Raw genomic sequence first — 44,485 nt, 5'->3', positions numbered from 1 at the left:
TTATTAATGTTATTACAAATATTTTTTATTATATTCTCCCAACCAATAACATTCCGAAGATCTTTATCAAGCAACTGTAAGGCCACATATTGTTCTACAAAGCGGCCTTTTAAAGGTATTCGTGGTAATATTACACCTTTCTGCTTATAAATTCTTTCTATCGTATTATCTGGATATTGGATCTTCCTTATTTCTATTCCGTCTTCTTCTGATACCCTTACTAATGGTTCATTTTTTAACTTTGACATGTTAACCCTCTTAAATAAAAAACTAACTTTATCCAGATAGTGTCCGTTAAGAAGTTTTCGTTACAACTAAGTTTCTAGGTAAATCATGAATCGACCTATAGTATCAAAAACATTTGGTGGTAAACATCTGCATTTATCAAATGGCAGGAGCGATTTAGGGGCATAGGGATAGTGATGATATCGATACCCGCCCCCTCTTATGTCAACACAATGGCGTAAACTTAACGCTCACATCTCGCTCAAAGTGTGCTAGGAGATTTGGTTATGTTCAGGTGATACAAACCGTCAGTTTGAATCAGAGATAGTACAATTAACAATCGATTCAACCCTCTTCCACCATGCCAGGTAAGCTTTACGCTGTTCTTCTAGATAATCACTCTTATCATAAACTTGCCATACCCCTGGCAGCTTATGCCCAAGCATAATTTCTGCGATATGAGGCGCAGTAAGATCAGAAAAATTTGTTCGAGCTGTACGTCTCAAGTCATGAAGAGACCAATGAGGGAATTGATATCCTAAACACCGCCATGCGTACTGCATTAAATTGTAAGGCAGCGACTGCAATGATGTCCGACCAACGGGTTCCCTGCTTCCTTCCTTAGTAAAAAGCATATCGGAACCATTGTTCATAGAGATAGCGTACTTTATAAGCTCTTCAACCGGTTCAATAATGGGCCGCTTTAGCGGTTCGCCTGTTATCTCCCCAGTCTTATGTCGTTCTGGTGGTACAGTCCATACTTTATTAATGAAATCAAAATCGTCCACCCGGGCGGTAATTAGCTCTGAACTACGGCAACCAAAATGCAGCAATAGTTTAATGAAGGCCCGGTATTTAGGAACCATTCGAGAACCATCGATCGCAGCATAAAGGATTTTAATTTCATCATGTGTCAGAAACCGTTTCTTCTGACCTTTACGGATATCCATATCTTTACCCGTGATATCCGACAGCGGGCGAGTTTCAATGAGCTTTCTCTTATACGCCCAGACATGGGCCTGCTTTGCGTTAATTAGCAATCGGTCTGCTATTGCTGGAGTCTTAGTGCTAAGAGGCTCCAGGACTTCTAACCAATCATGCAATGTAGCTGCATCGTGAGGGATATTCCCGATTTTAGAGAACAGGTGCAGCTCAAACGAGCGAAGTATCTGTTCAGAACCTTTTTTATTTTTTACACAATATGCTTCATACCAAGCACGGATCACAGACTCTACCGTCATGGCTTCAGTAGCTTTTCGTTTTTCAGCCTGCTTGACCAATCGTGGATTACGGTTTGACTCGAGTTCACCACGAAGACGGATAACTTCTTCTCTGGCCTCTTTTAATCCAGTTGCCGGGTAAGTTCCGATATCAAGACGCTCACCTTTCCCTGCCCATTGATAACGATATTGGAACACTACGCGACCTTTCGGTGATACTCTGACAGACAGACCATCACGATCGGATTTAACCAAAACCTTATCACGTTCCTTTCCAACGACTGAACGCAACCACGCATCAGACAGCGCCATTACTCACCTTGTACAAATCGCAAAACACCTCTGCTGTTTTGTACATTATGTACAAGCATATGTACAGATTTTTGATGAAAGCAAGCTGATCGATTTAAAGTTACATGAAAGAGTTTTCAATTAAAGAAGCTACATAACCAAATGTATTTAAATGAGTTATATAACTCAACCTAAATTAACTGAAAGGATTTTGAAAGAGTAAAAGAGCTTTAATTTGGGCTTAATTATTGGGGTGAGAAATAATGGCAAAAGTGCGGCGCTTCGCCACCTCTTGCAAATAAGGAGACAACGTCATAATTCTTTCTTCTTGAGTAAGCGGCATCGCGCCGCGCTTGTTGAAAACGAAAAATTGCGGCTATTTTACCCATCAACGGGGGGGAGGCAATCAGTGTTTACACAGGAGCTGCTCCAGTTCGTGCAACGAAGAAACGGTCCAGGTAGGCGCGATGCCTTCTGGTTGCTCGCGATTGTGCGCATTCAGCCAGCAGGTCGCAAGCCCGGCGTTGATGCCACCGAGAATATCGGACTCGGCAGTGTCGCCAACCATCAGCACGCGTGAACGGTCAGGATTGCCCGCCTGTTCCAGCGCATAATCGAAAATTTTCTTATTCGGTTTGGCTACGCCAACTTCTTCGGAAATCACCAACAAATCGAAATAATCACGCAGGCCCGTGCGTTCCAGACGCACTTGCTGCAAGGCGCTAAAGCCGTTGGTGATGATGCCGATTTTGGCGTTGCCGCGAATGGCATTAAGCAGGGAAACCGCGCCCGGCAGCGGCGTGCAAATTTCCGCCATCGCATTAATGAAGGCCTCGTTGAGTTTACCTGGCTCGACGTTCAGCCGTTCGGCCCAGCTCTCAAAACGCCCGTGCTGAAGCTGTAATGAAGTGATCGCGCCGTTTTGATAATCTACCCACAGGGGCTTGTTAACGGCCTGATAGTCCTGAAAATCTTCAGCGGTAAAAGTGACGCTGTAATCAAGAAACATCCGCTGCAGGCCGGTGAACGAGTCAAAGGTAAACAGCGTTTCATCGGCATCAAAGAAAATCCAGTCCCACTTCATTATTCCACCTTGTCTTACATACTGATTGGTAACGCCATGATGATGGCGTCTTCGCGACCGTCCTTGGTGGGGTAGTAATTGCGGCGAATCGTCGCCTCGTTAAAGCCTAAACTTTCGTACAGGGCAATGGCGGCAGCGTTTGAGGCACGGACTTCCAGCCATAGCGTCGCCACACCGCGTTTTTCCAGTTCGTCGATCAGATGTTCCAGCAGCGCCCTTCCCAGCCCCTGACGCTGATAGTCGGGATCGACCGCAATATTGAACAATGTAGCTTCATCCAGCACCACTTGCGTAATCGCAAACGCCGCCATTTTGCCGTTTTGCGTTAACTGAAAGTTGAGATAACGCTCGCCCTGATTACTGGCAAAGGTTTTTTCACTCCACGGAAAGGCGTGGGCGCGTTGTTCAATGTGGAAAGCCGCTGGTAAATCAGTCGTTTCGAGGGAAGAAATCGTGTTCATATGTGCAAATTTGTTGCCATAACGCGGCGCGTGCCGTTGGGTTTGCCCGTAATTCGGTGATCGCCGGTGATGCCACCTGAGCGCCTTCCAGTGATAGCGGTTCGTCAGTACCCAACCGCCAGCTGTTGCAGCGACTGCCTTGCGGCAGCATCGCGATTTTTTCTGGCGTCAGTTGCAGCACCTGGTCGGGGCTGACGGTTAATGCACGCAGAACATCGCTCACTAAAGGATCGGTCAGGGCGGGAAGATCGTTTGCCACCATCACCAGACGGACGTGTGCCGGGATCGCAATGGCAATCTCCCCCTGCAACGCGCCAGGGCGACGCAGCGACCACTGGGTAATGCCCAGCTGCTGTAACTGCCAGTCTCGTCGGGATGTCATAGCGAATCGCTCCTGTTGTCAGGGGCGCAAATATAGCAAATTCGTCGATACCGCGCCAACATATGGCTATAATCGCCGCCAGTATCAATTGAGGAGCATTCCATGTCTGCATTTACCCCGGCAAGTGAAGTCTTGCTGCGTCACAGTGATGATTTCGAAAAAAGCCGTATTCTGTTTGCCGGAGACTTACAGGATGACCTGCCCGCGCGTTTAGATACCGCGGCCAGCCGTGCTCATACCCAGCAGTTCCACCACTGGCAGGTATTAAGCCGCCAGATGGGTGATAACGCCCGTTTTAGTCTGGTCGCCACAGCGGATGACGTCGCAGATTGCGATACTTTGATTTACTACTGGCCGAAGAACAAACCGGAAGCCCAGTTCCAGTTGATGAATTTACTTTCTCTGCTGCCGGTGGGAACGGATATTTTTGTCGTTGGCGAGAACCGAAGCGGCGTGCGCAGCGCCGAGCAGATGTTGGCAGATTATGCCCCGTTGAATAAGGTGGACAGCGCCCGTCGCTGTGGCCTCTATTTTGGTCGTCTGGAAAAGCAGCCGATGTTTGATGCCGATAAATTCTGGGGCGAATACAGCGTCGATGGCCTGACGGTCAAAACGTTGCCGGGCGTGTTTAGCCGCGACGGTCTGGATGTCGGTAGCCAGTTGCTGCTCTCGACGTTAACTCCGCACACGAAAGGTAAAGTGCTGGATGTCGGCTGTGGCGCGGGCGTGCTTTCGGTTGCCTTTGCACGCCACTCACCGAAGATTCGTCTCACGTTGTGCGATGTTTCTGCGCCAGCAGTTGAAGCCAGCCGCGCAACACTTGCGGCCAACGGTGTTGAAGGTGAAGTCTTTGCCAGTAACGTCTTTTCCGAGGTGAAAGGTCGTTTTGATATGATCATCTCCAACCCGCCGTTCCACGATGGGATGCAAACCAGCCTGGAGGCGGCGCAAACGCTGATTCGCGGCGCGGTGCGTCACCTTAACAGCGGCGGCGAGCTGCGAATTGTGGCGAACGCCTTCCTGCCTTACCCGGACGTGCTGGATGAGACATTTGGCTTCCATGAAGTGATCGCGCAAACCGGGCGCTTCAAGGTGTATCGCGCCATTATGACCCGCCAGGCGAAGAAAGGTTAAGTATCCCGCCGCAAGCCTTGCCGGATGCGGCGTGCTCGCCTTATACAACCTACAAAACCTGCAAGTTAGCCCTTCGTAGGCCAGATAAGACGCGCCCGCGTCGCATCTGGCATCTGCACCCAAATACCGTGTCGGATGCGGCGTGAACGCCTTATCCGACCTACAAAACCTGCACGTTAGTTTCCTGCTGGACATTTTTCCAGCAATTACACCTCCGTCGATAATTAACTATTGACGAAAAGCTGAAAACCACTAGAATGCGCCTCCGTGGTAGCAATTCTTTTTAAGAATTGATGGTATGCGAAGGTGGCGGAATTGGTAGACGCGCTAGCTTCAGGTGTTAGTGTCCTTACGGACGTGGGGGTTCAAGTCCCCCCCCTCGCACCAAAAACCACGTTGATATTGCTCGCACTGGGCGAAGGTGGCGGAATTGGTAGACGCGCTAGCTTCAGGTGTTAGTGTTCTTACGGACGTGGGGGTTCAAGTCCCCCCCCTCGCACCAAACGAGGCGATATCAAAAAAAGTAAGATGACTGTGCGAAGGTGGCGGAATTGGTAGACGCGCTAGCTTCAGGTGTTAGTGTCCTTACGGACGTGGGGGTTCAAGTCCCCCCCCTCGCACCAATTATCTTTACTTCCTTTCTTGTTTCTTCCCTGTTTTGTCATCCCTGATTCAAATTCATTATCATCAGCATGATGCCAGCAATAAGCGCCAGGCACGATGGTAGCAAAACGTAATGCCGTAACTGTTTGTGATACAGCATTACCGGCGTCAATACTAATCCCATCAGAATGACAATCCGCCACTGATCCGGCGATAAATCCGCATACATCAGCCCTGCAATCAGCAATCCCGGCAGCAACACTCCCCAGCCACTGCCCAGCATACGTTGCAACATGGTTTCATCTCTTTCATTGATAATGATAACCAATATCATATGATAATTTTTATCATTTGCAAGCCAGAGAAATCCCTTGCTATCGGGTAAACCCATCGTTAGGATTAGCAATCATTATCATTTAGATTACTATCCCGATTATGGCCTATCGTTCCGCACCGCTCTATGAAGATGTTATCTGGCGAACGCATCTCCAGCCGCAGGATGCTGGGCTTGCACAAGCCGTACGGGCGACGATCGCCGAACATCGTGAACATTTGCTCGAGTTTATCCGCCTGGATGAACCCGCTCCGCTTAACGCCATGACGCTGGCGCAATGGTCATCACCGAATACGCTAAGTTCTCTACTGGCGGTCTATTCCGATCATATCTACCGCAACCAACCCTTGATGATCCGCGAGAACAAACCGCTGATCTCACTATGGGCGCAATGGTATATCGGCCTGATGGTGCCACCATTAATGTTGGCGCTGCTGACGCAGGAAAAAGCATTAGATGTGTCGCCGGAACATTTCCACGTTGAGTTTCACGAAACCGGACGCGCCGCCTGTTTCTGGGTCGATGTGTGTGAAAGTAAAAACGCAACACCACATTCGCCGCAGCAGCGAATGGAAACGTTAATCAGCCAGGCGCTGGTTCCGGTTGTGCAGGCATTAGAAGCGACGGGAGAGATCAACGGCAAACTTATCTGGAGCAATACCGGTTATTTGATCAACTGGTATCTCACTGAGATGAAACAGCTGCTCGGCGAGGCGACGGTTGAATCGCTGCGCCATGCCCTCTTTTTTGAGAAAACGCTCACTACCGGTGAAGATAATCCACTCTGGCGTACCGTGGTGCTGCGCGACGGCCTGCTGGTGCGCCGCACTTGCTGCCAGCGTTATCGCTTGCCGGATGTGCAGCAATGTGGTGACTGTACGCTGAAATAGAAAAATTTGCCGGGGAAGTAAACCCGGCATTAAGCGTATTAATAGGGGTGCAACACGTTACTTGCTTCGCAATGACGCATACATAACAGAATGTCTGCGGCCTCCAACAACCCTGCATCAGAACTGACGCCCAGTTTCGACATTACATTAAATTTATGCGCGCGGATCGTTTTGATATTGCGTTTAAGCTGCTCGGCAATTTGTGTCATTGAGTAGCCACGCGACATAAAGCGCAATATTTCTCTCTCCGTCGGGCTTAGCGTCCGGCTTTGGTTAATATACCACTGATTGTTCAATCGGTCGGTCGCCTGACGCACACCATTTAATGACAAAAAGAGTTCCTGATGAAAAATCTCCAGCGTCGACGCTTTACTTAATACACCGTCCAGCGGTGATGGCGACAATGAACCAATCAGCCGAGCTTCAATATCATCATCCGCAATAACTAAACGGCGAGTACGCGGAAACTTAATCGCCAGTTCAGTCAGGCAAGATAATCCCTCTCTGCGTTTACTTCTCATGGCAGAAAAAGAAAAAATGACCGCCGCAAACGAGATCCGCGACATGGCATCCTGAAATGACTCCTGACTGGTATAGATATGGAGCTTATAAGGGTTACCTGCAAACCTTCTGAATAAACTCTCAATACCGATACTGCTCATGACGCATTTTTCTATGAGTGCGACATTTCTCTTCTTAATTCGGCTGTGTTCCATTCTGCGGCATCTCCATAAACAGAAGGCAAGTTAAGTTCTCTTGCACCCTGCGCGCTATTTATCCATGCATACATTTCAGCGTTGCTGTGAATTGCCAGTCGACGCATCGCACTGTTTTTTTGGGCGCTGATAGTTTTATTACTTTTCTTAAGCAATGAAGCTATCTGGTTGATGCCCCATCCTTTACCTAATAGCCGCAGCACTTTGCGCTCTGAAAGAGTGAGAATGACGGAGCGATAGCTAAAATCATGAGTTTCAGTCATTGCCGGAGAGGTCAGCATGGCGCTGATACGCTCTGCGTGCGTATTGCCAGAACGCACGGTCTTGACCAGATTCTCAATGGGTTCAACATCAGACAATAATGTCGCCGTAGGGCACATGAGCAGTTCTACCGCCTGGGAATACCAGGAGCGTGACACCATGAAAACCCAGTGAATTTCCCGATATTGTGAGATTAAAGAATAATAATGCTCACAAACAGAACGTGGATCTTCACTTTCACCGGCTAAATCTGCAATAACTAATCCGGAACGACGTAATTGTAATAAGGTAAGGTCCTCCGCAGAGGCGCTGGATATTATTTTATATTCAGGGAAGTGAGTCCTCATGACCTCTTTTAATCCTGCTTGCATAACAGGTATTTTACTGATAACAATTCCATTTTTGCAGCATCCTGGCAACATATTTCCTCCACATCCACTGTCTAAAAATCATGATGGTCTATTCAGGATATTCATTCCTTAAATGTTTCCAGCAAATTAATAGATTAAGCGAATAAATTATCCTTTGCATTCACTTTCATATCAGCATACTCCTGCTGCACAATAACTCCACTGCATGTGTCAGAAGGTTAGCATCAAATGATAACCTGGTGAAATAGCCTGGAGACATTTAAAATATCTACATTAAGTTGTTAGAAATACTTAATGAAAAACAGAATCCTCATTCATTTAATTTATAATTAACTGATATCCCTTCCCGCAGGAAGCAAAATCACACAATCAATATTTATTCAATAAAATCTGATAGTTTTAACTTGTTAAAATTAAAAAACGCGCCCAGTTATCTTTTATCCTGATTCGTAAGGGCTAAACAATAAATTCATTATAGTGATAATATTCATGCGATAATTTGTTTGCGGCGAGAGATAATTCGCTTTTTAACACCGAGCTTCTCCCGATAACCAGGATTAATCAGCGCAATTTTGATCTTAACCTGCCGCAAAACAACCGCGCTTCATGATACAAATAGATTCTCATTATCTGAACAATACGCAGCACGTCTATGACAAAGGGCGAGTTATGCAAACTGAGCAACAGCGAGCCGTAACACGGCTTTGTATCCAGTGCGGATTATTTCTTTTGCAACATGGTGCGGAAAGCGCGTTGGTTGATGAACTTTCCTCACGACTGGGTCGGGCGCTGGGAATGGACAGCGTCGAAAGTTCTATCTCTTCGAACGCCATCGTGCTGACAACCATTAAAGATGGGCAATGCCTGACATCGACACGTAAAAATCACGATCGCGGCATTAATATGCATGTGGTGACTGAAGTCCAGCACATTGTGATTCTGGCGGAGCATCATCTGCTGGATTACAAAGGCGTAGAGAAAAGATTTAGCCAAATTCGGCCATTACGTTACCCGCGATGGCTGGTAGCCTTGATGGTCGGCCTTTCTTGCGCCTGTTTCTGTAAACTCAATAACGGTGGCTGGGACGGTGCCGTCATCACCTTCTTTGCCAGTACGGTCGCAATGTATATCCGCCAGCTGCTGGCACAACGTCATCTTCATCCACAGATCAACTTTTGCCTCACCGCTTTCGCCGCCACCACCATTTCCGGTTTGCTTTTGCAACTTCCCACTTTCAGCAATACACCCACCATCGCGATGGCCGCCAGCGTTCTGCTGCTGGTGCCGGGCTTTCCGTTGATTAATGCCGTCGCCGATATGTTTAAAGGCCACATCAATACCGGACTGGCACGCTGGGCGATCGCCAGTCTGCTGACACTGGCTACCTGCGTCGGCGTGGTGATGGCACTGACGATTTGGGGGCTACGCGGATGGGTGTGATCGAATTTCTGTTAGCGTTGGCGCAGGATATGATCCTCGCCGCCATTCCAGCGGTCGGCTTTGCGATGGTGTTCAACGTTCCCGTTCGGGCGTTACGCTGGTGTGCGCTGCTTGGTGCGATAGGTCATGGTTCCCGAATGATCTTAATGACCAGCGGGCTGAATATTGAATGGTCAACCTTTATGGCCTCTATGCTGGTCGGCACCATTGGTATTCAATGGTCGCGCTGGTATTTGGCACATCCGAAAGTGTTTACCGTGGCGGCTGTTATCCCCATGTTTCCGGGCATCTCTGCTTATACTGCAATGATTTCGGCGGTAAAAATCAGCCAGCTAGGTTACAGCGAACCGTTGATGATTACCCTGTTAACCAACTTTCTTACAGCTTCATCGATTGTTGGTGCATTATCCATCGGCCTTTCCATTCCTGGATTATGGTTGTACCGCAAACGCCCTCGCGTATAAAATTGCCTCACTTAAAGCACGCGGATGAGAGACAGCCTCCTCTCCTCCGTGTGTTACTATAAAAGTTATCTCCCTTCTTGTTCATCGTTCCATATTTGAGAAACAGTATGTCTTCCAGAGTTTTGACCCCGGACGTCGTTGGTATTGACGCCCTGGTACACGATCACCAAACCGTTCTGGCAAAAGCTGAAGGCGGTGTGGTTGCCGTATTTGCTAACAATGCCCCGGCGTTTTATGCCGTCACGCCTGCGCGCCTGGCTGAACTGCTGGCGCTGGAAGAAAAGCTGGCGCGTCCAGGAAGCGATGTCGCTTTGGACGATCAACTCTATCAGGAACCGCAAGCCGCTCCCGTTGCTGTACCCATGGGGAAATTCGCCATGTATCCGGACTGGCAACCCGATGCCGACTTTATCCGCCTGGCGGCGCTATGGGGCGTGGCGCTAAAAGAGCCGGTGACCACCGAAGAACTGGCCTCATTCATTGCCTACTGGCAGGCGGAAGGTAAAGTCTTTCACCATGTACAGTGGCAACAAAAACTGGCGCGCAGCCTGCAAATCGGCCGTGCCAGCAACGGCGGACTGCCGAAACGAGATGTGAATACGGTCAGCGAACCTGACAGCCAAATTCCACCAGGATTCAGAGGGTAACGATGAAAAACGTTGGCGACCTGATGCAACGCCTGCAAAAAATGATGCCTGCCCATATCAAACCTGCGTTTAAAACGGGTGAAGAACTGCTGGCCTGGCAGAAAGAACAAGGGGCGATCCGCTCCGCCGCTCTCGAACGTGAAAATCGGGCGATGAAAATGCAGCGCACCTTTAACCGCTCCGGTATTCGTCCACTGCATCAGAACTGCTCCTTTGAGAACTATCGCGTTGAGTGTGAAGGGCAGATGAATGCGTTAAGCAAAGCACGCCAGTATGTCGAAGAGTTTGACGGCAACATCGCCAGCTTCATCTTTTCTGGCAAGCCAGGAACCGGCAAAAACCATCTGGCGGCGGCAATCTGCAACGAGCTACTGCTACGCGGTAAATCCGTATTGATCATCACCGTGGCCGATATTATGTCGGCGATGAAAGATACCTTCAGGAATAGCGGTACCAGCGAAGAACAACTGCTTAACGATCTGAGCAACGTTGATCTGCTGGTGATCGATGAGATCGGTGTGCAGACCGAATCTAAATACGAAAAAGTGATCATCAACCAGATCGTCGATCGCCGCTCTTCTTCCAAACGCCCAACCGGGATGCTGACCAACAGTAATATGGAAGAGATGACCAAGTTGCTGGGCGAACGCGTGATGGACCGTATGCGTCTGGGCAACAGTTTGTGGGTGATCTTCAACTGGGATAGCTACCGTAGCCGGGTAACGGGTAAAGAGTATTAATCCCCGTTTCTGGCGGTATACTGCGACACAATTCCACATTGAGTAATAATGATGAAAACTGTTAAACACCTTCTGTGCTGTGCCCTTGCCGCCAGCGCATTAATTTCCACCGGGGTGCATGCTGCATCCTGGAAAGATGCGCTCTCCAGCGCCGCCAGCGAACTTGGCAACCAAAACAGCACGACACAAGAAGGCGGTTGGTCGCTCGCTTCATTAACTAGCTTGCTTAGCAGCGGGAACCAGGCCTTAAGCGCAGATAACATGAACAATGCCGCAGGCATACTGCAATACTGCGCCAAGCAAAAGCTAGCTTCGGTAACCGATGCCGAAAACATCAAGAACCAGGTGCTGGAAAAGCTGGGCCTGAACAGTGAAGAGCAAAAAGAAGACACCAACTATCTGGATGGCATTCAGGGTTTGCTGAAAACCAAAGATGGTCAGCAACTCAATCTGGATAACATCGGAACGACTCCGCTGGCAGAAAAGGTGAAAACCAAAGCCTGCGATCTGGTGTTAAAGCAAGGGCTAAACTTCATTTCCTGATCCGCGAAACGCCGCGTTTTAGCTGTTACCCGGCTGACGCGGCTCTCTCCTGCCCTTTTCCCTGCTCCTGGACGGTTTTCCCCCTGTTACACGGGAAGCGACCGTAATCAAAAAAGTCTGTTTATAAACTAATTCCTAACAACATCGCATTTTTTTGACACTAGAATTGCAGCAATATGGCGACGCCATTACATTGTGCTTCTCAAAAAGCTTAAACGTTGGCTAAACGGCCCGGTTTAGTGAGGATCGCCCGTTGTCAGAACTACTCTCTTTCGCCCTTTTTCTCGCCTCTGTGCTGATTTACGCATGGAAAGCGGGACGTAACACCTGGTGGTTTGCAGCCACGTTAACGGTGCTGGGGCTATTTGTCGTTTTAAATATCACCCTGTTTGCCAGCGACTATTTTACTGGTGATGGTATTAACGACGCGGTTCTCTATACCTTAACCAACAGCCTGACCGGTGCTGGCGTCAGCAAATACATTCTTCCGGGTATCGGCATTGTGCTGGGGCTGACGGCGATGTTCGGTGCTCTGGGCTGGATCCTGCGCCGTCGTCGTCATCATCCGCACCATTTTGGTTACAGCCTGCTGGCACTCTTACTGGCGCTGGGTTCAGTGGACGCCAGCCCGGCTTTTCGTCAGATAACGGAACTGGTGAAATCCCAGTCACGCGACGGCGACCCGGACTTTGCGGCTTATTATAAAGAGCCGTCGAAAACTATCCCTGACCCGAAACTCAACCTGGTTTATATCTACGGCGAAAGTCTCGAGCGGACCTATTTTGATAACGAGGCTTTCCCGGATCTCACACCTGAACTGGGCGCGTTGAAAAATGAAGGCCTGGATTTCAGCCACACGCAGCAGCTGCCAGGAACGGATTACACGATTGCGGGCATGGTGGCTTCTCAGTGCGGCATTCCGCTGTTTGCTCCCTTTGAAGGCAACGCCTCCGCTTCTGTTTCCAGCTTCTTCCCACAGAACATCTGCCTGGGCGATATCCTGAAGAACTCGGGTTATCAGAACTATTTCGTGCAGGGCGCGAATCTGCGTTTTGCCGGTAAAGATGTGTTCCTGAAATCGCACGGCTTCGACCATTTATATGGCTCAGAAGAGCTGAAAAGCGTGGTGGCAGACCCACACTATCGCAACGACTGGGGATTCTACGACGATACCGTGCTGGATGAAGCGTGGAAAAAGTTTGAAGAGCTTTCCCGCTCTGGTCAGCGATTCTCACTGTTTACCCTGACAGTCGATACCCATCACCCGGATGGTTTTATCTCGCGCACCTGTAACCGCAAAAAATATGATTTTGACGGTAAGCCGAATCAGTCATTCAGCGCGGTAAGTTGCAGCCAGGAGAACATCGCGACGTTTATCAACAAAATCAAAGCGTCACCGTGGTTTAAAGATACTGTCATCGTCGTCTCTTCTGACCATTTAGCGATGAACAACACGGCGTGGAAATACCTCAATAAACAGGATCGCAATAACCTGTTTTTTGTCATCCGTGGCGACAAGCCGCAGCAAGAGACGCTGGCGGTGAAGCGTAACACGATGGATAACGGCGCGACGGTGCTGGATATTCTCGGTGGCGATAACTATCTCGGACTTGGTCGTAGCAGTTTATCCGGGCAGTCGATGTCGGAAATCTTCCTCAATATCAAAGAGAAAACATTGGCGTGGAAGCCAGATATCATCCGCCTGTGGAAATTCCCTAAAGAGATGAAAGAGTTCACCATCGACCAGCAGAAAAACATGATTGCCTTCTCGGGTAGCCATTTCCGTTTGCCGCTGCTGTTGCGGGTTTCAGACAAGCGCGTGGAACCGCTGCCGGAAAGTGAATACTCAGCACCGCTGCGTTTCCAGTTGGCCGATTTTGCTCCACGCGACAATTTCGTCTGGGTTGACCGTTGCTATAAGATGGCACAACTCTGGGCTCCGGAACTGGCACTTTCCACCGACTGGTGTGTCTCGCAAGGGCAGCTTGGCGGTCAGCAAATTGTCCAGCATGTTGATAAAACAACATGGAAGGGCAAAACGGCATTTAAAGATACGGTCATCGACATGGCGCGTTACAAAGGCAATGTCGATACGCTGAAGATTGTTGATAACGATATTCGCTACAAAGCCGACAGTTTCATCTTTAACGTCGCCGGTGCGCCAGAAGAGGTGAAACAGTTTAGCGGGATTTCTCGTCCGGAGTCGTGGGGCCGCTGGTCCAACGCACAGCTGGGCGACGAAGTAAAAATCGAGTACAAGCATCCGCTGCCGAAGAAATTTGACCTGGTGATTACCGCCAAAGCATACGGCAATAACGCCAGCCGTCCTATTCCGGTACGCGTAGGCAATGAAGAACAAACCCTTGTGCTGGGCAATGAAGTAACCACCACCACGCTGCATTTCGATAACCCAACCGATGCCAACACGCTGGTAATTGTGCCGCCGGAACCTGTCTCAACCAACGAAGGGAATATCCTCGGACACTCGCCGCGTAAGCTTGGTATCGGCATGGTGGAAATTAAAGTGGTGGAACGTGAAGGGTAATTCCTGACTGATTTGTAGGTCGCATAAGGTGCGACCTACACACCTTCTCCGGCTCACAACACATTATTAAGAAACAAAAAAAACAGCGCCCAACACTTCCCCGGACGCTGCATGGCAACTTTAATAATCTCGCCTTATAAGAAAGTAATTACACCCTTAATCAACTCACGATTGTTAATCACATCGCGCTCATAGGTTTCTGCCAGCGTGGCGAACGGATAGCGATGGGTTAACATCATGTCGGCAGTGATTTTTCCTTCCGCCATCAGTCGACCGACTTTAGCGAAATCTTCCGGCGTGGCGTTGCGGCTGCCCATCATCGTCGTTTCTTTTTTATGGAATTCCGGATCGGAGAACTGCAACTCACCTTTAAACAGACCGACAAACACCACCGTGCCGCCGTGACGAATCAGATTTACGGTGTTATTCATCGCATGTTGATTACCTGTCGCGTCGATCACTTTCTGCGCCAGCGAACCACCAAACTGCGCCCGCAGCTGCGCGTCAAAATCTTCGGCTGACGGGTCCAGCACGGGCAACTCCAGACGCGTTGCCACATGTTCTCGGCGTGCCGGACTGGTATCCGCCACCACCACCTGTGCGCCATCAGCTTTAGCGATTGCCGCCGCGCCCAGACCGATTGGCCCCGCCCCGACCACCAGCATCTGCTCGCCGGGAGCAATGGCTGCACGACGCACCGCATGTGCGCTAATAGCGAAAGGTTCAATCAATGCTGCCGCCTGCGGGTCAATACCGTCTGCGGGCAAAATGTTCGCCACCGGCACGCTCAAATACTCACTAAAACCACCATCCTGATGCACACCAATAACTGAAATTTTTTCACAGCAATTGGTGCGACCGCTTTTACATGCCGGGCATTGCTGACAGGCAACATAAGGGATCACAGCAACTTGCTGACCATTTTTAAGATCAGCAATATTTTTACCCAGCCCAACAATCTCCCCACATATTTCATGGCCTAAAACGCGTGGATAACTAAAAAATGGTTGATTTCCACCCCAGGCATGAATATCGGTACCGCAAATCCCGACAGACTTAATTTTTATTAATGCTTCATTGTCACCCGGAATAGGTATCTCGCGTTGTTTCCAGACTAATTCTTTCGGCTGCTGGCAAATTAAAACATTCATCGTAGACATGATTCGGCTCTCCATTTTTTGTTGCCTTAGATATCAATGAAAATGAAAAATGGCAGCGGAACGGAAAATCTGTTTTGTGAAAACACACGCATAAAAATGTTTTAAATCGGGTTTTAATGGACTCACAAGGAGGAAAATATGAGTCGCTCACAAAATTTACGCCACAATGTGATTAACCAGGTCATTGATGATATGTCGCGGGGTCACATCCCTTCCCCACTTCCATCGCAAAGTGCGCTGGCGGAAATGTACAACATCAGCCGCACCACAGTGCGTCATATTCTCAGCCACTTACGCGAATGCGGCGTCTTGACGCAGGTTGGAAACGACTATGTTATTGCGCGTAAACCTGACCATGATGACGGTTTCGCCTGTACTACCGCTTCAATGAGTGAACAAAACAAAGTGTTTGAGCAGGCTTTTTTTACGATGATAAACCAGCGTCAGTTACGCCCTGGGGAAACTTTTTCTGAACTGCAACTGGCGCGGGCCGCGGGTGTCAGCCCGGTAGTTGTAAGAGAATATCTTTTAAAATTCGGTCGTTATAATCTTATTCAGAGCGAAAAGCGCGGCCAGTGGAGCATGAAGCAATTCGATCAATCCTACGCCGAGCAGCTATTCGAGCTACGCGAAATGCTCGAAACTCATTCACTTCAGCACTTTCTCAACCTGCCTGATCATGATCCCCGCTGGCTGCAGGCGAAAACCATGCTCGAACGTCATCGACTACTGCGTGACAACATCGGCAATAGCTTTCGCATGTTCTCGCAACTTGACAGAGATTTTCACTCCTTACTGCTTTCAGCTGCCGACAATATCTTTTTTGATCAATCGCTTGAGATCATCTCAGTCATCTTTCATTTTCACTATCAATGGGACGAAAGCGATCTTAAACAGCGCAATATCATTGCCGTCGATGAGCATATGACCATTCTCAGCGCTCTGATTTGCCGCAGTGACCTGGATGCCACCCTTGCGCTCCGTAACCATTTGAATTCAGCTAAACAATCAATGATTCGATCCATTAATGAGAACACGCGTTATGCTCATTAAGTACGGATTAAAAACAGCAAACTATTAGCGGGTGCACGGTTTTATCAAAAGATAAATACCGGAAAATTCCCGCTTACCTATGCTCACAATCAGTCGACTAAAAATGTTTTTGTGAGCGGTAGTAAAGTCCTAAAACTTTTACCTGCCGTTAATGTCAACCTTGCGTAATGCACAATTACGTAAACAATTAAAATTATAAATACAGGAGTCCGGCGTGGAAAAAGAAAATATCACCCTCGATCCGCGTTCTTCATTTACTCCATCTTCGTCGGCAGATATTCCCGTGCCACCAGATGGATTAGTTCAACGCAGTACCCGAATTAAACGCATTCAAACCACCGCCATGTTGTTATTATTTTTTGCGGCGGTAATCAATTATCTCGACCGCAGTTCACTGTCGGTAGCAAATTTAACGATTCGTGAAGAATTGGGATTAAGTGCCACCGAAATCGGCGCTTTGCTCTCCGTGTTTTCACTCGCTTACGGGATTGCGCAACTTCCTTGCGGCCCACTATTGGATCGTAAAGGCCCGCGCCTGATGCTGGGACTGGGGATGTTCTTCTGGTCACTGTTCCAGGCAATGTCTGGCATGGTGCACAGCTTTACGCAGTTCGTGTTGGTGCGTATCGGTATGGGGATTGGTGAAGCGCCGATGAACCCATGCGGTGTAAAAGTCATTAACGACTGGTTCAACATCAAAGAGCGCGGACGCCCGATGGGCTTCTTCAACGCAGCTTCTACCATTGGCGTTGCCGTAAGCCCACCGATTCTGGCGGCGATGATGCTGGTGATGGGCTGGCGCGGGATGTTTATTACCATTGGTGTGTTGGGTATTTTTCTCGCCATCGGTTGGTATATGCTCTATCGCAACCGCGAGCACGTTGAACTGACTGCCGTTGAACAAGCCTATCTCAATGCCGGTAGCGTCAATGCCCGCCGTGATCCACTCAGTTTTGCTGAATGGCGCAGCCTGTTCCGTAACCGCACAATGTGGGGAATGATGCTCGGATTCAGTGGCATCAATTACACTGCGTGGCTGTATCTGGCCTGGCTTCCTGGTTACCTGCAAACAGCCTATAACCTGGATTTAAAAAGCACCGGGTTGATGGCGGCTATCCCTTTCCTGTTTGGGGCTGCCGGGATGCTGGTCAATGGTTACGTTACCGACTGGCTGGTCAAAGGAGGAATGGCTCCGATTAAAAGCCGTAAGATCTGCATTATTGCCGGGATGTTCTGTTCTGCCGCCTTTACACTGATAGTACCGCAAGCGACAACATCCATGACGGCGGTTCTGCTGATTGGCATGGCACTGTTCTGCATTCACTTTGCTGGAACATCCTGCTGGGGATTGATCCACGTCGCTGTCGCTTCTCGCATGACTGCATCGGTGGGCAGTATCCAGAACTTTGCCAGCTTCATCTGCGCTTCTTTCGCGCCGATCATTACTGGTTTTATTGTCGATACCACCCACTCATTCCGTCTGGCGCTAATCATCTGCGGTTGCGTCACCGCGGCGGGTGCACTGGCATACATCTTCCTGGTTCGTCAGCCGATCAACGACCCACGTAAAGATTAATTTCCCTATGCCCGATAACATTTTGCTTATCGGGCATTTTTATGGCGATTAAAACGTTTCCCAGTTCTCTCCGCTATCTGCCACTGCCACTTTGCGCGGCGCAGATGGCGTCACAGTTTTTACTACTGCCGATGCTTCGCGCTGGCGTTGCTGCTCTTGCTGAATCCGGAACACTGCCACAGCTTCGGTCAGGCGACTGGCCTGCTCCTCCAGCGCGGCGGCGGCGGCGGCAGATTCTTCCACCAGCGCAGCGTTCTGTTGGGTTACTCGGTCCATCTCAGCTACTGCTAAGCCAACCTGATCGATACCACGGCTCTGCTCATCAGAAGCCGAAGCAATTTCGCCCATAATGTCCGTCACGCGGGTCACAGCACTGACAATCTCTGCCATGGTTTCCCCGGCGCTTTCGACCAGCGTAGAGCCAACATCCACTTTGCCCACCGAGTCTTCAATCAGGCTTTTAATTTCGCGAGCCGCCTGAGCGCTACGCTGGGCCAGATTACGCACTTCTCCCGCAACCACCGCAAAACCGCGCCCTTGCTCACCCGCACGCGCTGCTTCAACCGCCGCGTTCAAAGCCAGAATATTGGTCTGGAAGGCAATGCCGTCAATTACGCTGATAATATCGGCGATTTTCTGCGAGCTGGTGGAGATATCGCGCATGGTCTGCACCACGTTATCCACCACTTTGCCGCCACGTTGCGCCGTTTCGGAAGCACTTAACGCCAGGTGGCTGGCCTGACGCGCATTTTCGGCGTTCTGCTTCACCGTTGCGGTCAGTTGCTCCATGCTGGCTGCCGTCTCTTCCAGCGAAGCGGCCTGTTGCTCGGTGCGCGAAGAAAGATCGTTATTGCCGGTGGCGATTTCGCTGGCACCGCTATAGATAGCATTGGCCCCGTTGCGCACATCACCGACGGTACGCATCAGCTCTCCCTGCATATGGCGCAAACTCTCTGCCAGTTGCCCCATCTCATTAGAACCATCCACCTCAATCGGTTTCACCAGATCGCCACCTGCAATATGACGAATGCTGTCAATCAGGCGATTCATTGGCGCTACCAACGAGGCTTTAATACCGAACCAGACGGCGAAGATGACTGCCAGTACGACGATCATCACGCCCACCAGAATCCACATCGCCTGGCTGTAGGAGGCATTATTATCGCTGACGGCGATATCATAGAGCCGATCGTTTTGCTCCATGTAAGCCACATACTGCTTCTCGAAACCGTCCTGATATCCCTGAGTCGGCTGATCAAAGAATTCGTTGATTTTGCCTGCACCTAACAGTTGGATCAGTTCCGCCAGCGCATTGTGATAAATATCGTAATTACGTTTGATCTCTGCCGCTGCGGCGGTGCTCTGACGCGGGTCACGCGGCAATGCTTCGTAATCCGCCCAGTTTTTTTCCGCCTGTTTCAGCGAAATACTGGCACTCTGCATCAGCTCGGCAACGGTTGAACCGCTACCAATATTGTTCTGATCCATCATGTAGCGGATACCCGCGCGGTTGAGGGTGTTACGCGTCTGTAACAACGCGACCCAGCTGCCATTCAGCGTGGATTGCTGCTGGCGAATGGTTTGTAAAACAGTGAAATTTTCTTTGTCATTCTTTAAGGCATTAAAGAACAGACCGCCTGATGTCAGTTGTAAAAGGCCAAAAACGGCCAAAACCAGCAGTAAGCTGGTCACGATCTTGATACGTTTTAACATGGTTTCTCTTTCCACTAGACAGATACACTGGTTGTCGGCCTGGTGGTGGAAAACTTTATGCTGTGGAAAAGCGTCGGCACTGCTTTTGTTGCAGCAAACTTGCGTTTTTTGTGAGGGTCACACTCTATAGCGGCAGTTTATGGTACAAAGTATCAATCTTCTTCGAACCAGTGATACTCCCATGGCTTATAGCATCGATATCATCTCCTGTATTACCGAACGGTTTATGGCGTTAACCGCCACTGAAAAGCGTATCGCACAATTTATTCTTGATGATGTCCCCGCCGCGGTGGAACTGCCTATTGCTGAGCTGGCGCGGTTAACGCAAACCAGTCAGGCGTCGGTGACGCGTTTTGCCCGTGCTCTGGGGTGTAAAGATGTCCGCGAGCTGAAAGTCAAACTGGCGCAGTCACTGGCTATCGGGCAGCGGTTTATTCTCGATGTACCGGATCTTGACGGTGTTCAGGGGATCTACGAAGCGATTATTAGCGTGCTGGAAACGCATCGTCGTTCGCTGGATATGAATGCCATCAGCCAGGCGGTAAGCTGGTTAAGTCAGGCGCGGCAAATTCTTGCATTGGGAACTGGCGGCGGTTCCACCATCTGTTCACAGGAGATTCAGTACCGTTTATTCCGTCTGGGGCTACCTGTGGTTAGTCAGAATGATGCCCTGATGATGAGAATGATGTGCTCGGCAGTGATGCCGCAGGATGTGGTGATTGTGCTGTCGCTGGGCGGTTATACACCGGAAATCATCGAAAGTGCGGCAATCGCCCGTCAGTATGGCGCGCGTGTTATTGCCATTACGCCAGCACAAACGCCGCTGGCAGAACAGGTGGATCTGGTATTGCCGCTGCTGGTTCAGGAGAGTGATTACATCTTTAAACCCACGCCTTCCCGCTACGCGATGTTAGCCATGGTCGATGTACTGGCAACGGAACTGGCAATGGCAAATAAAGCGCAGGCGAAAGATCGCCTGCGGCGGATAAAACTGGTGTTAGACAGCCACCGTGGGGGCGCTAACCGCCAGCCACTTGGCGATTAGCATTGTCGGTTATGCTTCTTCAGGTTTGGTGATCACGACACTCTGGTTTTCACGCTCATTGGTGATAATAGCCAAAGCTTCTTCCCGGCTGACCTGACTTGCTGGCGTTACCAACGTCACCAGTACGCCAGCGACCAGGCTGCCCAGCACTGACGGAATACACGGGTTACCCCAGTAAGCCAGCCAGTCGGCATTCATCAGCACCACAATTGACATCACCATACCGCTCACTAACGCCGCCAGCGCGCCCTGCCAGTTAAAGCGTAGCCAGAAGCGACCGAGAATCGAGCAGATAAACAGCCCGGACATCAGCATCGAAATCATTTTGGTAATGTAGCTGATGATGTCATTAGAGGTCAGAGCAAAGACCAGCGCCAGGCCAATAACAAAGGTCAACATCCAGCGTGAGTAAGTAATGGCCTTGTCCTCCGGCGGCATTCTGCCGGTAATCATGGTGTAGACGTCGCGCATCATAATCGCCACTGCCGCAATGGCATCAGAACTGGCAGAAGACATGGTGGCAGAAAGCCCGGCAATCAGCACCACCAGCCCAAGAATGGCAGGTAAGAAGCTGGTCGCGAACAAGAAGGCATAGTTACTGTTTTCCAGATTCGGGTTCATGGTGAACGCCGCCATGCCGATAATGGCAGGCAGAATCGAGAAGAACAGATACAACACGCCAGTAATAACAAATGAACGCCGTACAGAGGGAACGTCTTTTCCCGAGTAAATACGCTGGCGATAAGATGGTGTGGCCAGTACGCCGACACCAATAACCAGCGCCAGCGAAAGCGCAGGCAGCACGCCCATTTTATCAATCGCAAACAGGCTCATCGCTTTTGGGTCCATCGCCTGTTCAATCGCACTCCAGCCACCAACGTGAACAACGGCAAGAATAGCCATTAATATAAAGCCAAAGAACAGAATTAGGGCCTGAATAGTATCTGTCCACACTACCGCCGAATAACCGCCGATAATAACGTAAATCGCAAAAGCTAAGGCAATAATTAATTTTGCCACCGTAAGATCAATACCTGTCGCCCAGGCAAGATACATACTGCCACCTAATATATGCGCTCCCAGCCAGCCAATAGAGGCAATAAATATCATCAGGCCGACAATATTTTTAATTAAATGGCTGCCGCCAGTATAATAAGATATTTCTTCACTCATGGTCATAAAACGTAATTTACGTACCGGTGCAAACAGCCACGCCACCAGTAATATACCTACGGCCCCACCGACGCCATAAAGCATTCCGGCCCAGCCATTGCTGTAGCCAAAGCCCACTGCGCCCATACTGGAACCCGTGCCAACCATCGTGGCAACGGTTGACCCCAGCGTCAGAAACAGCGGCAGCGAACGCCCGCCCAACAGAAAATCTTCTCCGCTTTTCTGATTACGAGAAACAAACCAACCAAGCCAAATCATGGCGATGGCATAAATAATAAAGCCGACTAAAAAGATATGACTGTTCATAATTCACATCCTGCCAGTAGAGAGAGAATAATGTAAGAGTTCCCGGAGTGCTGAATGTATTCAGCACTCAATTGCGGTCTGTTTTTTTAATTCTTAAATTTATTAGCGGGTCGCGTTATAACAGGTCACATCGACTTCGACTTTACAATCGACAACCAGATCAGCCACACAACAAATACGTGCAGGCGGATTCTCGCCAAAAAATTCTCTGAATACTTTATTAAATGACTGGAAATAGCGGGCGTCGGTCAGGATCACTTTCACGTGAACCACATCCGCCAGGCTATAACCGGCTTCAGTCATGATGTCGATACAGTTTTGGATCGCCAGTCGTGACTGTTCAACGATTCCGCCTTCTACCACTTCACCGTTTTTCATGGGTGTTTGCCCGGAGACGTACAGCCAGCCGCCCGCCTCAACCGCCCTGGCAAAAGGCAAATGCTGCCCGCCAGTGCCTGTTCCACCTTCCGTACCGTAACGTTTAATGCTCATATTCACTCCTTAATGTGAGGTCTGCCGGCGCAGGAAGCGTCCCGCACGGCCTGTAATATGTTTATCGCGACCATAGCTCATAACGCCGTTCACCATCACCGCCTCAATGCCATCTGCCGGGCGTTTGGGATCAGAAAAGCTGGCAACATCACGAATGGTTTGTGGATCGAACAACACCAGGTCCGCAAAATAGCCAACTTTCACCAGCCCACGCTGGGGCAGGCGAAAACGGCTGGCAGAAAGCCCGGTCATTTTGTGGATAGCCGTGGTCAGAGGGAATAAACCTTCATCACGGCAATAGTGACCCAGCACGCGAGGGAAGGCGCCCCATAAACGTGGATGCGGCATGGGATCATTGGGCAGGCCGTCAGAGCCAATCATACTGACCGGATAACTCAACACTCGGCGGACGTCGCGCTCGTCCATGTTGTAATAGATAGCCCCGGCAGGCATTAGCAGCTTCGCGGCCTCCAGCATACTCATCTGCCAGTCGATGGCGATTTGTGCCAGTGTTTTCCCGGCCTGCTGCGGATGTGTTTGTGACCAGGTGATCACAATATCGAATTCGTCGGTGACTTGTTTGAGATCCAGCGTTGAAGAGCTGGCTGAGTAAGGGTAGACATCGCAGCCAATTTCCTGGTGTTGACGCATTTGGTCAAAAAAGGCCAACGTTTCTTTTGTCCGCCCCCAGTTTTTCGCCCCGGCGCATTTATGGTGGGAAACCACGACAGGCACTTTGCCATGACGCCCAATACGAAACGCCTCATCCAGGGCATCGAGAATCGGTTCAAATTCAGAACGCAGATGGGTGGTATAAACGCCCTTCTCACCGGCTAATTCTTCCGCCAGCGCCATGACTTCTTCGGTAGTCGCCTGAAATGCCGTTGCATAGGCCAGCCCGGAACTTAACCCCAGCGCCCCCTGACTCAACGCCAGACGTAAGTCGGCACGCATAGCGGCAATTTCATCCGCCGTCGCCGGGCGAAACAGGTCGTCCATATGGTTATTACGCAGCGCCGTATGACCAATCAGCGTGCCAACGTTCAGTGACGGCCTGGCTGCTTCCACTGCCTGGGCATAGCTTTCAACGGTAGGATAAATAAAGTGCTCTGCTTCCCCCAACAGATTCATCGGGTCAGGAACTTCACCTTTCATTTTCGCCGACGCCGCACTGATCCCGCAGTTACCGACAATCACCGTAGTGATCCCCTGGCTGATCTTTGGCAGATATTCCGGGATGCGAATAACGTTGATATCGTCATGGGTATGAACGTCGATAAACCCTGGTGCCAGCACCCGCCCTTCCCCGTCAATGACCTGCTGCGCCGTAACGTTAAGCGCAGGGGCAATATCGACAATCCGATCACCTGTTATTGCCACGTCACCGCGAAATTCAGGGCCGCCGCTACCGTCGATAACGGTCACATTTTTGATTAACCAGTCAACCTGCATGTTCGTCACTCCATTTCTGCAATGGTGACAAGTTAACCATTTACAAGGATGAAAAACAGTGGAAAACTACGCAAAACCCAGATGATTTTCTGATACTTTTATTCATAAATCATAAGATAAATAAACTAAATATTTATATTTCATTTGGTTACAAATGATACTCATATCCGATACGGTGAAAAACTTAAAAGGTGAATGTTATGAAATACCACTCTGAACCTCTGGTTCCCCATAAATCTGCCCTGATGCAAATGCCCGCAAATCTCCTTGCCGAAGATGTCTGTTTACCTGCCGCGATCATTAAAAAGCAGGCCCTGGAGAACAACATTACGTGGATGCAACGCTACGCTGACGCGCGCGGCGTTTCACTGGCACCGCACGGTAAAACCACCATGACGCCGTGGATTTTTCAGGCGCAGCAGGCGGCAGGCGCCTGGGCAATAGGTGTCGGTAGCGCATGGCAGGCTGGTGCGGCAATGGCGAGCGGTATTCAGCGAGTGCTGATGGTTAACCAGCTGGTCGGCAAGGCGAATATGCAGTTGATTGCCCAGTTGCAACGACATTACCCGACGGTCGATTTTATCTGCTGTATCGACAGCATTGAGAACGCCCGCGCTTTGTCTGCCTTTTTTGCCAGTCAGCAACAGACACTAAACGTGATGATTGAGCTGGGTGTTCCCGGCGGGCGCTGTGGTTGCCGCTCAACGGATGCCGCACTGGCACTGGCTAAGCAAGCGGCACAATTACCAGGGCTACGTCTGCGCGGGCTTGAGCTATATGAAGGTGTTTTACACGGTGACGATCCACAACCGCAGGTAGAAGCTCTGCTGCGGGATGCCGCACTACTGGCCTGTGATATGGCAAGTCTGGTTGATGGCGAGTTTATTCTCACCGGAGCAGGCACGGTCTGGTATGACGTGGTGTGCAATATCTGGCTGGCGGCAGAAAAGCCTGATAACTGCCGCATTGTTATTCGCCCTGGCTGCTACATCACTCACGACACCGGGATCTACGACGCGGCACAACAACAGTTGCTTGCCCGCGATCCTGTGGCCTGCGATCTGGCAGGCGATCTCACATCTGCGCTGGAACTGGTCGCCATGGTGCAATCGGTGCCGGAAGCTGATCGTGCGGTGGTAAATTTTGGTAAGCGTGATTGCGCCTTCGACGCCGGACTGCCGCAACCAGTCGCCCACTACCGCAACGGCAAATCACTGGCATTTGATCCACAGGCGATTCGCAGTATAGGTATTATGGATCAGCACTGCATGTTGCAACTGTCAGCTAATAGCGACGTGCAAGTGGGGGATATTCTGGTGTTTGGCACATCGCATCCGTGCCTGACCTTCGACAAATGGAAAACGTTGTTATTGGCTGATGACGACTACAACGTACTGGCGGAATTAGACACTCTCTTCTAAGAATACCCCTTCGGTTAATTATCGAAGGGGCATTTTTATTGTGATCTCAATCACATATCCACCCGACGAATAATTCTTGCCCAACCGCTTACCGCCATTCCTGACCGCTTACGTCCCAAATATAACCACTCAGTTATTTACCTTACTTTACGCGCGCGTAACTCTGGCAACATCACTGCAGGATAGCGGTCAATTTACCTCCTCAAACGCAACGCAAACCTAGAACGGCTTCGGCCTATGATTAACAAATTACTCTATGGATTTTGGTTTGCAGGAAGGCAGCAAGTGAGTGAATCCCCGGGAGCTTACAAAAGTAAGTGACAGGGGTGAACGAACGCAGCTGCCGCACCTGTAAGCCAAAAGACGACGAGTAAAATGCCAGGTTTTACTATGGATACGAAAAAACTATTCAAGCACATACCCTGGGTGATTCTTGGAATCATCGGTGCATTCTGCCTCGCGGTAGTTGCATTACGTCGGGGGGAGCACGTCAGCGCCCTGTGGATCGTGGTCGCCTCTGTGTCGGTGTATCTGGTGGCTTATCGCTACTACAGTTTGTACATCGCCCAGAAGGTGATGAAACTCGACCCCACGCGCGCGACGCCTGCGGTTATTAACAATGACGGTCTGAACTATGTTCCGACCAACCGTTACGTGTTGTTTGGTCACCACTTCGCCGCTATCGCCGGTGCGGGTCCGCTGGTTGGTCCGGTTCTCGCCGCGCAGATGGGCTACCTGCCTGGCACTCTGTGGCTGCTGGCGGGGGTAGTGCTGGCCGGTGCGGTACAGGACTTTATGGTGCTGTTTATCTCCTCTCGCCGTAACGGCGCATCTCTCGGTGAGATGATCAAAGAAGAGATGGGGCCAGTACCGGGGACTATCGCGCTGTTTGGCTGTTTCTTAATCATGATCATCATCCTCGCCGTTCTGGCGCTGATTGTGGTTAAAGCCCTGGCCGAAAGTCCGTGGGGTGTCTTCACCGTTTGCTCAACCGTACCGATTGCGCTGTTCATGGGTATCTACATGCGCTTTATCCGTCCGGGGCGTGTAGGTGAAGTCTCTGTTATTGGTATCGTGCTGCTGGTTGCCTCTATCTACTTCGGTGGCGTAATTGCTCACGATCCGTACTGGGGTCCGGCACTGACCTTTAAAGACACTACCATTACCTTCGCACTGATTGGCTATGCGTTTGTTTCCGCACTGCTGCCGGTATGGCTGATCCTCGCACCGCGCGACTATCTGGCAACCTTCCTGAAAATCGGCGTTATCGTCGGCCTGGCGCTGGGTATCGTGGTGCTGAACCCGGAACTGAAAATGCCTGCGATGACGCAGTACATTGACGGTACTGGCCCGCTGTGGAAAGGCGCTCTGTTCCCGTTCCTGTTCATCACCATCGCCTGTGGTGCGGTATCTGGCTTCCACGCGCTGATCTCTTCCGGTACGACGCCGAAACTGCTGGCTAACGAAACCGACGCGCGTTTCATTGGCTACGGCGCAATGCTGATGGAGTCCTTCGTGGCGATTATGGCGCTGGTTGCTGCGTCCATCATCGAACCGGGTCTTTACTTCGCGATGAATACTCCGCCTGCGGGCCTTGGCATCACCATGCCTAACCTGCATGAAATGGGTGGCGAAAACGCGCCGATCATCATGGCGCAGCTGAAAGACGTTACCGCACATGCGGCAGCGACCGTCAGCTCCTGGGGCTTCGTGATTTCGCCAGAGCAGATCCTGCAAACCGCGAAAGACATTGGTGAGCCTTCTGTCCTGAACCGTGCAGGTGGTGCGCCGACGCTGGCGGTAGGTATCGCTCACGTGTTCCACAAAGTGCTGCCGATGGCTGACATGGGCTTCTGGTATCACTTCGGTATTCTGTTCGAAGCCCTGTTCATCCTGACCGCGCTGGATGCGGGTACCCGTTCTGGTCGCTTTATGCTGCAAGACCTGCTGGGTAACTTCATCCCGTTCCTGAAAAAAACCGACTCTCTGGTTGCCGGTATCATCGGTACTGCGGGCTGTGTGGGTCTGTGGGGCTACCTGCTGTATCAGGGCGTGGTCGATCCGCTGGGCGGCGTTAAGAGCCTGTGGCCGCTGTTCGGTATCTCCAACCAGATGCTGGCAGCCGTAGCGCTGGTACTGGGCACCGTTGTGCTGATTAAGATGAAGCGCACCCAATACATCTGGGTAACTGTTGTTCCGGCTGTATGGCTGCTTATCTGCACCACCTGGGCGCTGGGCCTGAAACTGTTCAGCACCAACCCGCAGATGGAAGGCTTCTTCTACATGGCAAGCCAGTACAAAGAGAAGATTGCTAACGGTACTGACCTGACGGCACAGCAGATTGCCAACATGAACCACATCGTTGTGAACAACTACACCAACGCGGGCCTGAGTATTCTGTTCCTGATTGTGGTGTACAGCATCATCTTCTACGGTTTCAAAACCTGGTTGAAGGTGCGTAACAGCGACAAACGTACTGACAAAGAAACACCGTACGTTCCAATCCCGGAAGGCGGCGTGAAGATCTCTTCGCACCACTAACCGGTTGCCGGATGCGCTGCGCGTATCCGGCCTACAAAGTGTCTATCGTAGGCCGGATAAGGCGTTTACGCCGCATCCGGCAAATCCCCGGCCCGGACCTTCCGGGCTTTACGCATATCTGGAAGGCAAAATGTTTGGTAACTTAGGACAGGCAAAAAAATATCTCGGCCAGGCGGCGAAGATGTTGATTGGCATTCCAGACTACGACAACTACGTCGAGCATATGAAGACCAACCATCCCGACAAGCCGTACATGAGCTATGAAGAATTCTTCCGCGAACGCCAGAACGCACGCTACGGCGGCGATGGTAAAGGCGGTATGCGCTGTTGTTAATGGAGAGAGCATGAACCCGATTGCAGTTACCCTACTCACCGGTTTTTTAGGCGCAGGCAAAACCACCCTGCTGCGCCATATTCTTAATGAACTGCACGGCTACAAAATTGCCGTGATTGAAAACGAATTCGGCGAAGTCTCCGTTGATGATCAACTGATTGGCGACCGCGCCACGCAGATCAAAACGCTGACCAACGGCTGCATCTGTTGTTCGCGCTCCAACGAGCTGGAGGACGCGCTACTCGACCTGCTGGATAATCTCGACAAGGGCAATATTCAGTTCGACCGTCTGGTCATTGAATGCACCGGCATGGCCGATCCCGGCCCGATTATTCAGACCTTTTTCTCCCATAAGATTTTATGCCAGCGTTACCTGCTGGACGGCGTGATTGCGCTGGTGGATGCGGTACATGCCGATGAGCAGATGAACCAGTTCACCATCGCCCAGTCACAGGTTGGCTACGCCGACCGCATTCTGCTGACCAAAACCGACGTCGCTGGCGAAGCAGAAAAACTGCGTGAACGCCTGGCGCGCATCAACGCCCGTGCACCGGTCTACACCGTCACCCACGGCGACATCGACCTGGGCCTGCTGTTCAATACCAACGGTTTTATGCTGGAAGAAAACGTCGTCAGCACCAAGCCACGTTTTCACTTTATCGCGGACAAACAAAACGATATTTCGTCGATTGTGGTAGAACTGGATTACCCGGTAGATATCAGCGAAGTTTCCCGCGTGATGGAAAACCTGCTGCTGGAGTCGGCGGATAAACTGCTGCGTTACAAAGGAATGCTGTGGATTGACGGCGAACCTAATCGCCTGCTGTTCCAGGGCGTCCAGCGCCTCTACAGCGCCGACTGGGACCGCCCGTGGGGCGATGAAAAACCGCATAGCACAATGGTGTTTATCGGGATTCAGCTGCCGGAGGAAGAGATTCGGGCTGCGTTTGCGGGGTTGAGGAAGTAGGGTTTATGGGCCGGATAAGGCGCAGCCGCATCCGGCCTGATATTTCACTCAAAATAGTCCATATCCAGTTTCGGCACCTTCAACAAACGTGAAGAAACCCCTACTTCGTTTTCGATCATTAAGTGCACCAGGCGTTCCCCATCAACCAACACCATACCCTCGACGGATTGGGCAAAGTCACGCGCCTGAGAAGTAAATCCAGAAGTGGTAATAAACACCCCACGTTTCGCTTTTTGCCCAGCCAGTGCGCCGTAAAATGCCTGTAATTCTGGCCTGCCTACAGTATTCTGCCAACGTTTTGCCTGAACATAAACTTTCTCCAGGCCAAGTTTATCAAGCGATATCACACCATCGATGCCACCATCTCCAGTACCGCCAACACGCTGCAAATCATCACGGTGGCCGCCATACCCCAGGCGATGCAAAACATCCAGAACAATGACTTCAAAGCGCGAAGGAGAAACCTGCAATAAGTTTTCCAGAACCTCATCAGCCACCGCATCACGAAGCTCTTTTAGCGCCTGATCTAACCGATCGTCCGGGCTGCTCTTTGCAAGTTCTTCATGATCGGGAGAGTCGGCTTTCGGATCTAAATCGACGGCATCCGGCCGTGACTTAAGTTTGACATTCACAAAAGCGAAGGCCAGATGGTTCGTCTCCTGCTCCGTCATTGGCTGGGGATGAGACGCAACCCAGTCAAAACCCGCAGGAGTCAGGCACCATTTGCCACGCGACAAACTTTGCGACAACCCGGCACGTTTTAAACGGTCATGCGCCCAGCCTGCACGATTTTTATAAACAAGTTGTCCGCTGGTAATGACTTTCGCTCGCTGGCTGTCATCCAGTCCTAATGCATCCGCGGCAGCCTCATGAACATCACGCGCGGCTGCACCTTCCGGTTTTGTTGCCAGATAACGCAGAACAGGTTCAATAAATTTGTCATAGGTAGGAACCGTCATAGTACATCCTTGCAGAATCAGGTAGATGTTTTTCGGCTACTATAGCACTACAAAAATAGACGAACACGTTAGAAATGAGTCAGTTGCTGTGACTCCGGTCATTGCCCGGAAAGGTACAGAAAGCTAAGATAAGAGGTTATGGGCCTTAAATATTTGGACAGGCCCGCACAGCAATGGATTAATAACAATGATGAATAAATCCAATTTTGAATTCCTGAAGGGCGTCAACGACTTCACTTATGCCATCGCCTGTGCGGCGGAAAATAACTACCCGGATGATCCCAACACGACGCTGATTAAAATGCGTATGTTTGGCGAAGCCACAGCGAAACATCTTGGTCTGTTACTCAACATCCCCCCTTGTGAGAATCAACACGATCTCCTGCGCGAACTCGGCAAAATCGCCTTCGTTGATGACAACATCCTCTCTGTATTTCACAAATTACGCCGCATTGGTAACCAGGCGGTGCACGAATATCATAACGATCTCAACGATGCCCAGATGTGCCTGCGACTCGGGTTCCGCCTGGCTGTCTGGTACTACCGTCTGGTCACTAAAGATTATGACTTCCCGGTGCCGGTGTTTGTGTTGCCGGAACGTGGTGAAAACCTCTATCACCAGGAAGTGCTGACGCTAAAACAACAGCTTGAACAGCAGGTGCGAGAAAAAGCGCAGACTCAGGCAGAAGTCGAAGCGCAACAGCAGAAGCTGGTTGCCCTGAACGGCTATATCGCCATTCTGGAAGGCAAACAGCAGGAAACCGAAGCGCAAACCCAGGCTCGCCTTGCGGCACTGGAAGCACAGCTCGCCGAGAAGAACGCGGAACTGGCAAAACAGACCGAACAGGAACGTAAGGCTTACCACAAAGAAATTACCGATCAGGCCATCAAGCGCACGCTCAACCTTAGCGAAGAAGAGAGCCGCTTCCTGATTGATGCGCAACTGCGTAAAGCAGGCTGGCAGGCCGACAGCAAAACCCTGCGCTTCTCCAAAGGCGCACGCCCTGAACCCGGCGTCAATAAAGCCATTGCTGAATGGCCGACCGGGAAAGATGAAACGGGTAATCAGGGCTTTGCGGATTATGTGCTGTTTGTCGGCCTCAAACCCATCGCGGTGGTAGAGGCGAAACGTAACAATATCGACGTTCCCGGCAAGCTCAATGAGTCTTATCGCTACAGCAAATGCTTCGATAATGGCTTCCTGCGGGAAACCTTGCTTGAGCACTACTCACCGGATGAAGTGCATGAAGCAGTGCCGGAGTATGAAATCAGCTGGCAGGACACCAGCGGCAAACAACGGTTTAAAATCCCCTTCTTCTACTCGACCAACGGGCGCGAATACCGCGCAGCAATGAAGACCAAAAGCGGCATCTGGTATCGCGACGTGCGCGATACCCGCAATATGTCGAAAGCCTTACCCGAGTGGCACCGCCCGGAAGAGCTGCTGGAAATGCTCGGCAGCGAACCGCAAAAACAGAATCAGTGGTTTGCCGATAACCCTGGCATGAGCGAGCTGGGCCTGCGTTATTATCAGGAAGATGCCGTCCGCGCGGTTGAAAAGGCTATCGTCAAGGGTCAACAAGAGATCCTGCTGGCGATGGCGACCGGTACCGGTAAAACCCGCACCGCAATTGCCATGATGTTCCGCCTGATCCAGTCCCAACGTTTTAAACGCATTCTCTTCCTTGTGGATCGCCGTTCTCTTGGCGAGCAGGCGCTGGGGGCGTTTGAAGATACGCGTATTAACGGCGACACCTTCAACAGCATTTTCGACATTAAAGGTCTGACGGATAAATTCCCGGAAGACAGTACCAAAATTCACGTTGCCACCGTACAGTCGCTGGTGAAACGCACCCTGCAATCAGATGAACCGATGCCGGTGGCCCGTTACGACTGTATCGTCGTTGACGAAGCGCATCGCGGCTATATTCTCGATAAAGAGCAGACCGAAGGCGAACTGCAGTTCCGCAGCCAGCTGGATTACGTCTCTGCCTACCGTCGCATTCTCGATCACTTCGATGCGGTAAAAATCGCTCTCACCGCCACTCCGGCGCTGCATACGGTGCAGATTTTCGGCGAGCCGGTTTACCGTTATACCTACCGTACCGCGGTTATCGACGGTTTTCTGATCGACCAGGATCCGCCTATTCAGATCATCACCCGCAACGCGCAGGAGGGGGTTTATCTCTCCAAAGGCGAGCAGGTAGAGCGCATCAGCCCGCAGGGGGAAGTGATCAACGACACCCTGGAAGACGATCAGGATTTTGAGGTCGCCGACTTTAACCGTGGCCTGGTGATCCCGGCGTTTAACCGCGCCGTCTGTAACGAACTCACCAACTATCTTGACCCGACCGGATCTCAAAAAACGCTGGTCTTCTGCGTCACCAATGCCCATGCCGATATGGTGGTGGAAGAGCTGCGTGCCGCGTTCAAGAAAAAGTATCCGCAACTGGAGCACGACGCGATCATCAAGATCACCGGTGATGCCGATAAAGATGCGCGCAAAGTGCAGACCATGATCACCCGCTTCAATAAAGAGCGGCTGCCCAATATCGTGGTAACCGTCGACCTGCTGACGACCGGCGTCGATATTCCGTCGATCTGTAATATCGTGTTCCTGCGTAAAGTACGCAGCCGCATTCTGTACGAACAGATGAAAGGCCGCGCCACACGCTTATGCCCGGAGGTGAATAAAACCAGCTTTAAGATTTTTGACTGTGTCGATATCTACAGTACGCTGGAGAGCGTCGACACCATGCGTCCGGTGGTGGTGCGCCCGAAGGTGGAACTGCAAACGCTGGTCAATGAAATTACCGATTCAGAAACTTATAAAATCACCGAAGCAGATGGCCGCAGCTTTGCCGAGCACAGCCATGAACAACTGGTGGCAAAGCTCCAGCGTATCATCGGTCTGGCCACGTTTAACCGTGATCGCAGCGAAACGATAGATAAACAGGTGCGTCGTCTGGATGAGCTATGCCAGGACGCGGCGGGCGTGAACTTTAACGGCTTCGCCTCGCGCCTGCGGGAAAAAGGGCCGCACTGGAGCGCCGAAGTCTTTAACAAACTGCCTGGCTTTATCGCCCGTCTGGAAAAGCTGAAAACGGACATCAACAACCTAAATGATGCGCCGATCTTCCTCGATATCGACGATGAAGTGGTGAGTGTAAAATCGCTGTACGGTGATTACGACACGCCGCAGGATTTCCTCGAAGCCTTTGACTTGCTGGTGCAACGCTCCCCGAATGCGCAACCGGCATTGCAGGCGGTGATCAATCGCCCGCGCGATCTCACCCGTAAAGGGCTGGTCGAACTCCAGGAGTGGTTTGACCGCCAGCACTTTGAGGAATCTTCCCTGCGCAAAGCATGGAAAGAGACGCGCAATGAAGATATTGCCGCCCGGCTGATTGGTCATATTCGCCGCGCTGCGGTGGGCGATGCGCTGAAACCGTTTGAGGAACGTGTCGATCACGCGCTGACGCGCATTAAGGGCGAAAACGACTGGAGCAGCGAGCAATTAAGCTGGCTCGATCGTTTGGCACAGGCGCTGAAAGAGAAAGTGGTGCTCGACGACGATGTCTTCAAAACCGGCAACTTCCACCGTCGCGGTGGGAAGGCGATGCTGCAAAGAACCTTTGACGATAATCTCGATACCCTGCTGGGCAAATTCAGCGATTATATCTGGGACGAGCTGGCCTGACACGGTATCATTCCCGGCAATTTCTTCTTCTGCGGCCCGATAAATTTGGGCCGCTGCTTAATTTACGGAACTCACAATGAACAATAACGATCTGGTCGCGAAGCTGTGGAAGCTGTGCGACAACCTGCGCGATGGCGGCGTTTCCTATCAAAACTACGTCAATGAGCTCGCCTCACTGCTGTTTTTGAAAATGTGTAAAGAGACCGGACAGGAAGCGGAATACCTGCCGGAAGGCTACCGCTGGGATGACCTGAAATCCCGCATCGGCCAGGAGCAGTTGCAGTTCTACCGTAACCTGCTGGTACATCTGGGCGCCGACAATCAAAAGCTGGTGCAGGCGGTGTTCCAGAACGTCAACACCACCATTACCCAGCCAAAACAATTGACCGAACTGGTCAGCAATATGGATTCGCTGGACTGGTACAACGGTGCACACGGTAAGTCGCGCGATGACTTCGGCGATATGTACGAAGGGCTGTTGCAGAAGAACGCGAATGAAACCAAGTCTGGTGCGGGCCAGTACTTCACCCCGCGTCCGCTGATTAAAACCATTATTCATCTGCTGAAACCGCAGCCGCGTGAAGTGGTGCAGGACCCGGCAGCGGGTACGGCGGGCTTTTTGATTGAAGCCGACCGCTACGTTAAGTCGCAGACTAACGATCTGGACGACCTTGATGGTGACACGCAGGATTTCCAGATCCACCGCGCGTTTATCGGCCTCGAACTGGTGCCCGGCACCCGTCGTCTGGCGCTGATGAACTGCCTGCTGCACGATATTGAAGGCAACCTCGACCACGGCGGCGCAATCCGTCTGGGCAACACTCTGGGTAGCGACGGTGAAAACCTGCCGAAGGCGCATATTGTCGCCACTAACCCCACGTTTGGCAGCGCCGCAGGCACCAACATTACCCGCACCTTTGTTCACCCGACCAGCAACAAACAGCTGTGCTTTATGCAGCATATTATTGAAACGCTGCATCCCGGCGGTCGTGCGGCGGTCGTGGTGCCGGATAACGTACTGTTTGAAGGCGGCAAAGGCACCGACATCCGTCGTGACCTGATGGATAAGTGTCATCTGCACACCATTCTGCGTCTGCCGACCGGTATTTTTTACGCGCAGGGCGTGAAAACCAACGTGCTGTTCTTTACCAAAGGGACGGTGGCGAATCCGAATCAGGATAAGAACTGTACCGACGACGTGTGGGTGTACGACCTGCGTACCAATATGCCGAGCTTCGGCAAGCGCACGCCGTTTACCGACGAGCATTTGCAGCCGTTTGAGCGCGTGTATGGCGAAGACCCGCACGGTTTAAGCCCGCGCACTGAAGGTGAATGGAGTTTTAACGCCGAAGAGACGGAAGTTGCCGACAGCGAAGAGAACAAAAACACCGACCAGCATCTTGCTACCAGCCGCTGGCGCAAGTTCAGCCGTGAGTGGATCCGCACCGCGAAATCCGATTCGCTGGATATCTCCTGGCTGAAAGATAAAGACAGTATTGATGCCGACAGCCTGCCGGAGCCGGATGTATTAGCGGCAGAAGCGATGGGCGAACTGGTACAGGCACTGGGTGAACTGGATGCGCTGATGCGTGAACTGGGAGCGAGCGATGAAGCGGATTTGCAGCGTCAGTTGCTGGAAGAAGCGTTTGGTGGGGTGAAGGAATGAGTGCGGGGAAATTGCCGGAGGGGTGGGTTGACACTCAATTAGGTAATGTTGTTGATTATGGTAAAACATCTAAAAAAGTTTTATCTGAAGTTAATGACGACACATGGATTTTGGAACTAGAAGATATTGAGAAAGATTCATCAAAGCTTCTTAATAAAGTAACTGCTAGTGAACGCCCTTTCAAAAGTACGAAAAATAGTTTTCGGAAAGGAGATATTCTCTACGGTAAACTTCGTCCCTATCTCAATAAAATTATCATTGCAAACGATGATGGCGTATGCACCACTGAAATTATTCCTATTAACGCAGAGCCAATTTGTTTTAATAAGTATCTATTTTACTGGCTGAAGAGTTCGACCTTTTTAAGTTATGTGAATGATGTTAGCTATGGCGTAAATATGCCCCGTCTGGGAACAACTGATGGCCTCAAAGCACCGTTACGATTAGCTCCACTCGCCGAGCAAAAAATCATCGCTGAAAAACTCGATACGCTGCTAGCGCAGGTAGACAGCACCAAAGCACGTCTTGAGCAAATCCCACAAATCCTGAAACGTTTTCGTCAGGCGGTGCTTGCAAGCGCATTAAGAGGTAAATTGACCAATAGTTGGAGAATAAATAACAAAAATTCACAAGATATATCTTCTTTCAAGGCCTCTGTCAAAAGATATCGTTTTGAAACTTGGGTAAAAGAACAAGAAGAAAAATATAAAAATAAAGGGAAAATGCCGAAAAATGATAAGTGGAAGGAAAAATACAGAGAGGCCATAACTAACCAAGAGATATCTGATAAAAATATTCCGGATGGTTGGTTATTAGAGCCATTAGATGGTCTGGTTTATATTTCTGCAAGAATTGGCTGGAAAGGACTTAAGGCGTCAGAATATACAGCTAAGGGGCCATTATTTCTTTCAGTTCACGCTCTAAACTATGGGAAAGAAGTTAATCTTTCTCAAGCCTACCACATATCAGAACATCGGTACAATGAAAGCCCTGAAATAAAGTTACGAAACGATGATATTTTGTTATGTAAGGACGGAGCCGGTATAGGTAAACTTGCTATTGTAAAAAATCTTAGTGAGCCAGCAACAATTAACTCTTCCTTATTATTAATCAGAGCTGGGGAGTTTTTCGTTCCTGAATATTTGTTCTATTTCTTATCTGGACCTGAAATGCAAAACCTAGTTAAGGAAAGAATGACAGGTTCGGCAGTCCCACATCTTTTCCAGCGAGATGTTAAAGAGTTTGTTCTAGAAGTTCCACCACTGGAAGAACAACACGAAATCGTTCGCCGCGTCGAACAACTCTTCGCCTACGCCGACACCATAGAAAAACAGGTCAACAACGCCTTAGCCCGCGTTAACAACCTGACGCAATCCATCCTGGCAAAAGCGTTCCGTGGAGAACTCACCGCCCAGTGGCGGGCCGAAAACCCGGATTTAATCAGCGGAGAAAACAGCGCCGCCGCGTTGCTGGAGAAAATCAAAGCTGAACGCGCAGCCAGCGGGGGTAAAAAAGCCTCGCGTAAAAAATCCTGATCATTATTTTCTGGCGCACCTTTTCGGTGCGCTTTTTATTATTTCACGCCAATCATAACTCACACAAATATATTTAAATCACTCCAGAAATTGCCTATTTTATTCTATTTTTAGCTGGACTTTCCCTGTATTTACTGATGATATATCCAGGTATTTAGCGCGGTGCGGATGTGCGCCAACACACCCGCACCGCTCATCACAATCACTATTATCGGAGAATAGCAGTTATGACTGACACGCATTCTATTGCACAACCGTTCGAAGCAGAAGTCTCCCCGGCAAATAACCGTCAATTAACCGTGAGTTATGCGAGTCGCTACCCGGATTACAGCCGTATTCCCGCCATCACCCTGAAAGGTCAGTGGCTGGAAGCCGCCGGTTTTGCCACCGGCACGGCGGTAGATGTCAAAGTGATGGAAGGCTGTATTGTCCTCACCGCCCAACCACCCGCCCCCGAAGAGAGCGAACTGATGCAGTCGCTACGCCAGGTGTGCAAGCTGTCGGCGCGTAAACAGAAGCAGGTGCAGGAGTTTATTGGGGTGATTGCCGGTAAACAGAAAGTCGCGTAACAGCGTTTACTCCCGGTTATCCACCGGGAGCCTTCCACTGACTCAATAGAAACTTTCCCCCTCAGTAAATATTTGCCAGTCTGATTTTGCAGTAAAAATCTATTGTTTCAGTACGTTGCGAAAGCGATAATAGAGGCTTAGCAATGAGGAAGGCATATCTTATGGAATCTATTCAACCCTGGATTGAAAAATTTATTAAGCAAGCACAGCAACAACGTTCGCAATCCACTAAAGATTATCCAACGTCTTACCGTAACCTGCGAGTAAAATTGAGTTTCGGTTATGGTAATTTTACGTCTATTCCCTGGTTTGCATTTCTTGGAGAAGGTCAGGAAGCTTCTAACGGTATATATCCCGTTATTCTCTATTATAAAGATTTTGATGAGTTGGTTTTGGCTTATGGTATAAGCGACACGAATGAACCACATGCCCAATGGCAGTTCTCTTCAGACATACCTAAAACAATCGCAGAGTATTTTCAGGCAACTTCGGGTGTATATCCTAAAAAATACGGACAGTCCTATTACGCCTGTTCCCAAAAAGTCTCACAGGGTCTTGATTATACCCGGTTTGCCTCCATGCTGGACAACATAATCAACGACTATAAATTAATATTTAATTCTGGCAAGAGTGTTATACCACCTATGTCAAAAACTGAATCATACTGTCTGGAAGATGCGTTAAATGATTTGTTTATCCCTGAAACCACAATAGAGACGATACTCAAACGATTAACCATCAAAAAAAATATTATCCTCCAGGGGCCGCCCGGCGTTGGAAAAACCTTTGTTGCACGCCGTCTGGCTTACTTGCTGACAGGAGAAAAGGCTCCGCAACGCGTCAATATGGTTCAGTTCCATCAATCTTATAGCTATGAGGATTTTATACAGGGCTATCGTCCGAATGGCGTCGGCTTCCGACGTAAAGACGGCATATTTTACAATTTTTGTCAGCAAGCTAAAGAGCAGCCAGAGAAAAAGTATGTTTTTATTATAGATGAAATCAATCGTGCCAATCTCAGTAAAGTATTTGGCGAAGTGATGATGTTAATGGAACATGATAAACGAGGTGAAAACTGGTCTGTTCCCCTAACCTACTCCGAAAATGATGAAGAACGATTCTATGTCCCGGAGAATGTTTATATCATCGGTTTAATGAATACTGCCGATCGCTCTCTGGCCGTTGTTGACTATGCCCTACGCAGACGATTTTCTTTCATTGATATTGAGCCAGGTTTTGATACACCACAGTTCCGGAATTTTTTACTGAATAAAAAAGCAGAACCTTCATTTGTTGAGTCTTTATGCCAAAAAATGAATGAGTTGAACCAGGAAATCAGCAAAGAGGCCACTATCCTTGGGAAAGGATTCCGCATTGGGCATAGTTACTTCTGCTGTGGGTTGGAAGATGGCACATCTCCGGATACGCAATGGCTTAAGGAAATTGTGATGACGGATATCGCCCCTTTACTCGAAGAATATTTCTTTGATGATCCCTATAAACAACAGATATGGGCCGACAAATTATTAGGTGACTCATAGTGGAACAGCCCGTGATACCTGTCCGTAATATCTATTACATGCTTACCTATGCATGGGGTTATTTACAGGAAATTAAGCAGGCCGACCTTGAAGCCATTCCCGGTAACAATCTTCTTGATATCCTGGGGTATGTATTAAATAAAGGGGTTTTACAGCTTTCACGCCGAGGGCTTGAGCTTGATTACAATCCTAATACCGAGATCATTCCTGGCATCAAAGGGCGAATAGAGTTTGCTAAAACAATACGCGGCTTCCATCTTAATCATGGGAAAACCGTCAGTACGTTTGATATGCTTAATGAAGACACGCTGGCTAACCGAATTATAAAAAGCACATTAGCCATGTTAATTAAGCATGAAAAGTTAAATTCAGCCATCAGAGATGAAGCTCGTTCACTTTATAGAAAATTACCGGGCATTAGCACTCTTCATTTAACTCCACAGCATTTCAGCTATCTGAATGGCGGAAAAAATACGCGTTATTATAAATTCGTTATAAGTGTCTGCAAGTTCATCGTCAATAATTCTATTCCAGGTCAAAACAAAGGACACTACCGTTTCTATGATTTTGAAAGAAACGAAAAAGAGATGTCATTACTTTATCAAAAGTTTCTTTATGAATTTTGCCGCCGTGAATTAACGTCTGCAAACACAACCCGCTCTTATTTAAAATGGGATGCATCGAGCATATCGGATCAGTCACTTAATTTGTTACCTCGAATGGAAACTGACATCACCATTCGCTCATCAGAAAAAATACTTATCGTTGACGCCAAATACTATAAGAGCATTTTTTCACGACGAATGGGCTCAGAAAAATTTCATTCGCAAAATCTTTATCAACTGATGAATTACTTATGGTCGTTAAAGCCTGAAAATGGCGAAAACATAGGGGGCTTATTAATATACCCCCACGTAGATACCGCAGTGAAACATCGTTATAAAATTAATGGCTTCGATATTGGCTTGTGTACCGTCAATTTAGGTCAGGAATGGCCGTGTATACATCAAGAATTACTCGACATTTTCGGTGAATATCTCAAATAAGCGGTAAGTTTTATAGAAAATACCGCTCCCGACACCACATCGGGAGCGGCTCATCATCAGGAGGCGATCACCTCCACCAGCACATCCGTTGCCCAGCTCTCTTCACTGTTGACCACATTCCCTTCCTGACAAGCTTGATCCATTTTGACTAACTGGAAAGAAACGTCATCGCGGAAATCAAAGTAATGCCATTGCGATGAAAAGTTGATGCGCCAGTAGCCCATCCCCTGATCGAAGCGGATCTTCAATACCTGACCATCCTCAAAAGTCACCGTCAGTTTACGATGGTGAGGGATATCGCGCGGCGAGTCGAACACCGTCAGTTCTACCGGCCTGCCCAGCGCAGCAGCAAACCACTGATCAGCGAAATCCTGAAAATCCGCTATGCTCATCCAGTCATGGAAAGGCCGGTTACCGGGGCGATCTTTATCTTTAAATAGCGTATCCAGCGTCACTTCAGCGCCATCGGTCAGCTTTGTTTTTAGCGGTCTCAGAATTGATCCCAACAACGCCAGCGCAACCGGGTTTTGCAGATAGCGATCGGTATAGTGAACGCCGGTAATTCGCGTGTTATTCATCAGTGACTGCGCTTCTTCATGGTCGTTAAACAGCACGTCCCAGAAGCGTTGCCCAAACTGCGACAGTGGTCCATTCAACTGTTTGTGGATCTGAATGTCTTTGACCCGCTCGACAGCGTTGGCGGCTTTAGCCGGCAGAATAAACTCGTTCAGTTCTACCGTTTTATAGCCGAGGCTACGCACCACCAGTTCGTCATTCAGATGCCACTCAGGCCCCGGAATCGTTGCCTGCTGGCTGCGAGAGGCCAGCGTCATCACGCGATCGGCAAAGGTGACCTGGGCAACGATCGGTAATTGCAGCTCCTGCTCAACATGGCACAACCGCACACCCAGCGCAGTAAATTGCGATAGTTCATGCAACAGATCCGGGTCATCCACTCCCGCAGGGATAACAAGATCGACCTCGACGTTGTCTTTTAGCCGATAGTTCTGAACCGCCGCGCGGAACTGACGGGCGTATAAATCCCACTCATTGGGCGCACCGGTCATCCACAGGGTGAGCTTTTCAGCGCCTTCGTTAATCGCCCGGCGAATCGTATCGCCAATGGCGCCAGGACAGTAGCGGGCATCCGGCAGCGAGAATGTCTCTTCATCCGGTAAACCGATGTAATACGTGAAGTCATCGCCAAGCCAGGCCAGCGCCGCTTTGCGATCCAGCAAATCGTGATCGTGGCGAGTCTGGGAATCAAGCAGGCATTCACTACATGCAGTCTCACAATGGCGGCAGCCTAACTGTTTCACCATTCCCTGCAATATAGCTTCAATGTGTACCGGTGCGCTGGAGGCAAAACCTGCACCACCGCTGATCACATCATAAAGCTGTACGGCTAATACCGATTGCCCATCCTCCAGTCTGACCGGACGTACAGAATAGCCGAGTTCTGCGGCGGAGATACCCAGAACGCCCGCCAGCGCCTGACGCAGAGCAACCGCCAGAGTCATGGCAACAATCCGCCCCTCCTCTGTGTTATCTGGCAGATACTCGCCGTTTTGCGGTTTGCGCAGAACCATTTCAAAGACATCGGTACGCGCCAGTGCGCCCAGGGTGACATTCTTCATGAGTGCCGTCGAACCGGGGCAAATCAGACGATGATTCTGGCTGTCGCGATCCGCTTTACCCGGACGCGGTGGATAGTGAGCTTCCATACTTTTCGGCGCATCATTTTCATTCAGCATCGACTCAGCACGGCCACAGCTCAGACACAATGCATAACCGTGTCCACCTTCCCCCAAACTTTGCTGGAAAACATGCCCATCAGCCCCAGAAGCCATATAACCCATTAGCGGGTTAGGCAACGGTACGGGCTCTGCTTTAACAAAGACCCACGCAGGGACAACCGGGACGAATTTCATGGTTTCAATATTGTTCGTTACCGGAGCGTGTGCATCGGTGACAAACCCGGCAGGCTGCAGCACCTGACGGCGATTATCCATGATTATTTTTTCGCCGCAGGCGCTATTGGAGCAAAAGAGCATCCCGGAACTGCTCATCCCCTCTTCATAGCCAATGGTCCCGCATTTGTGACAGCGCCAGGCGCAATCCAGACGCTGGGCTTCATTGGTATCAGCATTAATGTTGTGCCAGTGCAGTGAGACACCGGCAGAGCGGAAGACACGGCCATCAAGGATGATCTCTGCTCCCGGTGCATATTCACGAATGGCAACACCGAGGTTACGGGAAGGTAATCCTTTATAACGGGAAACGTTATCTTCACGGTCCTTTTTATCACGACTTTTCTGCGATTTTTCGCGGATATAATCTTCCATCGTGAAGTTATCAAACGTCACTACATCTGTCGGGAAACCGTATCCCGGCAGGAAGGTTCTGGCAGCCAGATCGCGCAGCAGATACTCGCCACAGTGCCGTTTCTTCTCCAGCTCTATGCGCTTACGATAAGGCGTTTGCGGCTGCGACTCACGCTCCTGTGTCACGAGATCGCGATAAACGGAGAGCCACCGCTGTTGCAGGAAGGTGATCGCGTTGATTGTTTTATCCCGCAGATATTCGGCTCTTGCACCATGCAACGCCGTACCTTTCACCAGCCGTTCCAACGCCGTGTCGATATCAAGAACCGGACGTTCCAGCCAGATTTTAAAGCGTTCGCATTTTGACTGCCCGTCATCTTCACCGAAAAACCAGAGGCTATCGAGGCTGGTTTTTTCTTTATCGGTTTCGCCAATAACGTTACATAAAAAGTCGGACAGTAATAATGCATTGACGTGACGTTGCACCAGTCGGGCGGAGTTCATCGCGACTATAGGTGCCGGGATCATGGTTTCAAATGGCCAGAGCGGGTTGGCAAAAACCTGCTGGTCGTGTGGGTTACCTTTACATAGGGTGTAAGAGATCGCGCGTGATTCTTTACTACGCCCGGCTCGCCCGGCGCGCTGTAAATAGTTGGCCGGATGTGGCGGTACGTTGTTCATTACCACCGCAGTAATGCCCCCGATATCAACCCCCATTTCCATGGTGGTGGAACAGTTGAGAACATTTAGTTGCCCATTCTTGAACATCTTTTCATAGCTTTGCAGACGTTCTGACGACTGCTGGGCAGAGTGCTCGGCAGTACGATAGTAGAAGCCGCCTTCCACGACACGATCGTTAATGTCTGTCCAGACGTTTTCCGACCGCAATTGTGCGATCAGCGGATCATGGCTGACCCAGTCGCGTGCTTTTGCCAGACCCTCTGCGTAGTCTTCCTGTGAACGATCCAGCTTCCAGATTTCCGGCATGGTGACTTTCTGCGCGACAAAAGTGTCATATTGCGGCTGGGTAAGATGCTCGAACGAAATATGGGTAGGCAGATAAGGGGTTAAGCCTTTAAAAGCCGTATCCAGGATTTTATTGGTTACCGGGCAAATCCAGGCATCCGTGATTAAAGAAAAAGTCATATGCTCTTTCGGTAAATAAAAACGGTTGCCATCGGGTTTCAGTACTGCAAGCGGTCCGGTAAGTTGGGCCCATGCTTCTTTCAGCCATGTATTGATAATATCAATAGTCGCCGTATTGACGGTTTTGAATCCAGCCCCCAGCATCAGTAACTTCGCTAAACGATGGGATACGTTGCCATTACGAATTTGAGGCCAGCGTCTATTCTGATTATCTTCAGGATCTTTTGATTCCGGGTTACGGACGAATTTTGATGAAAAACGGCTACCAATCCAGTTTTTCAGCTCATCATCCAGCTGTGTGAAGTTGCTCTCGCGAACGTAATGATCCAACGTAACCTTGAGAAAATCGCGCCAGTCATCCTGAACCGCCCCGGTTTTCCTGGAGAGTGTTTTATCTGTGAACTCAGGCTGCCAG

35 protein-coding genes, 3 tRNA genes and 2 pseudogenes are annotated in these 44,485 nt (G+C 50.1%); 24 read left to right on the top strand and 16 right to left on the bottom strand.

Going from position 1 to position 44,485, the window contains the following annotated elements:
• The 6 genes and pseudogenes from HEN33_RS16170 to holD form a co-directional block, all read right to left on the bottom strand.
• A pseudogene (locus HEN33_RS16170) lies at positions 1–248 on the bottom strand (hypothetical protein); the annotation flags it as partial.
• 285 nt (positions 249–533) lie between these two features.
• Complete coding sequence (locus HEN33_RS16165; protein WP_001402824.1) at positions 534–1,757, bottom strand: tyrosine-type recombinase/integrase; 1,224 nt, start codon at positions 1,755–1,757, stop codon at positions 534–536.
• 226 nt (positions 1,758–1,983) lie between these two features.
• Positions 1,984–2,052 (bottom strand): annotated as a pseudogene (locus tag HEN33_RS27110) (hypothetical protein); the annotation flags it as partial.
• A gap of 90 nt (positions 2,053–2,142) precedes the next feature.
• Positions 2,143–2,820 (bottom strand): pyrimidine 5'-nucleotidase, encoded by a 678-nt coding sequence (gene yjjG / locus HEN33_RS16160; RefSeq protein ID WP_000870712.1) that lies wholly within the window; start codon positions 2,818–2,820, stop codon positions 2,143–2,145.
• A 14-nt stretch (positions 2,821–2,834) separates the two neighbouring features.
• Complete coding sequence (rimI, locus tag HEN33_RS16155; protein ID WP_001092449.1) at positions 2,835–3,281, bottom strand: ribosomal protein S18-alanine N-acetyltransferase; 447 nt, start codon at positions 3,279–3,281, stop codon at positions 2,835–2,837.
• Positions 3,250–3,663 (bottom strand): DNA polymerase III subunit psi, encoded by a 414-nt coding sequence (holD, locus tag HEN33_RS16150; RefSeq protein ID WP_176263214.1) that lies wholly within the window; start codon positions 3,661–3,663, stop codon positions 3,250–3,252. The genes rimI and holD overlap by 32 nt, the downstream gene beginning before the upstream one ends.
• Before the next feature lie 102 nt (positions 3,664–3,765).
• Between holD and rsmC the strand changes: the two genes are divergently transcribed.
• The 4 genes from rsmC to HEN33_RS16130 all read left to right on the top strand — a co-directional run bounded on the left by rsmC (position 3,766) and on the right by HEN33_RS16130 (position 5,420).
• Positions 3,766–4,797: a 16S rRNA (guanine(1207)-N(2))-methyltransferase RsmC gene (gene rsmC / locus HEN33_RS16145; protein ID WP_176263213.1), complete on the top strand. Its 1,032-nt coding sequence runs from the start codon at positions 3,766–3,768 to the stop codon at positions 4,795–4,797.
• A 300-nt stretch (positions 4,798–5,097) separates the two neighbouring features.
• A tRNA-Leu gene (locus tag HEN33_RS16140) sits at positions 5,098–5,184 on the top strand.
• A gap of 28 nt (positions 5,185–5,212) precedes the next feature.
• Positions 5,213–5,299 (top strand) — tRNA-Leu (locus tag HEN33_RS16135).
• A 34-nt stretch (positions 5,300–5,333) separates the two neighbouring features.
• Positions 5,334–5,420 (top strand) — tRNA-Leu (locus tag HEN33_RS16130).
• A gap of 38 nt (positions 5,421–5,458) precedes the next feature.
• Here HEN33_RS16130 and HEN33_RS16125 read toward each other — a convergent pair.
• A complete protein-coding gene (locus HEN33_RS16125; RefSeq protein WP_001382695.1) occupies positions 5,459–5,695 on the bottom strand; it encodes a DUF1435 domain-containing protein in 237 nt (78 codons plus the stop codon).
• A gap of 140 nt (positions 5,696–5,835) precedes the next feature.
• Between HEN33_RS16125 and fhuF the strand changes: the two genes are divergently transcribed.
• Positions 5,836–6,624: a siderophore-iron reductase FhuF gene (fhuF, locus tag HEN33_RS16120; RefSeq protein WP_176263212.1), complete on the top strand. Its 789-nt coding sequence runs from the start codon at positions 5,836–5,838 to the stop codon at positions 6,622–6,624.
• A gap of 38 nt (positions 6,625–6,662) precedes the next feature.
• On the opposite strand, the gene bglJ is transcribed toward fhuF, so the two are convergent.
• Entirely contained in the window at positions 6,663–7,340 is a 678-nt protein-coding gene (gene bglJ, locus HEN33_RS16115; RefSeq protein ID WP_105278747.1) for a DNA-binding transcriptional activator BglJ, read from the bottom strand.
• The gene (locus HEN33_RS16110; RefSeq protein WP_097505658.1) at positions 7,298–8,023 is read right to left on the bottom strand and encodes a helix-turn-helix domain-containing protein; all 726 of its coding nucleotides are present in this window, start codon (positions 8,021–8,023) and stop codon (positions 7,298–7,300) included. The genes bglJ and HEN33_RS16110 overlap by 43 nt, the downstream gene beginning before the upstream one ends.
• Before the next feature lie 618 nt (positions 8,024–8,641).
• Here HEN33_RS16110 and HEN33_RS16105 point away from each other — a divergent pair.
• From HEN33_RS16105 to opgB, 6 genes are all read left to right on the top strand, one after another.
• Positions 8,642–9,412, top strand: a complete 771-nt coding sequence (locus HEN33_RS16105) for a threonine/serine exporter family protein (RefSeq protein WP_105267163.1) — start codon at positions 8,642–8,644, stop codon at positions 9,410–9,412.
• Positions 9,403–9,876 carry a threonine/serine exporter gene (locus HEN33_RS16100; protein ID WP_000538188.1) on the top strand — a complete coding sequence of 158 codons (474 nt, stop codon included), beginning with the start codon at positions 9,403–9,405 and terminating at the stop codon, positions 9,874–9,876. The genes HEN33_RS16105 and HEN33_RS16100 overlap by 10 nt, the downstream gene beginning before the upstream one ends.
• 107 nt (positions 9,877–9,983) lie before the next feature.
• Positions 9,984–10,523, top strand: coding sequence for a primosomal protein DnaT (gene dnaT / locus HEN33_RS16095; protein WP_000098814.1), 540 nt, complete (start codon positions 9,984–9,986; stop codon positions 10,521–10,523).
• Positions 10,524–10,525: 2 nt separating this feature from the next.
• Positions 10,526–11,263, top strand: a complete 738-nt coding sequence (gene dnaC, locus HEN33_RS16090; RefSeq protein WP_000799911.1) for a DNA replication protein DnaC — start codon at positions 10,526–10,528, stop codon at positions 11,261–11,263.
• Between the two features lie 48 nt (positions 11,264–11,311).
• Positions 11,312–11,806 (top strand): DUF2501 domain-containing protein YjjA, encoded by a 495-nt coding sequence (gene yjjA / locus HEN33_RS16085; protein ID WP_077782364.1) that lies wholly within the window; start codon positions 11,312–11,314, stop codon positions 11,804–11,806.
• 253 nt (positions 11,807–12,059) lie between these two features.
• The gene (gene opgB / locus HEN33_RS16080) at positions 12,060–14,351 is read left to right on the top strand and encodes a phosphatidylglycerol--membrane-oligosaccharide glycerophosphotransferase (protein WP_176262526.1); all 2,292 of its coding nucleotides are present in this window, start codon (positions 12,060–12,062) and stop codon (positions 14,349–14,351) included.
• A gap of 134 nt (positions 14,352–14,485) precedes the next feature.
• Here the strand turns inward: opgB and lgoD are convergent, their stop codons facing one another.
• The gene (gene lgoD, locus HEN33_RS16075; protein WP_176262527.1) at positions 14,486–15,511 is read right to left on the bottom strand and encodes an L-galactonate oxidoreductase; all 1,026 of its coding nucleotides are present in this window, start codon (positions 15,509–15,511) and stop codon (positions 14,486–14,488) included.
• A gap of 138 nt (positions 15,512–15,649) precedes the next feature.
• Here lgoD and HEN33_RS16070 point away from each other — a divergent pair, with 138 nt between their 5' ends.
• A complete protein-coding gene (locus tag HEN33_RS16070; protein ID WP_000091585.1) occupies positions 15,650–16,564 on the top strand; it encodes a GntR family transcriptional regulator in 915 nt (304 codons plus the stop codon).
• Between the two features lie 214 nt (positions 16,565–16,778).
• A complete protein-coding gene (locus HEN33_RS16065; RefSeq protein WP_000410142.1) occupies positions 16,779–18,140 on the top strand; it encodes an MFS transporter in 1,362 nt (453 codons plus the stop codon).
• A 48-nt stretch (positions 18,141–18,188) separates the two neighbouring features.
• On the opposite strand, the gene tsr is transcribed toward HEN33_RS16065, so the two are convergent.
• On the bottom strand, positions 18,189–19,853 hold the full coding sequence (gene tsr / locus HEN33_RS16060; RefSeq protein ID WP_000919558.1) for a methyl-accepting chemotaxis protein: 1,665 nt from the start codon (positions 19,851–19,853) through the stop codon (positions 18,189–18,191).
• A 181-nt stretch (positions 19,854–20,034) separates the two neighbouring features.
• Here tsr and HEN33_RS16055 point away from each other — a divergent pair, with 181 nt between their 5' ends.
• Entirely contained in the window at positions 20,035–20,898 is an 864-nt protein-coding gene (locus tag HEN33_RS16055; RefSeq protein WP_032185835.1) for a MurR/RpiR family transcriptional regulator, read from the top strand.
• 9 nt (positions 20,899–20,907) lie between these two features.
• Here HEN33_RS16055 and HEN33_RS16050 read toward each other — a convergent pair whose 3' ends face one another.
• The 3 genes from HEN33_RS16050 to HEN33_RS16040 all read right to left on the bottom strand — a co-directional run bounded on the left by HEN33_RS16050 (position 20,908) and on the right by HEN33_RS16040 (position 24,321).
• Positions 20,908–22,377, bottom strand: coding sequence for a sodium:solute symporter family protein (locus tag HEN33_RS16050; RefSeq protein WP_001084236.1), 1,470 nt, complete (start codon positions 22,375–22,377; stop codon positions 20,908–20,910).
• Between the two features lie 102 nt (positions 22,378–22,479).
• A complete protein-coding gene (locus HEN33_RS16045) occupies positions 22,480–22,869 on the bottom strand; it encodes a RidA family protein (RefSeq protein WP_176262528.1) in 390 nt (129 codons plus the stop codon).
• A gap of 9 nt (positions 22,870–22,878) precedes the next feature.
• A complete protein-coding gene (locus HEN33_RS16040; RefSeq protein ID WP_001195671.1) occupies positions 22,879–24,321 on the bottom strand; it encodes an N-acyl-D-amino-acid deacylase family protein in 1,443 nt (480 codons plus the stop codon).
• Between the two features lie 200 nt (positions 24,322–24,521).
• On the opposite strand from HEN33_RS16040, the gene HEN33_RS16035 reads away from it, so the two are divergent.
• The 4 genes from HEN33_RS16035 (at position 24,522) to yjiA (ending at position 29,584) form a co-directional block, all read left to right on the top strand.
• Positions 24,522–25,742 (top strand): amino acid deaminase, encoded by a 1,221-nt coding sequence (locus HEN33_RS16035; RefSeq protein ID WP_176262529.1) that lies wholly within the window; start codon positions 24,522–24,524, stop codon positions 25,740–25,742.
• A 390-nt stretch (positions 25,743–26,132) separates the two neighbouring features.
• A complete protein-coding gene (btsT, locus tag HEN33_RS16030; RefSeq protein ID WP_001309197.1) occupies positions 26,133–28,283 on the top strand; it encodes a pyruvate/proton symporter BtsT in 2,151 nt (716 codons plus the stop codon).
• A 130-nt stretch (positions 28,284–28,413) separates the two neighbouring features.
• Positions 28,414–28,617, top strand: coding sequence for a YbdD/YjiX family protein (locus tag HEN33_RS16025; RefSeq protein ID WP_000467859.1), 204 nt, complete (start codon positions 28,414–28,416; stop codon positions 28,615–28,617).
• A gap of 10 nt (positions 28,618–28,627) precedes the next feature.
• The gene (gene yjiA / locus HEN33_RS16020; protein ID WP_176262530.1) at positions 28,628–29,584 is read left to right on the top strand and encodes a GTPase; all 957 of its coding nucleotides are present in this window, start codon (positions 28,628–28,630) and stop codon (positions 29,582–29,584) included.
• Between the two features lie 44 nt (positions 29,585–29,628).
• On the opposite strand, the gene mrr is transcribed toward yjiA, so the two are convergent.
• On the bottom strand, positions 29,629–30,543 hold the full coding sequence (mrr, locus tag HEN33_RS16015) for an adenine/cytosine-specific restriction endonuclease Mrr (RefSeq protein WP_000217931.1): 915 nt from the start codon (positions 30,541–30,543) through the stop codon (positions 29,629–29,631).
• Between the two features lie 187 nt (positions 30,544–30,730).
• Between mrr and hsdR the strand changes: the two genes are divergently transcribed.
• The 6 genes from hsdR to mcrC all read left to right on the top strand — a co-directional run bounded on the left by hsdR (position 30,731) and on the right by mcrC (position 40,600).
• Positions 30,731–34,243 carry a type I restriction-modification system endonuclease gene (hsdR, locus tag HEN33_RS16010; RefSeq protein WP_176262531.1) on the top strand — a complete coding sequence of 1,171 codons (3,513 nt, stop codon included), beginning with the start codon at positions 30,731–30,733 and terminating at the stop codon, positions 34,241–34,243.
• 76 nt (positions 34,244–34,319) lie between these two features.
• The gene (gene hsdM, locus HEN33_RS16005; RefSeq protein ID WP_176262532.1) at positions 34,320–35,909 is read left to right on the top strand and encodes a type I restriction-modification system methyltransferase; all 1,590 of its coding nucleotides are present in this window, start codon (positions 34,320–34,322) and stop codon (positions 35,907–35,909) included.
• A complete protein-coding gene (locus tag HEN33_RS16000; protein WP_088144631.1) occupies positions 35,906–37,444 on the top strand; it encodes a restriction endonuclease subunit S in 1,539 nt (512 codons plus the stop codon). Before hsdM ends, HEN33_RS16000 begins: the two co-directional genes overlap by 4 nt.
• Positions 37,445–37,671: 227 nt before the next feature.
• Positions 37,672–38,013: an endoribonuclease SymE gene (symE, locus tag HEN33_RS15995; RefSeq protein ID WP_000132619.1), complete on the top strand. Its 342-nt coding sequence runs from the start codon at positions 37,672–37,674 to the stop codon at positions 38,011–38,013.
• A gap of 161 nt (positions 38,014–38,174) precedes the next feature.
• Entirely contained in the window at positions 38,175–39,554 is a 1,380-nt protein-coding gene (gene mcrB / locus HEN33_RS15990) for a 5-methylcytosine-specific restriction endonuclease subunit McrB (protein ID WP_015953743.1), read from the top strand.
• A complete protein-coding gene (gene mcrC, locus HEN33_RS15985; protein WP_072004067.1) occupies positions 39,554–40,600 on the top strand; it encodes a 5-methylcytosine-specific restriction endonuclease system specificity protein McrC in 1,047 nt (348 codons plus the stop codon). Before mcrB ends, mcrC begins: the two co-directional genes overlap by 1 nt.
• A gap of 56 nt (positions 40,601–40,656) precedes the next feature.
• Here the strand turns inward: mcrC and HEN33_RS15980 are convergent.
• Positions 40,657–44,485 (bottom strand): DUF1998 domain-containing protein (locus HEN33_RS15980; protein ID WP_183083444.1); only part of this gene is annotated, 3,829 nt, incomplete at its 5' end.

Origin of the sequence: Escherichia sp. 94.0001, assembly GCF_013369155.2 — a bacterium.
In the GTDB taxonomy this organism is placed as follows: domain Bacteria; phylum Pseudomonadota; class Gammaproteobacteria; order Enterobacterales; family Enterobacteriaceae; genus Escherichia; species Escherichia coli_F.
The sequence above is the reverse complement of the archived record's forward strand: the minus strand, read 5'-3'. Positions and strand labels throughout refer to the sequence as shown.

Excerpts from the sequence above, each read along its gene's own strand:
- HEN33_RS16050 (WP_001084236.1), bottom strand. The coding sequence starts at position 22,377 with ATGAACAGTCATATCTTTTTAGTCGGCTTTATTATTTATGCCATCGCC.
- rsmC (WP_176263213.1), top strand. The coding sequence starts at position 3,766 with ATGTCTGCATTTACCCCGGCAAGTGAAGTCTTGCTGCGTCACAGTGAT.
- tsr (WP_000919558.1), bottom strand. The coding sequence starts at position 19,853 with ATGTTAAAACGTATCAAGATCGTGACCAGCTTACTGCTGGTTTTGGCC.
- holD (WP_176263214.1), bottom strand. The coding sequence starts at position 3,663 with ATGACATCCCGACGAGACTGGCAGTTACAGCAGCTGGGCATTACCCAG.
- HEN33_RS16045 (WP_176262528.1), bottom strand. The coding sequence starts at position 22,869 with ATGAGCATTAAACGTTACGGTACGGAAGGTGGAACAGGCACTGGCGGG.
- HEN33_RS16040 (WP_001195671.1), bottom strand. The coding sequence starts at position 24,321 with ATGCAGGTTGACTGGTTAATCAAAAATGTGACCGTTATCGACGGTAGC.
- btsT (WP_001309197.1), top strand. The coding sequence starts at position 26,133 with ATGGATACGAAAAAACTATTCAAGCACATACCCTGGGTGATTCTTGGA.
- rimI (WP_001092449.1), bottom strand. The coding sequence starts at position 3,281 with ATGAACACGATTTCTTCCCTCGAAACGACTGATTTACCAGCGGCTTTC.
- yjiA (WP_176262530.1), top strand. The coding sequence starts at position 28,628 with ATGAACCCGATTGCAGTTACCCTACTCACCGGTTTTTTAGGCGCAGGC.
- HEN33_RS16165 (WP_001402824.1), bottom strand. The coding sequence starts at position 1,757 with ATGGCGCTGTCTGATGCGTGGTTGCGTTCAGTCGTTGGAAAGGAACGT.
- hsdM (WP_176262532.1), top strand. The coding sequence starts at position 34,320 with ATGAACAATAACGATCTGGTCGCGAAGCTGTGGAAGCTGTGCGACAAC.
- HEN33_RS16070 (WP_000091585.1), top strand. The coding sequence starts at position 15,650 with ATGAGTCGCTCACAAAATTTACGCCACAATGTGATTAACCAGGTCATT.
- HEN33_RS16110 (WP_097505658.1), bottom strand. The coding sequence starts at position 8,023 with ATGTTGCCAGGATGCTGCAAAAATGGAATTGTTATCAGTAAAATACCT.
- hsdR (WP_176262531.1), top strand. The coding sequence starts at position 30,731 with ATGATGAATAAATCCAATTTTGAATTCCTGAAGGGCGTCAACGACTTC.
- HEN33_RS16100 (WP_000538188.1), top strand. The coding sequence starts at position 9,403 with ATGGGTGTGATCGAATTTCTGTTAGCGTTGGCGCAGGATATGATCCTC.
- mcrB (WP_015953743.1), top strand. The coding sequence starts at position 38,175 with ATGGAATCTATTCAACCCTGGATTGAAAAATTTATTAAGCAAGCACAG.
- HEN33_RS16000 (WP_088144631.1), top strand. The coding sequence starts at position 35,906 with ATGAGTGCGGGGAAATTGCCGGAGGGGTGGGTTGACACTCAATTAGGT.
- HEN33_RS16055 (WP_032185835.1), top strand. The coding sequence starts at position 20,035 with ATGGCTTATAGCATCGATATCATCTCCTGTATTACCGAACGGTTTATG.
- dnaT (WP_000098814.1), top strand. The coding sequence starts at position 9,984 with ATGTCTTCCAGAGTTTTGACCCCGGACGTCGTTGGTATTGACGCCCTG.
- symE (WP_000132619.1), top strand. The coding sequence starts at position 37,672 with ATGACTGACACGCATTCTATTGCACAACCGTTCGAAGCAGAAGTCTCC.
- yjjG (WP_000870712.1), bottom strand. The coding sequence starts at position 2,820 with ATGAAGTGGGACTGGATTTTCTTTGATGCCGATGAAACGCTGTTTACC.
- mrr (WP_000217931.1), bottom strand. The coding sequence starts at position 30,543 with ATGACGGTTCCTACCTATGACAAATTTATTGAACCTGTTCTGCGTTAT.
- HEN33_RS16035 (WP_176262529.1), top strand. The coding sequence starts at position 24,522 with ATGAAATACCACTCTGAACCTCTGGTTCCCCATAAATCTGCCCTGATG.
- dnaC (WP_000799911.1), top strand. The coding sequence starts at position 10,526 with ATGAAAAACGTTGGCGACCTGATGCAACGCCTGCAAAAAATGATGCCT.
- lgoD (WP_176262527.1), bottom strand. The coding sequence starts at position 15,511 with ATGTCTACGATGAATGTTTTAATTTGCCAGCAGCCGAAAGAATTAGTC.
- HEN33_RS16125 (WP_001382695.1), bottom strand. The coding sequence starts at position 5,695 with ATGTTGCAACGTATGCTGGGCAGTGGCTGGGGAGTGTTGCTGCCGGGA.
- HEN33_RS16105 (WP_105267163.1), top strand. The coding sequence starts at position 8,642 with ATGCAAACTGAGCAACAGCGAGCCGTAACACGGCTTTGTATCCAGTGC.
- fhuF (WP_176263212.1), top strand. The coding sequence starts at position 5,836 with ATGGCCTATCGTTCCGCACCGCTCTATGAAGATGTTATCTGGCGAACG.
- bglJ (WP_105278747.1), bottom strand. The coding sequence starts at position 7,340 with ATGGAACACAGCCGAATTAAGAAGAGAAATGTCGCACTCATAGAAAAA.
- yjjA (WP_077782364.1), top strand. The coding sequence starts at position 11,312 with ATGATGAAAACTGTTAAACACCTTCTGTGCTGTGCCCTTGCCGCCAGC.
- HEN33_RS16025 (WP_000467859.1), top strand. The coding sequence starts at position 28,414 with ATGTTTGGTAACTTAGGACAGGCAAAAAAATATCTCGGCCAGGCGGCG.